This is a genomic window from Flavobacterium orientale (assembly GCF_014638005.1).
Classification (GTDB): domain Bacteria; phylum Bacteroidota; class Bacteroidia; order Flavobacteriales; family Flavobacteriaceae; genus Flavobacterium; species Flavobacterium orientale.
Genome location: NZ_BMFG01000006.1, coordinates 1 through 57,671, shown reverse-complemented (window position 1 = coordinate 57,671; position 57,671 = coordinate 1). Strand labels below are relative to the sequence as shown.

50 protein-coding genes and 1 CRISPR repeat array are annotated in these 57,671 nt (G+C 34.9%); of the genes, 22 read left to right on the top strand and 28 right to left on the bottom strand.

Features of this window, described 5'->3' with window-relative positions; all coding sequences use genetic code 11:
* Positions 1-298 precede the first annotated feature (298 nt).
* Entirely contained in the window at positions 299-1,024 is a 726-nt protein-coding gene (locus IEV15_RS08795; RefSeq protein WP_188362155.1) for a hypothetical protein, read from the bottom strand.
* A gap of 400 nt (positions 1,025-1,424) precedes the next feature.
* On the opposite strand from IEV15_RS08795, the gene IEV15_RS08790 reads away from it, so the two are divergent.
* The 5 genes from IEV15_RS08790 to IEV15_RS08770 all read left to right on the top strand — a co-directional run bounded on the left by IEV15_RS08790 (position 1,425) and on the right by IEV15_RS08770 (position 7,275).
* Positions 1,425-2,765 carry a DEAD/DEAH box helicase gene (locus tag IEV15_RS08790; RefSeq protein WP_188362333.1) on the top strand — a complete coding sequence of 447 codons (1,341 nt, stop codon included), beginning with the start codon at positions 1,425-1,427 and terminating at the stop codon, positions 2,763-2,765.
* Positions 2,766-3,131: 366 nt separating this feature from the next.
* Positions 3,132-5,060, top strand: coding sequence for a vWA domain-containing protein (locus IEV15_RS08785; protein WP_188362154.1), 1,929 nt, complete (start codon positions 3,132-3,134; stop codon positions 5,058-5,060).
* A complete protein-coding gene (locus tag IEV15_RS08780; RefSeq protein WP_188362153.1) occupies positions 5,057-6,310 on the top strand; it encodes a dihydroorotase in 1,254 nt (417 codons plus the stop codon). Before IEV15_RS08785 ends, IEV15_RS08780 begins: the two co-directional genes overlap by 4 nt.
* Positions 6,311-6,313: 3 nt before the next feature.
* On the top strand, positions 6,314-6,631 hold the full coding sequence (locus tag IEV15_RS08775) for a hypothetical protein (RefSeq protein ID WP_188362152.1): 318 nt from the start codon (positions 6,314-6,316) through the stop codon (positions 6,629-6,631).
* A 2-nt stretch (positions 6,632-6,633) separates the two neighbouring features.
* Entirely contained in the window at positions 6,634-7,275 is a 642-nt protein-coding gene (locus tag IEV15_RS08770; protein ID WP_188362151.1) for an alpha/beta hydrolase, read from the top strand.
* On the opposite strand, the gene IEV15_RS08765 is transcribed toward IEV15_RS08770, so the two are convergent.
* From IEV15_RS08765 to IEV15_RS08755, 3 genes are read right to left on the bottom strand one after another with little or no spacing between them, the layout of a single operon-like run.
* Positions 7,272-7,760: a hypothetical protein gene (locus tag IEV15_RS08765; protein WP_188362150.1), complete on the bottom strand. Its 489-nt coding sequence runs from the start codon at positions 7,758-7,760 to the stop codon at positions 7,272-7,274. The two genes, IEV15_RS08770 and IEV15_RS08765, sit on opposite strands and share 4 nt — an antisense overlap.
* 33 nt (positions 7,761-7,793) lie before the next feature.
* Positions 7,794-8,279, bottom strand: coding sequence for a hypothetical protein (locus tag IEV15_RS08760; protein ID WP_188362149.1), 486 nt, complete (start codon positions 8,277-8,279; stop codon positions 7,794-7,796).
* A 15-nt stretch (positions 8,280-8,294) separates the two neighbouring features.
* Positions 8,295-9,059: an MBL fold metallo-hydrolase gene (locus tag IEV15_RS08755; protein WP_188362148.1), complete on the bottom strand. Its 765-nt coding sequence runs from the start codon at positions 9,057-9,059 to the stop codon at positions 8,295-8,297.
* Positions 9,060-9,156: 97 nt separating this feature from the next.
* Between IEV15_RS08755 and IEV15_RS08750 the strand changes: the two genes are divergently transcribed.
* Positions 9,157-10,617, top strand: a complete 1,461-nt coding sequence (locus tag IEV15_RS08750; protein WP_188362332.1) for a TonB-dependent receptor — start codon at positions 9,157-9,159, stop codon at positions 10,615-10,617.
* A 38-nt stretch (positions 10,618-10,655) separates the two neighbouring features.
* Here the strand turns inward: IEV15_RS08750 and bcp are convergent, their stop codons facing one another.
* Positions 10,656-11,108, bottom strand: a complete 453-nt coding sequence (gene bcp / locus IEV15_RS08745) for a thioredoxin-dependent thiol peroxidase (protein ID WP_188362147.1) — start codon at positions 11,106-11,108, stop codon at positions 10,656-10,658.
* Between the two features lie 59 nt (positions 11,109-11,167).
* Between bcp and IEV15_RS08740 the strand changes: the two genes are divergently transcribed.
* On the top strand, positions 11,168-11,827 hold the full coding sequence (locus tag IEV15_RS08740; RefSeq protein ID WP_188362146.1) for an endonuclease III domain-containing protein: 660 nt from the start codon (positions 11,168-11,170) through the stop codon (positions 11,825-11,827).
* A gap of 18 nt (positions 11,828-11,845) precedes the next feature.
* On the opposite strand, the gene IEV15_RS08735 is transcribed toward IEV15_RS08740, so the two are convergent.
* On the bottom strand, positions 11,846-11,989 hold the full coding sequence (locus IEV15_RS08735; RefSeq protein WP_188362145.1) for a hypothetical protein: 144 nt from the start codon (positions 11,987-11,989) through the stop codon (positions 11,846-11,848).
* 54 nt (positions 11,990-12,043) lie between these two features.
* Complete coding sequence (locus tag IEV15_RS08730) at positions 12,044-12,628, bottom strand: RNA polymerase sigma factor (RefSeq protein WP_188362144.1); 585 nt, start codon at positions 12,626-12,628, stop codon at positions 12,044-12,046.
* A 281-nt stretch (positions 12,629-12,909) separates the two neighbouring features.
* On the opposite strand from IEV15_RS08730, the gene uvrA reads away from it, so the two are divergent.
* A complete protein-coding gene (gene uvrA, locus IEV15_RS08725; RefSeq protein WP_188362143.1) occupies positions 12,910-15,699 on the top strand; it encodes an excinuclease ABC subunit UvrA in 2,790 nt (929 codons plus the stop codon).
* Positions 15,700-15,951: 252 nt separating this feature from the next.
* Positions 15,952-16,575, top strand: coding sequence for a hypothetical protein (locus IEV15_RS08720; RefSeq protein ID WP_188362142.1), 624 nt, complete (start codon positions 15,952-15,954; stop codon positions 16,573-16,575).
* 120 nt (positions 16,576-16,695) lie between these two features.
* Here IEV15_RS08720 and IEV15_RS08715 read toward each other — a convergent pair whose 3' ends face one another.
* From IEV15_RS08715 to IEV15_RS08700, 4 genes are all read right to left on the bottom strand, one after another.
* Positions 16,696-18,171, bottom strand: coding sequence for an oligosaccharide flippase family protein (locus IEV15_RS08715; protein ID WP_188362141.1), 1,476 nt, complete (start codon positions 18,169-18,171; stop codon positions 16,696-16,698).
* Positions 18,172-18,187: 16 nt separating this feature from the next.
* The gene (locus IEV15_RS08710) at positions 18,188-19,489 is read right to left on the bottom strand and encodes a glycosyltransferase family 4 protein (protein WP_188362140.1); all 1,302 of its coding nucleotides are present in this window, start codon (positions 19,487-19,489) and stop codon (positions 18,188-18,190) included.
* A gap of 19 nt (positions 19,490-19,508) precedes the next feature.
* Entirely contained in the window at positions 19,509-21,950 is a 2,442-nt protein-coding gene (locus IEV15_RS08705) for a YfhO family protein (protein WP_188362139.1), read from the bottom strand.
* 70 nt (positions 21,951-22,020) lie between these two features.
* Positions 22,021-22,287: a DUF4834 family protein gene (locus tag IEV15_RS08700; RefSeq protein ID WP_188362138.1), complete on the bottom strand. Its 267-nt coding sequence runs from the start codon at positions 22,285-22,287 to the stop codon at positions 22,021-22,023.
* 120 nt (positions 22,288-22,407) lie between these two features.
* Here IEV15_RS08700 and IEV15_RS08695 point away from each other — a divergent pair, with 120 nt between their 5' ends.
* Complete coding sequence (locus IEV15_RS08695) at positions 22,408-23,358, top strand: transporter (RefSeq protein WP_188362137.1); 951 nt, start codon at positions 22,408-22,410, stop codon at positions 23,356-23,358.
* Between the two features lie 3 nt (positions 23,359-23,361).
* Entirely contained in the window at positions 23,362-24,480 is a 1,119-nt protein-coding gene (locus IEV15_RS08690; protein WP_188362136.1) for a GNAT family N-acetyltransferase, read from the top strand.
* 74 nt (positions 24,481-24,554) lie between these two features.
* Here the strand turns inward: IEV15_RS08690 and capB are convergent, their stop codons facing one another.
* Positions 24,555-25,814 (bottom strand): cysteate-C-fatty acyltransferase, encoded by a 1,260-nt coding sequence (capB, locus tag IEV15_RS08685; protein ID WP_188362331.1) that lies wholly within the window; start codon positions 25,812-25,814, stop codon positions 24,555-24,557.
* A 181-nt stretch (positions 25,815-25,995) separates the two neighbouring features.
* Between capB and IEV15_RS08680 the strand changes: the two genes are divergently transcribed.
* The 6 genes from IEV15_RS08680 (at position 25,996) to IEV15_RS08655 (ending at position 28,737) form a co-directional block, all read left to right on the top strand.
* The gene (locus IEV15_RS08680; protein WP_188362135.1) at positions 25,996-26,751 is read left to right on the top strand and encodes an NYN domain-containing protein; all 756 of its coding nucleotides are present in this window, start codon (positions 25,996-25,998) and stop codon (positions 26,749-26,751) included.
* Positions 26,752-26,894: 143 nt separating this feature from the next.
* Complete coding sequence (locus IEV15_RS08675) at positions 26,895-27,449, top strand: helix-turn-helix domain-containing protein (protein ID WP_188362134.1); 555 nt, start codon at positions 26,895-26,897, stop codon at positions 27,447-27,449.
* A 138-nt stretch (positions 27,450-27,587) separates the two neighbouring features.
* The gene (locus tag IEV15_RS08670) at positions 27,588-27,806 is read left to right on the top strand and encodes a hypothetical protein (protein WP_188362133.1); all 219 of its coding nucleotides are present in this window, start codon (positions 27,588-27,590) and stop codon (positions 27,804-27,806) included.
* Positions 27,807-27,911: 105 nt separating this feature from the next.
* Positions 27,912-28,130 carry a general stress protein CsbD gene (locus IEV15_RS08665; protein ID WP_188362132.1) on the top strand — a complete coding sequence of 73 codons (219 nt, stop codon included), beginning with the start codon at positions 27,912-27,914 and terminating at the stop codon, positions 28,128-28,130.
* 193 nt (positions 28,131-28,323) lie between these two features.
* On the top strand, positions 28,324-28,488 hold the full coding sequence (locus IEV15_RS08660) for a lmo0937 family membrane protein (RefSeq protein WP_188362131.1): 165 nt from the start codon (positions 28,324-28,326) through the stop codon (positions 28,486-28,488).
* Positions 28,489-28,500: 12 nt separating this feature from the next.
* Positions 28,501-28,737 carry a YtxH domain-containing protein gene (locus tag IEV15_RS08655; RefSeq protein ID WP_188362130.1) on the top strand — a complete coding sequence of 79 codons (237 nt, stop codon included), beginning with the start codon at positions 28,501-28,503 and terminating at the stop codon, positions 28,735-28,737.
* A gap of 36 nt (positions 28,738-28,773) precedes the next feature.
* Here IEV15_RS08655 and mnhG read toward each other — a convergent pair whose 3' ends face one another.
* The 8 genes from mnhG to IEV15_RS08615 all read right to left on the bottom strand — a co-directional run bounded on the left by mnhG (position 28,774) and on the right by IEV15_RS08615 (position 36,954).
* Positions 28,774-29,187, bottom strand: a complete 414-nt coding sequence (mnhG, locus tag IEV15_RS08650) for a monovalent cation/H(+) antiporter subunit G (protein WP_188362129.1) — start codon at positions 29,185-29,187, stop codon at positions 28,774-28,776.
* Positions 29,180-29,455: a cation:proton antiporter gene (locus IEV15_RS08645; RefSeq protein ID WP_188362128.1), complete on the bottom strand. Its 276-nt coding sequence runs from the start codon at positions 29,453-29,455 to the stop codon at positions 29,180-29,182. The genes mnhG and IEV15_RS08645 overlap by 8 nt, the downstream gene beginning before the upstream one ends.
* Positions 29,452-29,928 (bottom strand): Na+/H+ antiporter subunit E, encoded by a 477-nt coding sequence (locus IEV15_RS08640; RefSeq protein ID WP_188362127.1) that lies wholly within the window; start codon positions 29,926-29,928, stop codon positions 29,452-29,454. The genes IEV15_RS08645 and IEV15_RS08640 overlap by 4 nt, the downstream gene beginning before the upstream one ends.
* A gap of 6 nt (positions 29,929-29,934) precedes the next feature.
* Positions 29,935-31,461 carry a proton-conducting transporter transmembrane domain-containing protein gene (locus tag IEV15_RS08635; protein WP_188362126.1) on the bottom strand — a complete coding sequence of 509 codons (1,527 nt, stop codon included), beginning with the start codon at positions 31,459-31,461 and terminating at the stop codon, positions 29,935-29,937.
* Entirely contained in the window at positions 31,458-31,811 is a 354-nt protein-coding gene (locus tag IEV15_RS08630; RefSeq protein ID WP_188362125.1) for a Na+/H+ antiporter subunit C, read from the bottom strand. The genes IEV15_RS08635 and IEV15_RS08630 overlap by 4 nt, the downstream gene beginning before the upstream one ends.
* Positions 31,812-31,813: 2 nt before the next feature.
* A complete protein-coding gene (locus IEV15_RS08625) occupies positions 31,814-32,227 on the bottom strand; it encodes a Na+/H+ antiporter subunit B (protein WP_188362124.1) in 414 nt (137 codons plus the stop codon).
* 5 nt (positions 32,228-32,232) lie between these two features.
* A complete protein-coding gene (locus IEV15_RS08620) occupies positions 32,233-34,527 on the bottom strand; it encodes a putative monovalent cation/H+ antiporter subunit A (protein ID WP_188362123.1) in 2,295 nt (764 codons plus the stop codon).
* 102 nt (positions 34,528-34,629) lie between these two features.
* On the bottom strand, positions 34,630-36,954 hold the full coding sequence (locus IEV15_RS08615; protein WP_229734123.1) for a hybrid sensor histidine kinase/response regulator: 2,325 nt from the start codon (positions 36,952-36,954) through the stop codon (positions 34,630-34,632).
* 404 nt (positions 36,955-37,358) lie between these two features.
* Here IEV15_RS08615 and cas1 point away from each other — a divergent pair, with 404 nt between their 5' ends.
* Positions 37,359-38,270, top strand: coding sequence for a type II CRISPR-associated endonuclease Cas1 (cas1, locus tag IEV15_RS08610; protein ID WP_188362121.1), 912 nt, complete (start codon positions 37,359-37,361; stop codon positions 38,268-38,270).
* A complete protein-coding gene (gene cas2 / locus IEV15_RS08605; RefSeq protein WP_188362120.1) occupies positions 38,261-38,590 on the top strand; it encodes a CRISPR-associated endonuclease Cas2 in 330 nt (109 codons plus the stop codon). Before cas1 ends, cas2 begins: the two co-directional genes overlap by 10 nt.
* Here the strand turns inward: cas2 and IEV15_RS08600 are convergent.
* The 3 genes from IEV15_RS08600 to IEV15_RS08590 form a co-directional block, all read right to left on the bottom strand.
* Positions 38,587-39,249, bottom strand: a complete 663-nt coding sequence (locus tag IEV15_RS08600) for a transposase (RefSeq protein ID WP_229734122.1) — start codon at positions 39,247-39,249, stop codon at positions 38,587-38,589. The two genes, cas2 and IEV15_RS08600, sit on opposite strands and share 4 nt — an antisense overlap.
* A gap of 338 nt (positions 39,250-39,587) precedes the next feature.
* A CRISPR array of direct repeats spans positions 39,588-41,860; the repeat unit is 36 nt; unit sequence AATATCGTGTTCTCTAATCTTTAATCAAACCACAAC.
* Between the two features lie 80 nt (positions 41,861-41,940).
* The gene (cas9, locus tag IEV15_RS08595) at positions 41,941-46,596 is read right to left on the bottom strand and encodes a type II CRISPR RNA-guided endonuclease Cas9 (protein WP_188362119.1); all 4,656 of its coding nucleotides are present in this window, start codon (positions 46,594-46,596) and stop codon (positions 41,941-41,943) included.
* A gap of 362 nt (positions 46,597-46,958) precedes the next feature.
* A complete protein-coding gene (locus tag IEV15_RS08590; protein WP_188362118.1) occupies positions 46,959-47,708 on the bottom strand; it encodes a hypothetical protein in 750 nt (249 codons plus the stop codon).
* Between the two features lie 490 nt (positions 47,709-48,198).
* Between IEV15_RS08590 and IEV15_RS08585 the strand changes: the two genes are divergently transcribed.
* A complete protein-coding gene (locus tag IEV15_RS08585) occupies positions 48,199-48,396 on the top strand; it encodes a hypothetical protein (RefSeq protein ID WP_188362117.1) in 198 nt (65 codons plus the stop codon).
* Positions 48,397-48,595: 199 nt separating this feature from the next.
* Here IEV15_RS08585 and IEV15_RS08580 read toward each other — a convergent pair whose 3' ends face one another.
* Positions 48,596-51,226: a valine--tRNA ligase gene (locus tag IEV15_RS08580; protein ID WP_188362116.1), complete on the bottom strand. Its 2,631-nt coding sequence runs from the start codon at positions 51,224-51,226 to the stop codon at positions 48,596-48,598.
* A 207-nt stretch (positions 51,227-51,433) separates the two neighbouring features.
* On the opposite strand from IEV15_RS08580, the gene IEV15_RS08575 reads away from it, so the two are divergent.
* Entirely contained in the window at positions 51,434-51,865 is a 432-nt protein-coding gene (locus IEV15_RS08575; RefSeq protein WP_188362115.1) for a DUF1573 domain-containing protein, read from the top strand.
* A gap of 75 nt (positions 51,866-51,940) precedes the next feature.
* Here the strand turns inward: IEV15_RS08575 and IEV15_RS08570 are convergent, their stop codons facing one another.
* The gene (locus IEV15_RS08570; protein ID WP_188362114.1) at positions 51,941-53,263 is read right to left on the bottom strand and encodes a PDZ domain-containing protein; all 1,323 of its coding nucleotides are present in this window, start codon (positions 53,261-53,263) and stop codon (positions 51,941-51,943) included.
* Positions 53,264-53,363: 100 nt separating this feature from the next.
* Between IEV15_RS08570 and IEV15_RS08565 the strand changes: the two genes are divergently transcribed.
* Positions 53,364-54,554, top strand: coding sequence for a pyridoxal phosphate-dependent aminotransferase (locus IEV15_RS08565; protein WP_188362113.1), 1,191 nt, complete (start codon positions 53,364-53,366; stop codon positions 54,552-54,554).
* 198 nt (positions 54,555-54,752) lie between these two features.
* On the opposite strand, the gene IEV15_RS08560 is transcribed toward IEV15_RS08565, so the two are convergent.
* From IEV15_RS08560 to IEV15_RS08550, 3 genes are all read right to left on the bottom strand, one after another.
* Positions 54,753-55,328, bottom strand: a complete 576-nt coding sequence (locus tag IEV15_RS08560; protein ID WP_188362112.1) for a DUF6438 domain-containing protein — start codon at positions 55,326-55,328, stop codon at positions 54,753-54,755.
* A 199-nt stretch (positions 55,329-55,527) separates the two neighbouring features.
* A complete protein-coding gene (locus IEV15_RS08555) occupies positions 55,528-56,532 on the bottom strand; it encodes an alpha/beta hydrolase (protein ID WP_188362111.1) in 1,005 nt (334 codons plus the stop codon).
* 702 nt (positions 56,533-57,234) lie between these two features.
* Positions 57,235-57,671 (bottom strand): T9SS type B sorting domain-containing protein (locus IEV15_RS08550; protein WP_188362110.1); only part of this gene is annotated, 437 nt, incomplete at its 5' end.

Below are 57,671 nucleotides of genomic sequence, written 5' to 3'. Positions count from 1 at the left end.
GCTATAACTAAACAACCTCTCCCAGAAGTGTTCCCTCTAAAATAGCACTATGCTCTGCGAATGACTCTGACTTCGCAGCAAAACACTTCCTGTTTTTTAATTGCTTTCAACCGGTTATATTATTATTATCAAATATATAAATCTTGCCAACCTTTTCAAAATTACTAAAGCTTTTTCCTATACTTAACACTAATAAACAAATCAATAACTTCATAATCAAAAAACTAAAAAAACTAAAAAATCAAAAAAACGCAACACATTAAAAATGTACGTCAGCCCAAAAAGAACAATACCATCCTCAAGCAACCCTTAACCCGCAACCAGCAACATCAACCCCTTTTTCCTTCACCCTAACCGGCGTAAAAGTCCCATCCAACTCCTCAAAAGACTGCAACTCCACAATATAAAGCAACACCCCTCCTCCACTCGGCTCCACGGTCGGAAAAGAATACCGCAACAACCGCTTGCGGCCTCTTTCCATATGCCAATCGCCGGAACACAAGCGGCCTTCCATCGATGAAAAGTCATAATTAACCACATGCAATCGAATGCCCACATATTCCAATCCCCATGGTTTTTGAACAAGATCCAACCGCAACCGCCCCTTTTTCACCTCCGTAGTAAACACAAACCCACTATCCGGATTAAAAGAATAATCCTTGAGTTGCTTTCGCACTTCCTCTTGTTCAAAAGCGGTAGCCAACAAACGCTGACCTCGTTCGTGTTCCATATCATAAACCAATAGAGCCCGCATTTTCTTAGTAAGCGAATTCACCACCGCTAAATTGTTTTCTTTAGGTAAAATACCTGTCAATAGGTCCCGCAAACCTTTACAACTTTTAGAAACCCGACCAAACTCACTCGCATTGTGGCGACAATTCGCATACTTAGCCGACTTTTTTAACGCTTTACTCGTAAAACCACTTTGTGTTCGAAGGATGTACTCACCATCCATTTCATAGATCACTAAACCACCTCCCAATCGCTTAGGAATCGGATAACCGGTAGGGATAATTTTTGCCATTATTGTAGGTTTTAAATTTTTCGAATTCAACTCAGGTTTTCTTCGGGTTTTCTTCGGGTTTGGTTCGGGGTTGTGGTACCCCTTGTTAATAACTTATTCCAATCTATTTCCCAAAAATACATCCTTTTCCGAACCAATCCGCAAGTTATAGGCAAGTTATATCAACAACATAGTGAACAGTTGAAACCTTTTCCCCACCATAAAAGCAAGAATCACAAAAGAACCTTACTAGCAGGCAAAGCCGTACCAACCCCATACCAAAGCCGTACCAAAGCCGTAGTTGTGGTACCCTCTGTTAAAACTTTTTAGAAATTCAACCCGAAACCCGAAACCCGCAACTCGCAACCCACAACCCACCATTCCCAATAAATTCCCTACCTTTGCCAAAAAACAAAAACACATGGTTTCGTTTCACGAATTTGATTTACCAAAATCCCTGCAAAAAGCAATAGATGAGTTAGGACTAACAACCCCAACTCCCATACAAATCAAATCCATGCCGGTCATACTATCCGGCAGAGACGTCATCGGTATCGCACAAACCGGAACCGGAAAAACCTTTGCCTACCTACTTCCCATCCTCAAACAATGGAAGTTCATGAAGTCAGACACCCCAAGAGTCCTGATACTCGTGCCCACAAGAGAACTGGTAGTTCAAATAGCCGGCGAAGTAGAAAAGCTAACCCAACACATGTCCGTTAGAACCCTTGGCGTTTACGGAGGGGTAAACATCAACACCCAAAAAACAGCCGTTTACCAAGGCATCGACATCCTAGTAGGAACTCCCGGCCGCGTCATGGACTTAGCCCTTGACAATGTTATTCGTTTTGATACCCTACAAAAACTGGTAATCGATGAATTTGATGAAATCCTTAACCTAGGATTTCGCTTTCAAGTCACATCCATTCTAACCATGTTAAAAACCAAACGTCAAAACATCCTCTTCTCTGCCACCATGACCGACGAAGTAGATGAAATGATAGAAGAATATTTCGAATTACCCGAAGAAGTCTCTTTAGCCCCATCAGGAACACCCTTAGAGAAGATCGAACAATTGGGATATAAAGTACCCAACTTTCTAACCAAGATCACGCTCCTAAAAGAGCTCCTCCACTCCGACGAAAGTATGGAACGCATCCTGATATTTGTCAACAATAAAAAAACCGCCGACCTAGTCGCCACCGCATTAGAAGAAGATTTTGCAGACCAATTCGGAATCATTCATTCCAACAAGTCACAAAACTACCGTTTAAACACGATGGCAACCTTCCAACGGGGCGAAATCAAAGGCATTGTCACCACCGACGTAATGGCTCGTGGACTTGACATTTCCGACATCACCCACGTCATCAACATGGAGTTCCCCGAAATCCCGGAACAATACATCCACCGCATCGGTAGAACCGGAAGAGCCGATAAAAACGGTATCGCCATCAGTCTCATCACACCAAGAGAAGAAGAAATACAAATAGAAGCCGAAATCCTCATGGAAAAGGAAATAGAATTCCTTCCCCTACCCGATATCGAAATCTCCGAAAAACTCCTCGAATTCGAAAAAGACAAAAGAAAGATGAAAGTCCTTCTAAAACGTCCAAAAAAAGAAGGCGGCGAAGCCTTCCATGAAAAGAAAGACAAAAACAAAAAAGTCAACCTCGGCGGCCCCGGAAAACGCACACCTAAAAAAACCGAACCCCGCAACCGCGGAGCAGAACGAGCAAAAGCTAAAAAGAGAAAGAAATAAGTTGCGGGTTGCGAGTTGCGGGTTAGATGCATTTTTTCCTCACAAATGACTGCAATTAAACCTTAATTACTTAATGAGGCAAAGCGTCTTAACATCTTAATGTCAAAAAAGCATCTTTATAAACTTTGCGTCCTTTGCGTAACCCTTTGTGAACTCCTATGCGGTTAAAAACCTTAATCACCTTAATGAAATAAAGCGAAGCGTCTTAACATCTTAATGTCAAAAAAAAGCGAAGCGTCATCAAAACACCTTAGCAACTCAGTACCTCAGCAACTCAGCACCTCTTTAAAAATTTTCACAAACATTTAGAATTTAAAATTTCTCATTTAAAACAATTAAATTGTATTTTTGACAAACTTTCATCAAATGCAGTTCAAGAATCCTGAAATCCTTTACTTCCTTTTTCTGCTCGTAATCCCGATTTTAGTTCACTTATTCCAATTACGACGATTCAAGAAAGAATACTTTACCAACGTTCGTTTTCTTAAAGAACTTGCCATTCAAACCCGCAAAAGCTCACAACTCAAAAAGTGGTTACTGCTACTTACCCGTTTGTTGCTCCTCACGTTTTTGATACTCGCTTTCGCTCAACCCATTTTCAAAGCGAAAGACAGTGCCTCTGCCACCAACGAACTCTTTATCATTTTAGATAATTCCCACAGCATGCAGGCCAAAGGTCAAAAAGGCGAGCTTCTGAAACGCACCGTTCAGGAACTCCTCGAAACGGTACCCGAAAATCAAAACTTCACCCTGTATACCGCAGATGAATCGTTTGTAAACACTGATATCAAATCCATTCAAAAGGAGTTGCAAAACATAAAATACAGTAGTAGCAGCTTTCAACTGGACAACCATTTTGCCAAAATAAATTCAAAGAAATCCATCTTAGGTAAAGACATTGTTGTCATAACCGATGCCATAGGTTTAAGCCAAACCGCCATAAAAAAACCGGACAGTACGTGGAATACCTTTTATGTGATCCCAAAATCCGAACAAAAAAACAACGTAAGCATCGACAGCGTTTTCATTCAACAAACGTTAGACAACTTTTATGAAATAAACGTTACCCTCACTGCACACGGCAAAACGGATGTAGAACTTCCGGTTGCTTTATACAACAAATCTAACCTGATTGCCAAAACACTCACTACGTTTGATACCAAACAAAAGAATTTGCTCTTCACCATTCCCAAAGAAGATTTCCACGGGTATGTATCCATCGAAGACAACGGCTTAACGTATGACAACACCTATTATTTCAGCATAACCAAACCCGAAAAACTAAACGTAATCAGCATCGGAACTACCGTCAAAAGTAATTTCCTAACCCGCATTTACACCCCCGATGAATTCAATTACAGTAATTACGAGTTAGCCGCTTTAGATTACAACCAACTGGAAAAACAAGAAACCGTCATTTTAAATGAACTGGAGGAAATTCCGAATGCGTTACAAATCACCCTCAAATCTTTTGTTGGAAAAGGCGGTAATCTAATTGTGATTCCATCCAACAAAACAAATCCGCAAGCCTTGACCCAAGTCATCAGAACTTTGGGAGCGGTTTCTTTTGGGAATTTAGAAAGCAATGAAAAATTAATCACCAAGATTTCCTTTTCACATCCACTATTCAACAGCGTTTTTGAAAAGAAAACCGATAACTTTCAATATCCCGGCACCAAATCAAACTTTCCTGTAAACTCTCAATATCCTCCTATCTTGAGTTATCAAGACCAATCCGCCTTTTTGACTGGTTTTCAAAACGGATTTGGAAAAGTATATGTTTTTTCAGGTGCTATTAATAAGGAGAATTCCAACTTTCAAAATTCGCCTATCATTGTGCCTACTTTTTACAACATGGCACAAAATAGTTTGCTAACCGGAGTGGTAGCACTAACAATCGGCAACTCAAATGTTTTCTTCATCGATGCTGCTTTAGAAAAAGACGACATCATTTCAATCGCCGATGGTGAGCAAAGCTTCATTCCCATCCAACAAATTGTAAACAACAAAGTAAAAATTGCCCTAACCAACCTACCGCTTGATGCAGGTAATTATAGTATCTTGAAAAAAGAAACGCCCATTAAAAATATAAGTCTTAATTTTGATAGACAAGAAAGTAATCTGTTTGAAAACAATAGTACGCTTTTGAAAGATGAAAATGTAGCAACCAACCTTGCTTCTGTTTTTGACACCCTTCAAACAGATAGAACCGACCAACAAATCTGGAAATGGTTTGTGTTGTTTGCATTACTATTCATCGTACTGGAAATTCTAATTCAAAAATTTGTCAAATGAATCTAATCATTCGAGAAGCAAAAATCATTGACCCAAAAAGTTCGTTTCACAACCAAGTGGTTGACCTTGAAATTGAAAACGGAATCCTAAAACAAATTGGGAAAAACCTCGCCACAAAAGCCTCTTTTGAAGAAATAAAATTAGACAACCTTCATGTTTCACAAGGCTGGTTTGACACTTCAGTATCTTTTGGCGAACCGGGCTATGAAGACCGCGAGACCATTGCCAACGGATTGCAGGTAGCGGCTAAAAGCGGTTTCACGGGAATAGCTTTGCAACCCAACACCTCCCCTGTTTTAGACAATCAATCGCAAATAAAATTTGTAAAAGAAAAAGCCAATCAACAGGTCACGGAGTTATTCCCAATTGGAGCTTTCACCAAAAACTCGGAGGGCACTGATCTTGCTGAAATGTTTGATATGAAAAATGCCGGAGCCATTGCCTTTGGTGATTACAACAAATCACTTGCTAATGCGAATCTTTTAAAAATTGGTTTGCAATATGCTCGGGACTTCAACGGTTTGATTATCGCTTTTAGTCAAGATGAAAAAATAAAAGGAAGCGGTGTGGTTCACGAAGGAATTGTCTCCACACGATTGGGATTAAAAGGCATTCCAACCCTAGCGGAAGAACTCATCATTGTCCGAAATTTATACTTGTTGGAATACACCGGAGGTAAATTACACATTCCTACAATTTCAACAGCACAATCCGTTGCTTTAATCAAAGAAGCCAAAGCTAAAGGTTTGCAAGTAACTTGTAGTGTTGCCGTGCATCACCTGGTTTTAACTGATGAAAAATTAGAAGAATTTGACACTCGCTATAAAGTTACACCACCACTTCGCGATGATGTCAATAGAAAAGCCTTGCTTGCCGGAGTACTTGACGGCACAATCGACTGCATTACTTCGGATCATAATCCTATCGATATCGAACATAAAAAAATGGAATTTGACCTAGCTAAAAACGGCACCATCGGATTAGAAAGTGCTTTTGGAGCTTTGCAAAATGTCTTGCCATTGGAAATCATAATTGCGAAACTTACAGCCGGAAGCAATTTGTTTGGTTTTGAGAAACCGTCTTTAAACGAAGGAGAAAAAGCAAACATAACCTTGTTCAACCCAAAAGGAGAATGGACATTTTCTAAAGAAGCCATACTATCCAAATCAAAAAACACCGCTTTCTTAGGTGAGCAAATGAAAGGAAAAGTCTATGGTGTTTACAACAAAGGAATTTTAAAAATAAACTAAATTATGTCGGATTCAAATACAAAATCAACTGCAATAGTTGCTTATTTAACATTAATTGGAACGGTTATCGCCATTTTTATGAACAGTGAAAACAAAAGTCATTTTGCGAGTTTTCATATCCGTCAAGCTTTGGGCATCTTTTTAACGTTCTTTGCTTTAGGTTATCCTATTGGCTATTTTGACAGTTGGATGGTTTCCTCTGCCTTTTATATTTTCTTTTTTATTCTGTGGATTTACGGCTTTTTAAGTGCCCTAAATGGTGATCAAAAAGTGGTGCCTTTAGTTGGTGGATTGTATCAAAGCCTCTTTAAAAACTTATAATTATGCCTTTAGAATACCTAGTACGACCTCCTAAAGTAGTTCTTGAAAAAAACCCGATGTTACTTTTATTACACGGCTATGGTAGCAACAAAGAAGATTTGTTTTCTTTTGCTTCTGAGCTTCCCGATAACTATTATGTAATTGCTGCTCAAGCTCCGCATGACATGCAATACGGTAGTTATGCGTGGTATGCTATCAATTTTGATGCCGATGAAAATAAGTTTTCCGATTTAAATCAAGCCCGTCAATCCAGAGATTTGATTGTTGATTTTATAGATGAAATGAAGAACAAATATCCGATTGATGCAACCGAAATTTCATTAGTGGGATTTAGTCAAGGAGCCATTTTAAGCTATGCCATCGCTTTATCCTATCCCGAAAAAATAAAACGAGTAATTGCGTTGAGCGGTTATTTAAATGTAGATATGGCTGTTGAAGGATTTGAAAAAAAGGACTTTTCAAAACTAGCAATTTTTGCTTCGCATGGAACAGTTGATCAAGTTATTCCGGTGGAATGGGCAAGAAAAACTCCGGAAGCTTTGAAACCTTTTGGAATGGAAGTTACCTTTAAAGAATACCCTATTGGTCATGGTGTTTCACCACAAAACTTCTATGATTTCAGAAAATGGTTGCTTGAGAATTAGTCGTCGTTCTTATCTTTTCCGGTAAATTTTGGGCCAATTTCACCATCACCCAAATAAATGACTTCCCCATTTTGGCGTAATGTGAATCCTTCAAATGCAGTGAGTTCATAATCATTAAAAATATAAGGCAAACCTTCATTTGTTCGGATTAAAACTAAAGATTGGTCATGGTTGGGAATAAACAATTCAGCCTCCATACCATCATCACTTAAAATTATATAGCTTATTAAAAGTGCGTCTTGCGTTTCAGGATTTGTTTTGGGATAAAGTCGAATAGCACTATTAAACAAGCGAACACAATCTTTTTTCAATTTCGACCAAGTATAACCGGCAGTGGTTAAACAACCCTCGCTATCGGTATTGGCACCAACAATGATGTTTTCAATTTCTTTTTCTTCTGAATCATCTGCTACAACAACAACATCAGTATCCTTACAAGAAAAGAACACTACAAAAACGAAAACGAACACTAAATTGTTTTTCATTGGATTTAAATTACCAACTATAAAAATACTAAATTAGTTCTTAGGATAAATAAATGTTTGTAAAATTTTGAAGGTAATGGAATCATCTTCTTCAATAAAATACTGCAACAACACTTCACCCCAGTAAGTACCGTCGCTATATTCGGCAATAATCCATCTGTGGTTGAGTACTTTTATTTTATTGATAATAAATTTTTGTTCACCAATTTTATCTTGACCTGTAAATTCGTTGCCTTCTTTTGAGTCATTATAATTCAGCAAACTTTCTGTTATGATGGGAATAAGTTTGTTTACATCATAATTTTCTAAATAATTTTGAGCACTTTCATTGTATTCCAACGAAAAATAATTGGCTTCCATTACTTGCGTTTTAAGCTGAAAAATGGAGTCTTTAGCTTTTATTTTATAGGTCTCTAATCGTTCTTTTTCAAATTTGACTTGCTTGCTGTAATACATATAAGTAAATAAGGTAAACAAAACAGAAACAATTAATAAGTACAACGAAAGTGATTTTTTCATAATTTATAAAATAAGTTAAATAGTAATTTCTAAAGTATCATAGGCCAAAAATACATTTTTTGGTAATGTTTTTTGCACTTCTTCGTGAAAACCTAACAAATGACTAATATGAGTCAGGTAGGCTTTTTCGGGTTTTAATAAAGCAATGAAATCCAAAGCCTCTTGTAAATTAAAGTGTGTTTCGTGGGGTTCTTTTCGCAAGGTATTCACAACCAATACTTTCAAGTTTTTTAATTTTGCGGCTTCCTCTTGTTCAATAGTTTTAACATCGGTTAAATAGGCAAAATCATCAATTCTATAACCAAAAACCTGTAATGTTCCGTGCATTACATTTATGGGAATAACCGATTTGTTACCCAAGGCAAAAGGTATGTTATTCGCAACAAAATTGACAGTAACAGAAGGAGCTCCGGGATATTTATTCTCCAATTCAAAAATGTAATCAAATCGCTTTTGTAAATTGGCAATCACCCGTTGATGTCCATAAATCGGAATATCGCCTTGTCTGAAGAAAAACGGACGAATATCATCTAATCCTGCGGTGTGATCGGCATGTTCGTGTGTAAATAAAATTCCGTCCAACTGCGTGCAACCGGAAGTCAACATTTGTTGCCTGAAATCAGGTCCACAATCAATCACATAGGAATGGTCCTCCCATCGTATCCAAATAGAAACACGAAGGCGTTTGTCCTTCAAATCTGTGCTTTTACATACAGAATGATTGCTTCCGATAACCGGAATACCTTGAGATGTACCTGTGCCTAAAAAATAAACCTCCAAAATGTAAAATTTTACACAAAAATAGCACAAATTAACTTTTAAAAAGGCATGATAATTGTTAACTTTGCATAGCAATACAAATGAAATCATGGAGAGAATAGCTACGGAAATCAAATTGAAAGGCGATAAAGCCATCGAACAAATTCCTTCGTTGAAGGATAAAGCTTTGCGAATCAATTTAAACGAAAATATATATGGCACTTTTGCTGAAATTGGTGCCGGTCAGGAAACTGTTCGTCACTTTTTCAGAGCCGGAGGTTCTTCCGGAACTATTGCAAAAGCAATGTCAGCTTATGATAAAGATTTTAGTGATGCCATTTATGGAACCGAAGAAGACGGACGTTATGTAACCGAAAGTCGTCTAAAAAAAATGCTGTCGCATGAAGTTCGCTTAATTGAAGAACGTTTGGATCGTGTGAAACATCCCAACAAAATGTTTTTCAGTTATGCCAATACAGTAGCGACAATTGATTTTGCAAAACAATTTAAAGGTCACGGATGGGTGGGTGTTAAATACCAAATTGAACCTGACGAAGACTACAATGAAATCATTCTTCACATTCGATTCAAAGAAAACGATGCCCGTTTGCAACAAGAAACTTTAGGTATTTTAGGTGTTAATCTAATTTATGGCGGTTTTTATAAATACAACGATCCAAAAAAATTATTGCGTTATTTATATGACCATTTGGATAAAGACCAAATAGAAATTGATACAATTAACTTCTCAGGCCCAAGATTTGCTAATGTTGACAACCGATTAATGAGTTTACAATTGGTTAAAAACGGAATGACCGATGCGGTAATGTTTGGACCTGATGGAAATAATATATTACCGGCTGCTATTCTTTACAAGAAAAATATTTTGACATTACGTGGCAGTTTCAGACCCGTTACCAAAGTAAACATGGACATGTATGAGAAATCGCTTGAAATGTTTTTGGAGGAGTCAAAAGTAGATCCTGATAACACCTTGGTTATTTTTGAAATTACACTTTCCAACCTTCGTTCAGAGGGAGAAATTGACGAGCGTGATTTTATGGACAGAGCCGAATTACTCTGTTCATTAGGACAATATGTGATGATTTCTAACTTCCAGGAATACTATAGAGTAGTTGAATATTTCTCTAGTTATACGAAAGCACGTATGGGATTAGCCATTGGAGTAAATAACCTTATCGATATTTTTGACGAAAAATATTACCGTCATTTAAGTGGCGGAATATTAGAAGCATTCGGTAAATTATTCTATCGTGATTTGAAAGTATTCTTATATCCGATGAAAGATGAAAACAAAATGGTTATCAATTCAGAAAACTTAAAAGTACATCCTAGAATGAAAGAATTATACAAATTCTTCAAATTCAATGGAAAAGTGCTTGACATCGAAAACTTCAATACCGATAACTTAGAAATTTATTCCCGTCAGGTATTGAAAATGATAACCAAAGACATTCCGGGTTGGGAAGCTATGCTACCAAAGGGTATTGCCGAATTGATTAAAAGAGATAAGCTCTTCGGCTTTTCTGAAAAGAAAGAATTAGAAGAGAAGAATTAATAAAAAAACCGAGTAGCAAATAAACTACTCGGTTTTTTTTATCCCAATATTTGATTAGCGTGGGCCTTAGTTTTCACTTCCGAAATGATATTCGTAATGAGTCCATTTTCGTCAATAACAAAAGTAGTTCGGTGAATGCCGTCATATTCTTTTCCCATGAATTTTTTAGGTCCCCAAACACCAAATGCATGAATCACTGATTTATCCTCGTCAGCCAACAAGGGAAACGGGAATTCATATTTGTTTTTAAAATTAGATTGAGCTTTGGCATTATCAGCACTAACTCCCAACAAAGCATAGTTGTTCGCTTGAAAACGTTCATAATTATCTCTTAGGTCACACGCTTCTGCAGTACATCCCGGCGTATTTGCTTTTGGATAAAAAAAGATAACTAACTTTTTTCCGGCATAATCAGCCAGTTGATGAGTTTTGCCTTCTTGGTCCTTACCAATAAAAGATGGTGCTTTATCTCCTACATTTAAATGGGTCATAACTATTTTGATTTTAATTTGGTGAATTATTGTATTTTTACTTTTATAAAATTACAAAAATGACCAAGAAAGAGCGTGCAACATTTGTTATAAATACGTTAAATGACTTATATCCTGAAATTCCTATTCCATTAGACCACAAAGATCCGTATACCTTATTAATTGCCGTTTTACTTTCAGCACAGTGCACGGATGTGAGAGTAAATCAAATCACTCCTATTCTATTTGAAAAAGCTGATAATCCGTATGACATGATAAAAATGTCTGTAGAAGAAATTAAAGAAATTATAAAACCATGCGGACTATCTCCCATGAAATCAAAAGGGATTTATGGCTTATCTCACATTTTAATTGATAAATATGAAGGTAAAGTACCCCAAAGTTTTGAAGCACTTGAATCGCTGCCTGCCGTTGGTCACAAAACAGCTAGCGTGGTGATGAGTCAAGCCTTTGGTGTTCCTGCTTTTCCGGTAGATACGCACATTCACCGATTGATGTACCGCTGGAATTTATCAAATGGAAAAAATGTAGTACAAACCGAAAAAGATGCCAAAGCTATTTTTCCAAGAGAATTATGGAATGATTTACACCTCCAAATTATTTGGTATGGAAGAGAATATTCACCGGCACGAGGTTGGGATATTGAAAGAGACATTATTACCAAAGCAATTGGTAGAAAAGAAATTTTGAAAGAATTTGAAAAAAAAACATCCCGATAAGTTAATCGGGATGTTTCCTTAATTAGCGATAGTTTCGAAAGTCATGTTTCCTACTTTAATCATACGCAACGCTTTTGAATAGTTGAGTAAAAAACTTATAGTTTCTTTTTTAGGTAACATCTTTGGAGCCGCTAATTGTTTCTTAGTGTAAAGTTTCCCCATATAAATTATAACTGTTAATTAATTTTATAACGGAGAACTTTTATCTTTAGTATTTTAATTGGTTAAAATAATATTATTTTTATCAATAACTTTTCGCAAATTCATCAAAGCATATCGCATTCTTCCTAAAGCCGTATTAATACTGACACCGGTTAAATCTGCAATTTCTTTAAAGCTTAAATCTTGATACATTCTCATAACCAATACTTGCTTTTGATCATCGGGTAATTCTTCAATTAATCGCTTCAAATCATTTTCAACTTGTTCCGTTATCAATTGATTTTCGATGGTTTGTGAATTATCAGTCATAATAGAAAAAATTGAAAATTCCTCAGTTTCTCTAAACATGGGCATTTTTTTGTTTCTTCTGTAATGATCTACCACTAAATTATGAGCAATACGCATCACCCAGGGTAGAAACTTACCTTCTTCATTATACGAGTTTGATTTTAAAGTTTTAATAACTTTAATAAAAGTATCTTGAAAAATATCATCGGATACATCTCTGTCAGATATCTTTGAATAGATAAAACCGTAAATTTTTGATTGATGTCTTTCTATTAGTAAAGAAAGGGATGCTTCATCTCCTGAAACATAGTTCTTCACTAAAATCGCGTCTGGGGTGGTAACAATAGCCATAATTCTACTCTTTTTAATTTTGTTAGGGACCAATATTTTCTAAAAAGTAGTTCTTTGCTATAGGCAATTATTGTTTAATATTTAATGACACTTCAAATGTAACATAAAAAATATGGAAATGTCAAACAAAATTTCAATTTTTAACACATTACTACACAATATTTGCGGAAAACCGTAATAAAAAATAAATTTAGCCTCCTTTTTAGGCATAAAAAACAAGTTCAAGCTTGTTCAAAATATTGCTTCACAATTTATATCTTTGCATTTCTTTGCCTATTGCTATGACAACAAAAGAATTTCTTGCACTCGAACCAAAAAAATACATCCTAATTAAAGGAGCAGGATTGCATAATCTGAAAAATTTAGACATTGCGATTCCCCGAAATCAGTTTGTGGTTATCACCGGTTTATCGGGTTCCGGAAAATCAAGTTTAGCATTTGACACATTATATGCTGAAGGACAACGCCGCTATGTCGAAAGCCTTTCCTCCTATGCACGTCAGTTTTTAGGAAGATTAGACAAACCTAAAGTAGACTACATCAAAGGAATTGCTCCTGCTGTAGCTATTGAACAAAAAGTAAATACCACAAATGCTCGTTCAACTGTTGGAACTTCCACCGAGATTTATGATTATCTAAAATTGCTTTTTGCCCGAATCGGAAAAACCTATTCGCCGGTTTCAGGCAATGAAGTAAAAAAACATACTGTTTCAGATGTCATCAATACCATTAAGACTTTTGAATCGGAAAGTAGGTGGTTGCTTTTGGCTCCTATTCATTTGGAATCAGGAAGACAACTTGAAGACAAATTAAAAGTGTTATTGCAACAGGGTTTTGCACGAATTCTGATGGATGATACTGTAGTTCGATTGGATGAAATTGAACAACATTCTTTAGACAATAAATCCATTTTTCTCATTATTGACCGATTGGTAATTAAAGACGATGAAGCTTTTTTTAATCGTTTGGCTGATGCTGTTCAAACCGCTTTTTATGAAGGTAAAGGCGTTTGTTACCTGCAACAGCATGAGGCGAAAACTCGTTTTGAATTCAGTACTAATTTTGAATTGGATGGCATGACTTTTTTAGAACCTAACATTCATTTGTTTAGTTTTAATAATCCCTATGGAGCTTGTCCCACTTGCGAAGGTTATGGCAATATAATTGGTATTGATGAAGAATTGGTGATTCCGAATACCGCTTTATCCATTTTTGAAAATGCAGTTTATCCTTGGCGAGGTGATAGTATGGGTTGGTATCGGGATATGTTGGTAAATTCAGCTTACAAATTTGATTTTCCTATTCACAAGCCTTATTTTGAATTAACGGAAGAACAAAAAAATCTTGTTTGGAATGGCAATTCCTATTTTACAGGACTGCATGAGTTTTTTCGTGAACTGGAAGAAAAAAATTATAAGATTCAAAATCGTGTAATGCTTTCTCGATATCGAGGAAAGACTAAATGCAAAACTTGCAAAGGAAAGCGATTACGAGTGGAAACCAATGCTATTAAAGTAGGCGGTAAAACCATCTCAGAATTGGTTGATTTACCCATCAAAAATTTAATTCACTTTTTTTCCGAATTAGAGATTTCTGAACATGATCAAAAGGTAGCCAAACGTTTGTTGATTGAAATCAATAATCGCTTACAGTTTCTGGCAGATGTTGGATTAAGTTATTTAACTTTAAATAGAAATTCCAATTCACTTTCAGGAGGCGAATCACAACGAATAAATTTAGCTACTTCATTGGGAAGCAGTTTAGTGGGTTCCATGTATATTTTGGACGAACCAAGTATTGGATTGCATCCAAAAGATACGGAACGCCTCATTGCGGTATTAAAAAATTTACGAAATTTAGGAAATACAGTGATTGTTGTCGAACACGATGAAGATATCATGAAAGCCGCCGATAGAATTTTTGACATAGGTCCCGAAGCCGGAAGTAATGGCGGAAACCTGGTGGCAGAAGGCACCTTTGCTGAGATACTGCAATCAGATGCTTTGACAGGAAAATACCTTAGTGGCGAATTGGCAATTGCGGTTCCCAAAAAACGTAGACCTTTTAAAAATTACATTGAAATTATCGGAGCTCGTGAAAATAATTTAAAAAACATTGATGTCACTTTCCCTTTAGATTGTTTGACGGTAATTACAGGCGTTTCAGGTAGTGGAAAAAGTACTTTAGTAAAAAAAATTGTGTATCCGGCATTACAAAAAAAGCTGGAAGGTGTTTCCGATAAAGCTGGTCAGTTTACTGAAATTCGAGGCAATTATTCTCATATCAAACACATTGAGTTTGTAGATCAAAACCCAATTGGTAGAAGTTCGCGTTCAAATCCGGTGACTTATATCAAGGCGTATGACGACATTCGAGATTTATTTACCAAACAAAAGTTATCCAAAATAAGAGGGTATTTGCCCAAACATTTTTCGTTCAATGTTGATGGTGGTCGTTGTGAAACCTGCAAAGGCGATGGTGAAGTGACCATTGAAATGCAATTTATGGCCGATGTTCATTTGGAATGTGACACTTGTGGCGGAAAACGTTTCAAAAAGGAGATTCTGGAAGTTACTTTTGAAAATAAAAACATAGATGACATTTTAAAAATGACCATTGATGACGCTTTGGACTTTTTTAAATCGCACCAGCAAACAAAAATTACGCAAAAACTACAACCACTTCAAGATGTTGGTTTAGGCTATGTACAATTGGGACAATCTTCTTCTACCCTTTCCGGTGGAGAAGCACAACGAATCAAATTGGCTACCTTTTTAGTTAAAGGGACAACCAAAGACAAAGCCTTGTTTATATTTGACGAACCCACAACCGGATTGCATTTTCATGATATCAAAAAACTGTTGGCTTCCTTTGATGCTTTGCTTGACAAAGGCCATTCGATTATTGTTATTGAGCACAATTTGGATTTAATAAAATGTGCCGATTACATCATTGATATAGGTCCTGAAGGCGGTGAAAATGGCGGACAATTAATTGCTTTCGGCACTCCGGAAACCATCGTTAAAAATTCAAAATCACTTACCGGATTTTATTTAAAAGAAAAATTGTAATCGCTTCCGAAACTTAATTTTTCTTCTTAAAATGAAAACTTCAAAATAGTGAAGTCGCTTTTTATTGTTCAAAATTAAAGATAAGCCACTTATTTTCAACTAGTTAATTATCATTAACAACTCATTCACAATCAATTATTTTGTTTTGGCACAGCAATTGAAAATAGCTAATCAAGAAACTGAATTTCATTCAAGTCTTAGTGAAAGCTGAAAAACTCAAGAGTAAGCAAAAATGATTAAATTGAATGTGTCATGAAAAAAATTACCTTTTTAGTAGCCATGAACTTGCTGGTTGTAAGTTTGGCTGTAGCAGCAGAAAAAGTTACTTTTTCTGAATTTGACAGAACTCGTGGTGGAGCTGTTCATTATATGGACGCAGAACCAATTGTATTTGTAGAACGAGGTATTGAATTTTTTGTATTCTTAAATGGTGATTTTGATTTCAATACACGTCCTGATGATAGTCAAGGTGGATTTTATTACCGAAGAGGAGCAACAACCCGAGGTAATGCTCCAATAGCAATGAACTATGGTGTGCGAATTGAACATGATAGTTTTGGAAGAGTGAGACGCGTTGGAAATACATTTATCAACTACGACCGTTTTAATAGAGTAAACCGAATTGGAACTGTTTATATGCGATACAATAATTTTGGATTAACACAAATTGGTGGCATGCAAATTGCATATAATAACAGAGGAATGGTAACCAGAATGGTGGGTCATGTGAACTTTACAAGAGGAAACACGGCTTATGCAACAACTACCTATTACGGTCCTTCTCAAGGAGCACACAATGGTTATACATACAATGACAATAGTTACTATTATTATAGAACAGATGGAACTAAAGTGCTAGCAGACAATAAAAAATAAATAATTTAAATTGAGTTAGTTAGTTAAAAGTTGGTTAAGTTTGGTTGAAGAAAGTCCTGCGAAATCCCCAAGTAGCAGGGCTTTCTCTTTTTATAATTGTAACTGATTTTTAGAAAAGGATTAGGTATTTTTAAAAGGAATTATGGTTGTTAAACTCTTTTTAATCACGCCATTTATATCATTTGAAATAGCCAACTTATAAATCAAACTCCAATAAAAAACAGCTAGTAGTATTGATTTAAGAAGAATATTCAAAATAGGGTGAAAAGAAAAATTCCAAAAATAAAAAACAACAAAAGTCAAGGCAATAATTCCTAACGAAACGAGGGTCTTTTTTGTAAAAGGAAACAAATTCATTTTCAAAACCACAAACAAAAATTTTGCTAGACTATATAAACCAATTGATATCAAAGTGGCGATGGCTGCTCCTTCAATTCCGAAATTTGGAATAAAATAGATGTTCAAACTAATGGTTAAACCTACCAAACACAAACCTAAAAACAATACGGTTCGATAATATTTTGAATTAAAAATGATGGAATTATTATTTCCCAACATCAAATCAAAGAATTTGGAAAAGGAAATCAAAAATACTACCGCTACTCCACCACTATATTTTTCGGGCAGTAAAGCATAAACTTGATGAATGTTGGTTAGAATTCCTAACATGATAAAACCGCCAATTACTTGTAATGTGATAGCCGTTTTTTTATACAAATCATTCAACTCTTCGTGTTTGTTTCGCACCATTAAATCGGTGGTAATCGGATGCGTGATTTGATGCATCGCCCGCATAGGTACAGAAATCGTTAAGGCAATAAATATAGCAACCGAATAATAAGCTGCTTCATCAATTGGGATATATTGGCTTATCATAAACTTATCAATATCCAAAAGCAAAACCGCAATACTTGACGAAAAAATGATATAAGAGGAATAGACCAAAACAGCTCGCTTCTCTTTAGGGAATTTCAAATGAAATTGTGGTTTTCTAACTTTAAATGCCACAATTGCCATCACAAGCATCATAGCAAAATAAATAAATACTAAACTGTATACAAATTGAATATTGGTAATCCAGTCAAAATAAACTGAAAAAAGAAAAATACTGATAAAAACACGAAGCAACACTTCTTTAACAAAATTGCCAAAAACCGACTTCAAATGAACTTTGACCCATGCATAGAAAATCTCAAAATACCCCATGAACAAACCAATGACGGGAATTATCCAAACGTAATCAAAAATAATTGGGTTGACTTGTGAAACTTGTGAAGCAATTTCAGAATAATACAATACCAAAATCAAAAAAATAGGGAGTACAATTACTAAAGGTAAAACCAAAACTAAGTTCAAGAATTTTGATTTTTCCGCATCAGTTTCATAGGCTGTATAGAATTTCACCAATGTGTTTTGAATACCAAAAGCCATCAGCGGCATCAAGATGTTAGCTGAAGAAAGTAACACCGTAGTCAAACCATAGTAATCTTCGCCCAAAAAATGGGTGTACATAAACAACGTATTAATCGCACCTATAGCAAAACCTATAAAGGTGATGATAGTGTTTTTGATAGATTGATTAACTACGATGCCCATTGCTAGTGAATAGTGGTTAGTGATTAGCCAGACAATTTTTGACCAACTTTTCAGTTAAATTTTTTCTGCTATACTGTTGTAAACCTACCGGATAAACTTTCAAATTATTCTCTTTATATAATTTATAATGAGCCAAAAGTGTTTCTTTCAACTTCCATTTTTCATCATAAAGAAAAAACTGACCGGTATTGGTGTCTTTTAGAATAGCTTCAAAGTCAGATTCTTTTGGTCCAATGGCGATTATGGGGCGTTCTGAAACCATATATTCAAACAATTTACCGGGAATAATGCATCGGGTTGCTTCGGAATCAATTTCAACCAATAATAAAACTTGTGATTTCCGTTGATGTAAAACCGCTTCATCATGTGAAAGGTAACCTAAATTATCTACAAACTTACTTAACTTAAATTCAGCTAAGGCATCCAATACATCTTGACTTACTTTACCGATTAGTTTCAAACGAAAATCAACAGCAAAACCGGGTTCTTCTTTAACCAATTCTTTCAAAGCCTTCCATAAAATTCTCGGATTTCTTTCGGATAAAAGCGAACCAATATGAGCGATGGTAAATTGTTCATCTAAAACACTTTTGGTCACTTTTTCTACATCATAGCCATTCGTAATTACTTCAATTGGCTTTGAAGTAAGCTTGGCAAATTCATTTTTAGTAGTTATACTGGTAACTATAATTTTATCAGCAGAAGTGACAACTTGTTGCTCTAAATCGAAGTGTTTTTGTTCTGATTTTTTATTTAAAAGTAACGCTTTGTGATAACCAATTGTGGTCCACGGATCCCGAAAATCAGCAATCCACTTTACATTAGATTGTACTTTCAAATGCATTCCAATCAAGTGCAAACTATGTGGAGGTCCGGTTGTAATTATTGTGTCTATTTGATGTGTTTCAATATACTCTTTCAAAAAACTAACGGAAGGCTTGACCCACAAAACCCGTGCATCGGGAATAAAAAAATTACCCCTCACCCAAAGCAACATTTTTTCAACAAAAGACTGTTTCTTTTTACTGGGAATAATACCGGAACTAATCTTTTTGGTGTTTTTCTCAGATAAAAAAGAAGCCCAACGATAGGGTTCTTTGATTTTTTGTTTGATGATGACTGCCTTTTCAGAAACTTCGCTAATCAACTTTTTATCTACAATCGGATAGGTTGGATTTTCAGGAATATAAACATGTGGCTCATATCCAAAATCAGGTAAGTATTTGACAAATTTTAACCAACGTTGCACTCCGGGACCACCTGCAGGAGGCCAGTAATAAGTGATGATGAGGACTTTCTTTTGGTCAGTTGTTTTCAAAATTAATAATCATAATTCATTACTCCTTACCCTTTTTTTTCAATTGAAAATAGGTGCCTCCTAATAAAAGCAACAACATTCCCAAAGAACTAAACAAAGCGATTATACTTCCTTTCTTCACCACATCCGGTTCAAATTTGAATTCAATCGTGTGTTTTCCGGCCGGAACTTGCAGAGCTCGCAACACATAATTCACACGAAACATTTCCGTTTCTTTACCATCAATAGTTACTTTCCATCCTTTCGGATAATAGATTTCTGAAAAAACCGCTAATCCATCGTTGGAATTCTGAGTTTCATATTTTAAGAAATTGGGTTGGTAGTCAACCAATTTAATAATGCTTAGACTGTCTGTCTTGAAATTTCTGTTAGCTACCTCTTTTGAAATAGCGGGAAAATCTTTGGTGCTTAAAACTGCTTTTATTTTTGTATTCAAACTATCCAAAGCTCTTATTTCTTCATCCGCTGAATTGGCTGAAACTACTTCGTCAACAAACCAGGCATTACCATTTGCAAAGGCATTGATACTGGCAAAAGTTTGTCTTTGTTCATCTGCTTGAATAATGTATTTTACATTGAGCATATTTAATACTCCGGCATTAACTTTCGAGATATGGAAATCATACAGTTGTTGCATACGTTGCGATTTAACAGCACTATAACCACCAATTGACTTGTGAAAGTAAGAAGTTCGAGCATTTTGCATCGTACCTCTTGGTTCAAAAACACGATAATGCAACGTTGAATCTTGCAGTATTTGCATATCAGCTTGTGTAGGTTGAAAGGGTTGTTCGACTTCACGTGAGTTCACAAAAGCTTCGCTGCTTACATAATTTTTATCAATTAAAACCAAGTCGAATACCATAACACATCCAACTAGAATTATGGCTAGAGTTTGCGAAATTTTTTCTTTAGTAAAAAGCCAAAGTACAGCAAAAACTAACGCAATCAATCCCATGGATCGCAATAAATCGGAAGTATACATTGCTTTTCTGTCTTCTGTTAAAGCTTCAATAAACGGTTGCCCCAATTCACCATAAGCTTGAAGATAATAAGCATCCCCTTCTGTTGAAAACGAAAAAGCACCTTTTATTAGCAATAAAAACGCAAGCAAACCTAAAGCTATTGCTGAAGATTTCCATAATGCTTTCCATTGAGCGTCTTTATCCAATTTAAAAAAGGAATGCAATCCCATTATTGCTAAAACCGGAACACACAATTCCAATAGCACCTGAATGGAAGAAACTGCTCTAAATTTATTATACAAAGGAAAATAGTCGATAAAGAAGTCCGTCAAAAGCGGGAAGTTTTTTCCCCAAGACAAAAACAAAGAGAAAATTGCTCCAACCAAAAAGGCATATTTAATTTTACGCTTTTCGGCAAATAAAGCCATCAGAAACAGAAAGAATACAATGGCACCAATATAAGCCGGTGCTGCCACAATGGGTTGATCGCCCCAATAGGTGGGGGCATTATTTGCAAAATCTGCCGCTTCATCAGGTGTGGCACCAACTCGTAGAATCAAATCATACAAATTACTCTTTTCACCTAATTGCTCCGAATTGCCACCACCAAATAAGCGAGGTGCAATTAAGTTTAAACTTTCAGCTATTCCATAACTGTACTCTGTAATATACTCATAACTCATACCTGAGTTTTTGGAAAGTGTTTCGCCGGTAGCCCCAAAAGTCAATTCATTTTTCCCTCGAGTACTAAATTCCGTATATTCCGCAGTTGCCAATAAATTAGTAGCATTGGCACCTAACGCTAAAAGTCCGGCAATCATAAAAACGCCAAAAGCAATGCCGATGTTTTTGAACTCTTTAGCTTTGACTAATTTATAAATATAATAAACAGAAATCACTAGCAATAACAACAACAAATAATAGGTCATTTGAAAGTGATTGGCTTGAATTTCAAGAGCTGCTGCAATCATGGTAAGTAAACCTCCCACAATAAAACGTTTTTGAAAAACCAATAAAACACCTGCAATTACCATCGGCATATAAGCAATCGCATGAGCTTTTGCATTATGACCAACACCTAAAATAATGATTAAATAAGTAGAAAATCCAAATGCCAAAGCTCCAAAAAAGGCCTTGAGCGGATCGATTTTTAAAACTATAAGTAAAATATAAAACCCGAGAAAATAAAGAAACAAATAATCGGCCGGTCGTGGTAAAAATCGTAAAAAACCATCTACCGATTTCACATAATTATGCGGATATTTTGCTCCCAATTGATAGGTAGGCATACCCCCAAAAGCAGAATTTGTCCAAAAAGGTTCTTCTCCGGTTTGAGCTCTGAAATCGTTTTGTTCTTTTGCCATGCCGGTATATTGAACAATATCGGATTGCGAAATTTGCTTCCCTTGCAAAACAGGATAAAAATAGAAAAGGGACACCGCAACAAATCCAACGAAAGCGATTAGGTGCGGTAAATATTTAGAGATATTTTTCATTTTAAAAAAATAGTAAGTTTATCGAATGTAATAATAGGAAAATTAAATTTCAAAAATTTAATTCTGCCAATTATTCTTTGATTTCTTCAAAATCTACATACTCGCCAATTTGCTTTTTTACTTTTGGAGTAGTTGAATTGGTTGCTTGTTGCGAAGAAGATTGTGTGGTATTCTGTTGAAAATTTTCGGCTTGTTGCTTAAAATTTCTTTCGGCTTTTTGAACCATTTTTCGCAAAAGATAAGGCATGAAAATACGAGCTAAAATCTTGAAGGCATAATAAATCCCTACAATAATTAAAATAGTTCTGATAAATCCCGGTACAGATGCTGTTTGCATTAAGATAATATTTTCGGTAAAAATAAGAATTCCAACACTCAAAATTAAATGAACTATCTTAAAATAATAATAAAAAACACTATTTTTGGTTCTTATTGAGCGTACCAATCCCAAATAGCTATGACTACTTCAAAAAAAATCGCCTTAGTTTTCACTTTCCTATCGTTGCAACTTACCTTCGGTCAACACACTGATGTGATAAATTCTAACCGCCCGGGAGAATCAATGACTGCTTATTCTGTGGGTAAAACTGTTTTTCAGTTGGAAAGTGGTATTTATTTTAATCGTGAAAACCACAAACTCTTGGGTTATGAAGCTAACGGAATGGGACTAAATCTTGATTTACGCTATGGCTTTTTCCTAGAACAATTGGAATTTGTATTGAATTCCCAAATACAATTTGATGAATATACCGCACCATTAATTCAAGACGATCGTTCCGGTTTTAGGAATCTGACTTTTGGAGCTAAATATTTATTTTATGACCCGTATAAAAATTATGAGGAAAAAGTAAATATTTATAGTTGGAAAGCCAATCAAAAATTCAATTGGAGACGTTTATTGCCGGCTGTTGCTGTTTATGCTGGTGCCAATTTTGTTGTGGGCGATGCTTTTTCATTTCCCGAAGAACCGGCTTTTAGTCCGAAAGTTATGGTGGTTACGCAACAACACTTAACCAATCACTTGGTATTTGTAACTAATATTTTTGCAGATAGAATTGGTACAGATTTTCAATCTTTTGGTTATGTGATAACTTTAACCAACGGATTTAATGAAAAATGGTCAGGGTTTTTAGAAAATAAAGGAATCCAAGGCGATTATTATTCGGATTCTATTTTAACCGTTGGAGCGGCTTATTTATTATTTGAAAATTTTCAGATTGATGCATCAGTGAGCAAAAACTTTAAAGATACTCCGGATATTTTATACGGAGGTATTGGTTGTTCTTGGCGTTTTGATAAAAAACACCGTCCTATCATGTTAGAGAAAGAAGATCCCGCTGATAAAAGAGCCGGCAAGAAAAAAGAAAAAGAAAAAGAGAAAAAACGCTTAGATGAAGTAGAGGATTAAATTATGATTACAATTATTGAAGCTACTACCAAAAAACAAATTACTGATTACGTAAAATTTCCATTTACCTTATACAAAAATAATCCGTATTGGGTGCCACCACTTATTGCCGACGAGTTAGAAACTTTTGACAAAACAAAAAATCCTGCTTTTGAGAATGCAGAAGCCTATTTTTATTTGGCTTACAAGGACAATAAAATTGTAGGTCGCATTGCAGCAATTATCAATTGGGATGAAGTCAATAACCAACAAAAAAAGAAAGTTCGCTTTGGATGGTGGGATGTCATTGATGACGTTGAAGTAACAAAAGCTTTATTGGAAAAAGTCTATGAATTAGGCAAAAAAAACAAACTAGAACATGTAGAAGGCCCGATTGGTTTCTCTAATTTAGATAAAGTAGGTGTTGTAACGGAAGGATTTGATTATAAAGGTTCTATGATAACGTGGTACAACTTTCCATATTACAAAGACCATTTGGAAAAATTAGGATTTACAAAAGAAAAAGAATATTTTGAAAGTACTTTTTCATTCTCCAACGTGGATGCTACTCCTTACATCAAAGCCAGTGAGTTGATTGGAAGACGGTATGGATTACGTGCCATAACTTTTACCAAAACAAAAGACATCATTCCTTATGTAGATGAAATGTTTGATTTGTTTAATGCGTCTTATGCCAAATTAGCCTCGTTTGTAGCGATTCCTGAAAAGCAAAAAGAATATTTTAAAAAGAAATACATCCCATTTGTAAATCCGGAATACATCATTTTTATTGTGGATGCAAATAATAAACTGATAGCTTTTAGTATCGTGATGCCCAATTTTGCCGATGCTCTTCAAAAAGCAAAAGGTTCCTTATTTCCATTCGGATTTTATCATTTATTGCAAGCAAAAAAGCACAGCAAAGAGGTATTATTTTATTTAATTGGAATTGATCCGGAATACCAAAACAAAGGAGTTACCGCAATTATTTTCAAACAATACTACAAAGTTTTCAAGGAAAAAGGGATTACAAAATGCATTCGAACTCCTGAACTCGAAGAAAACAATGCCATTCATAATCTATGGAAAAACTTTGATCCAAAAGTGGATCGAAAACGAAGAACTTATAGAAAAGAGTTATAAAATCAAAAAACCACTTCCGTTAAAGAAGTGGTTTTTTGAATCGGTACACTACATTACCTTTCACCTATTACCTACTAAGACACATCAACCGTAGTAGCGTCTGCAATCTTTTTATAGGTTCCGTTAACTAATTTCTCACGAATCGCTTCAAAAGCAGTCAATGTTCTGTTTATATCTTCCATCGTATGGGAAGAAGTAGGAATCATACGTAATAAAATAATACCCTTTGGTATCACAGGATAAATTACAATAGAAAGGAATATACCGTAATTCTCTCTTAAATCGTTTACCATGACCATCGCTTCCGGAACACTTCCTTCTAAATAAACCGGTGTTACACACGTATTTGTATCACCAATATTGAAGTTTCTGGCTCGTAATCCGGATTGTAATGCATTTACATTTTCCCACAATTTGTCTTTTAATTCCGGGTGATTGCGTAACAATTCCAAACGTTTTAAAGCTCCAACAGTCTGAATCATTGGTAAAGCTTTGGCAAACATTTGCGAACGTAAATTATATTTTAAATAGTCAATAATGTCTTTATCTGCTGCTATAAAGGCTCCGATACTTGCCATAGATTTTGCAAATGTGGAAAAATACACATCAATTCCGTCTTGACAACCTTGCTCCTCGCCTGCTCCTGCTCCAGTTTTCCCTAACGTTCCGAAACCATGTGCATCATCAACTAACAAACGGAAATTGTATTTTTCTTTCATGGCTACAATTTCTTTCAACTTGCCTTGCTGACCACGCATTCCGAAAACACCTTCTGTGATGAAAAGAATTCCTCCACCTGTTTCTTCGGCCATTTTAGTAGCACGTTGCAGGTTTTTCTCCATACTTTCCAAATCGTTATGACGATATGTGAAACGTTTTCCCATATGTAAACGTACACCATCTATAATACAAGCATGTGCATCAACATCATAAACAATAATATCATTTTTAGTAACCAATGCGTCAATGGTTGACATGATTCCTTGGTAACCAAAATTTAATAAATAAGCCGATTCTTTCATTACAAAAGCAGCTAACTCATTCTCTAATTGTTCATGTGCATCAGTATGCCCACTCATCATTCTTGCACCCATTGGATAGGCTGCTCCATATTGTGTAGCAGCATCAATATCTGCTTGACGAACCTCAGGATGATTGGCTAACCCTAAATAGTCGTTCAAACTCCAATTTAAAATAGCTTTTCCTTGAAATTGCATATGAGGCCCTAGCTCGCCTTCTAATTTTGGAAAAACAAAGTAACCTTCTGCTTGTGAAGCCCATTTTCCTAATGGTCCTTTATTGTTTTGAATTCTTTCGAATAAATCTTTTACCATGACTTTTTGTGCGTTAAAAAACGTGGCAAAAATAAGTATTTCTTCGTTTCTTTCATACAATTTTCAGTACTAATTCTATAAATTTCAAAAATTTTTCCAAATAAGCATTTTGCAGCGATTTGAATAAAAGCAATTTAAAAAATTGTACATTTGATTGCATAAAATATAATCTACTTTATAAATGAATCAACGCGATGATAGTGACTTAAAATTGGCTGTTTTAATTGATGCCGACAACGTGCCTTACAGCAACGTAAAAGGAATGATGGAAGAAATTGCAATTTATGGAACACCCACCACCAAAAGAATTTATGCCGATTGGACAAGACCCAACGCAAACGGTTGGAAAGGTGTTTTATTAGAACATGCCATCACTCCTATTCAACAATATAGTTATACTTCCGGAAAAAATTCCTCAGACTCCGCTTTAATTATTGATGCTATGGATTTATTGTATTCCGGAAAATTAGACGGATTTTGTATTGTTTCCAGCGATAGTGATTTTACACGATTAGCTATCCGACTTAGAGAATCAGGAATGAAAGTCTTCGGAATTGGGGAACAAAAAACACCAAAACCTTTCATCAGTGCCTGTGATCGTTTCATTTTTATCGAAGTTTTAGAAGATGCAAAAAAGAAAAAAATAGTTAGCTCTCCAACCGACAAGAAAAAAACAGAAAAAATCATTCCTAAAATTGATGTGGAAACTATCGATTTAATTGAATCAAGCATTGAAGATATCGCTGAAGACGACGGCTGGGCATTTTTAGGCGATGTAGGTAACCTTATCGTTAAAAAGAAACCGGAATTTGACCCAAGAAATTATGGGTTTACAAAGCTTACACCGTTAATGAAATCACTAACCAACTTGTTGGAAATCCATGAAAGAGAATCGGATAAAAAAGGAATCAAACATGTATATGTGAGATTGAAATAAATAGGATTTTACCTTGTCTTTAACCGAATAACTCAAAAAAGCTTTAACAATTGTTTAATTCTGCTTTTTAAACGCTAAATTTACTTCATGAAATGCTTCTCTAATTGAAGTTTCAATTGGAGTTTTTACATTTTTTGAATAAAATGAGACTTTACATCAAACATATGGTGAGTCTACGTTGCAAATTAATGGTGAAGCAAGAATTAAAAAAACTGGGCCTACACTATGTAATTGTTGAGCTTGGTATGGTTGAAATTCTGGAAAACTTAACTACTGAACAACTAGCACTTCTTAAAATTTGTTTGTTGAATTCCGGTTTGGAATTAATGGAAGACAAAAAAATCATCTTAATTGAAGACATTAAGAAGGTGATTGTTGAAATGATTCATTATACTGACGAACTCCCAAAAGTCAATTACTCGCAATATCTGAGTAAAAAGTTAAACCAAGACTACACATACCTCGCCAATACTTTCTCAGAAATTGAAGGCATCACTATTGAACATTATATCATCAATCTCAAAATTGAACGAGTGAAAGAACTTGTTTTATTCAATGAACACAACCTTACGGAAATAGCTTATTTGATGCATTATAGTAGTGTGGCACACTTATCCAATCAATTCAAAAAAGTTACAGGCTTTACTCCCTCCTTCTTTAAACAAATCCAACAAAAAAAGTTACATCACATTTCTTAATGTGTGAATAATACAATTGAAGTTCACAATTATGTAATCCATTCCTTCAAAATTAAATCACCTTTGGTAGGTGATAAATTATTGTTTTTACTATGCAAGTATAGCAGTTGCAAATAGATAATTAAAAAGCTGGAACGAATGAAAAAATATGAAGAAATACTAGGTTTAAAAATAGTAGAGGTTACTCAGAAACTATACACAGATTTTCCGGAGATATATGAACACTTGAGTGAAACACCCTTGCCTTTTTGGGATGCAAAAACAAAATATACCAAAGAAAGCTACTTTAATTATTTAGAAACAATTATAGCTATTCTGAACCAATCAAAACAAACTGAAAAGGTAATAGAAGTTTAACTGTTAAATAAGTGTAAATAATACAACTTTAATCCAAGATTATATAACTCGCAATCAAACAACATAGAATACCTTTGATTTTATAATCAGAAAGAAATTTTCAAAATGGAAAAGTCATATTTAAACAAACTTGCGTCCTTAAATTCACCGGTTAAAAACAACAACTGGAATAATAAAAAAAGAATTCTTAAAGCGAAATTCACCTCTCTAACAGACGCAGACTTGCGTTTTGATGATGGTAATAAAAATGCTATGTTATCCAAAGTTCAGGTTAGGCTAGGGATAACAAAAGATGAGCTTTCATCACTACTAGCATCGCTTTAATTTTAAGTGTGGATGTTGAAGTAAAAAATAATGAAAACACTGCTTACTGAAAAACATTGAGAAATCAATACAATACAACTTAATTCCCATATAGTTAGTTGTAATTCAGTCAAGAAAGATTTTGCTTATAATTTTAACATTCACACTTTTTTAAAAAAAAATAAAACGAATAAAAACACTTAACACAAACACTATGAGCAATTTACTTTATTACATCGCAGTTATCATTATAATCGTTTGGGCAATTGGATTTTTTGCATATGGCTCTTCAGGTATCATTCACGTACTATTAGTGATAGCCATTATTGCAATCGTCTTACGAGTAATCAGAGGTGGTGGATCCAATACAAATCTTTAAAATACAAATACAATGACAAACAATCAATTTACTTTAGGCCTATTGGGCGGGTTTGCAGTTGGAGCCCTTTTAGGAGTGCTTTTTGCCCCTGAAAAAGGAACTGTGACCAGAAAAAAAATGAAAAATCAGTACGACGATTATGCAGATGAGCTAAAACACAAGTTCGATTCCTTTTCAGATACGGTTACCAATAAATTTTCTGATCTAGAGAGAAAAACAAACAAAATTGTTGCGAATTCAAACGAGTAGCAACCCATTAAATCCTTAAGTAACTACCGTAATTACTTAGGGATTTTTTTGTATTTCATCTTCCTTATTTGTTGCAATAGGATTTTCTACCTCCTTTTCATCACTTTGCAAAACGTGGGTTTTCTTTTCATACTTTCCTTCCAAATCATCCATCAAACTCTTTTTCCAAAGTTGAATTCCCGTAAAATAAGAAGATCTTCCAATCAAATGGGCTCCAACCGGTGCTGTTAAAAACATAAAAAGTATAATCGCCAAAACTCGGGTGGTTATGGAAGAATCATTAAAATAAATTCCTGCCGATAATAAAACCAATCCGATTCCCAATGTCGCCGCTTTGGTGGTCACCGAAATTCGCAAATACAAATCCGGCATACGAAGCACACCTATTCCCGCTAAAAGAATAAAAATAGCTCCAAAAGAAGTTAATATATAAATTAGTATCTCACTCATTTTTTTTACGTTTTTCAAGATAATAGGAAAAAGCAACCGTTCCTAAAAATGCAATTAAAGCTAATATCATAGCAATGTCAAGAAAGGTAGGTTGATTGGTTACAATACTGTAAATTGATATAATACCAATGCCAATTGTAATCAACAAATCCAAAGCCACCACTCTATCCGATAAAGAAGGGCCCAACAAAAACCGAATAAAAACTAATACTGCCGAAATGGATAAAATCGGTAAGATAATGTAATATAAAAATTCGTATAAATTCATCGGGTAATGTTTAATAATTTCTTCTCAAATCCATCTTTGATACTTCGGATAAACTCGTCTTTATCATGAATATACATGGCATGAACATAAAGCACTTTTCTATCATCAGAAACGTCTAAACTCAAGGTGCCGGGTGTTAACGAGATGACATTAGCCAAAAGCGTAATTTCCAAATCCGAATTGGCATCCAAAGGAACCGATACAATTCCGGGCTTCATATATAATGTCGGCGTAATCACATCATAAGCTACTTGAATATTGGCTTTTATCAATTCATAGATGAAAAAAAAGATAAAAGAAACAAGACTCGGAATTACTCTGAAATACTTACGATCGCTTTTATCTGAGCTGATAACCCAAAGAATTAAAAAAGTCAAAACAAAACCAAAAGCAAAGTTTATAAACACAAAACTTCCCGTAAGGGCAACCCAAACGATAGTAAGTATCAAATTTAATAAAACTAACTTTTTCATAACTTTTTATGGATTAACCGGTGGTATTTTCCCCAAAACAGCTTCAATATAACCGGATGTATTGGATAATTCGAAAGCGATTCGTTCCGATAACAATTGAACGTGCTCTGCAAAGAAACCTATATATAATGAAACCAAAGCTAAAATGGCAATCGGAAGAACCATATTCAATTTATCTTTAAACTTTAAATCACCAAAATATTTAAAATTAGGCTTCCTCGGTATTCCGGTACTGGCTTTCCAAAAAACATTGGTCCACATTTTAGCAACGACAAACAAAGTTAAAAAACTACCCAACAATATAAACCCAATTAAAACATAATAATTGTCTTCAAATCCGGCTTGCAATAACGAAATCTTTGGCCAAAATCCCGACAAAGGCGGAATTCCTATCAGTGAAAACAACGGAATCAGCATCAAAATAGACAGTTTTGGATAGGACCCATAAAAACCGCCCAACTCTTTCATACTGTTACTTCCCTTTATTTTATAGATCATACCTCCAACCAAGAATAAATTTCCTTTTACTACAATATCATGTATCATATAAAAAATGGCTCCGGTTAAGGCCAATTCTGAATGCATACTCAAACCGGCAATCATAAAACCAATATGACAAATAATAAGATAGGAAAAAACTTTTTGAATATTGTTTTGAACCAAAGCTCCAAATCCACCGCTAAGAATCGTTAAAACCGCAACGGTCATTAACAAATTATCGATAAACTCATCTCTGATAAAGATAAGTGTAAATACACGAATCATAGCATAAACCCCTACTTTTGTTAGTAGTCCGCCAAAAATAGCAGATACCGCTGCAGGTGGTGTATGATAGGAAGAAGGCAACCAAAAATACAAGGGAAAAACGGCAGATTTAATACCGAATCCAACAAAAAAGATCAGTGCCGTAATATTAATCAATCCTTTATTTTCTGAAGCGGCAATTTTAACTGATAAATCAGCCATATTCAAAGTGCCTGTTAATCCATACAACACCGCAATAGCAGTTAAGAATATAACCGAAGCTAAGATATTTAACGTAAAATATTTAACCGCCGATTCAATCTGAGGCTTTTCGCCACCAATGGTCAACAACACAAACGAACTAATAATTATTACCTCAAACCAAACATATAAATTAAAAATATCTCCGGTTATAAAAGCACCTATTAATCCCATCAACAACAAATGATAAATGGGAAAATAACCAAACTTTGCCCGTTCACTGATTATAGATGCTGAAGAAAAAATGGAAATGGCCAACCCTAACAAACAGGTCAACAACACCAAGGTTGCCGAAAGCATATCTACTACCAACGTAATCCCAAAAGGGGCTTGCCAACCTCCCGCTTGAAAAGTAACGGTTCCAAATTGCCATACCTGAGCAAACAAAAATCCTGCAAGCAATAAAGCAATACCACTTCCTGCAACACTCAATCGACGTTGAATTCGGGTGTCACGCCAAAAGAACATCAACACTATGGCTAATGCAAACTGAAAAAGTAACGGATATAATAAAAAATGTGCTATCATGCGTATTCGTCTGTGGTGTTCATTTGATCTAAATCGTCAGTCTTCACAACTTTATAGGCTCGTTTTATCAAAACAATAGCAAAAGCTTGTAAACCAAAACTAATCACAATGGCGGTTAAAATTAAAGCTTGCGGCACCGGATCGGCATACGTATCCAAAATAGTAGAACTATCTTCCGGAATAATTGGTGGCTTTCCTTTAACTATTCTTCCCACCAAAAAAATAAGAATATTGGCTCCGTTTCCTAATAGGATTAAGCCAATAATCAGCTTCACCAAACTGCGTCGGAGAATCATATAAACACCGGCACCATAAAGTAATCCGGTTATAACGGCTAATAGTATTTCCATAATTAAGAGGATTCTGAAATTGTCATAATAATGGTTAAGGTCACTCCCACCACCACTAAATAGACACCAATATCAAAAAACAGGGGGGTTCCAATCATTCCAATTACAGGAAGCGGATCTTTAAACCAAATACCCGTCATAAATTCTTTTCCTTCTAAAACCATTCCGGCAATACCGCTAAAAAATGCGACTGTCAAACCAACCGGCATCAAAAATCCGGGGTGTATCCGTAATAAGGTTTTAGTATTCTCTTGTCCGTTTGCCGAACCGTGTAAAATAAAAGCAATGGAAGCTATCAAACCACCAATGAAACCCCCACCGGGAAGGTAATGACCTCTAAGCAATATAAATACCGAAAACAGCAGTAATAACGGCAGTAAATAAGTAGAAGCAGTGCGTAAAATTATAGTCTTCATAGCCTTTATTTATTTCTAATTCGTAATTTTAATAAACCAAAAACACCCAAAGCAGCAATTACTAAAACCGTAATTTCTACCATCGTGTCCAATCCTCTGAAATCAACCAAAATCACATTTACAATGTTCTTTCCTTTTGCTAACACATAAGAGTTCTCAGCATAAAACTGCTTGGTTTCTCCCGCATGCGAAACTTGTAAAACTTCAATCGACAAGATAGTGATTAAAGAACCAAATAACACCGCAATAAAACCATCTCGCACTCTTGTCTTAAAATCAGATAGCGTTAAATATTTAGGCAATCGATACAAAACCAATACAAACAAAATGACGGTTAAAGTATCAATCGTAAATTGTGTCATCGCCAAATCAGGTGCACTATAAAACACGAAAATCATACAGATTGCATAACCCACAACACCCATCGCGGCCACAGCTGCTAATCTTGATTTTGTAAAAATGGCATAAAACACAGCCACGACCATTATCAACAAGGTGGAAACCTCATAAATCGTTAAATCCAACAACGAATTAAAGTCAAGAGAAAAGGTAACATTATGAATCAAATAATAACCAATCAAAAAACTTAAAAACAAAATAATGGTGAGGATATAATTTCGCAAATAACCATTTTGAAAAAAGTTCGTCCAAAGGGAAGCCGTTTTTTGAAATCCATTGGCAAATCCTCTAATCAATGTTTTAGGGGCTAAAAAATCTACTTTTTTCAATTTTAATTCTTTTACAGCCGATGGTTGTAATACAAAAACCAAAAGAAGTCCCAAAGCTATAGTCACTATACTCAAAAGCAAAACAAACGTAAAGCCATGCCATAGTTTCAATGGTGATACAAAAGAATCAGGTGCTAATTCATTCAAGGAAGGCTGAAACAAGGCATTGTCTAAAATCGAGGGAAACAAGCCGAAAAGCATTCCTAAAACACCCAATAACAATGGCGGCATCCACAACCGTTTATCCGGTAAATGAACAGATGTAAAGTTTTCAGGTAAGGTGCCAATAAATGGTTTTATCCCCACTTGATATCCGGCATACAACAACAATATGTTAGTTACAACCGCAAAAACCGTAAATAAAACAGCTTCACTACTCTGCAAAGTGGCTTCATAGATCAAATCTTTTCCAACAAATCCAAAACTAGGTAGCATACCCGCATTCGACAACATCGCTAAAAGTCCGGCAATGGCAACGGGCATCATGACCGATTTTAATCCGCTTAACTTGGTTACATTTCGAGTTCCGGTTTCATGATCTAGTATTCCCGTGATTAAGAAAAGTGCGGCTTTGTATAAGGCATGAACTACGATAAAAACCAATGCGGCATGCAATGCTGTAGAAGTTCCTATTCCGATTAAAAAAACCAAAATCCCTAATACCGAAATGGTAGAATAAGCTAAAATCCCTTTTAAATCCGTTCGAAATAGCGTGTGAAAAGCAGCATAAAGCATGGTAATAGCTCCTACAGTAAACAACGTAGTATTCCAAAATTCATGATTCCCTAAAAGCGGTGTAAAGCGAAGTAACAAATAGATACCCGCTTTTACCATGGTGGCAGAATGCAAATAAGTAGAAACCGGTGTCGGTGCTTTCATCGCTCCGGGTAACCAAAAATGAAACGGAAACTGAGCCGATTTTGTAAATGCAGCTATAAATATAAAGACCAACAAAACAACGTAATACGGACTTTCTGTAAAATCAATACCGCTATGAATCAATTCCTGAATGGAATAAGTTGATCCAATAAATCCAAATAAAATAGCAGCTCCCAATAAAAACAAACCACCAAAGCCTGTGATAGCTAAAGCTTGTAAAGCCGATGTTCGGGAAGCTTTGTCATGGTTATTAAATCCAATCAGAAAAAAGGAACTGATACTCGTTAACTCCCAAAATATAAATAATCCCATGATGGAATCAGAAAGTACCAACCCCAACATAGCTCCCATGAAGATGGACAAATACCCATAAAATCGATCCAGATAAGTATGCCCTTTTAGATAATAGGAAGTATATAAATAAACCAAAGTACCGATTCCCGTAATCAACAAACTGAACAACAACGCCAAGCCATCCATCCGGAAACTCAAATGAATACCCATACTGGGAACCCATTCAAACAACTGAACAGGCACTTCACCTTGTGCTATTTTACCAATAAAAGTGGTAAAATACACAAACAGAGACAAGGGTAATAAAGTGAGTAGATAGGAAATTGAGCCTTTTAACTTTTTACCGAAAAAAATTAAAAACAAAGCCACTATAACACACAACAGTATGGTAAATATCATTGGTTTTCAAAAACTATATAAGTGCAAATATAAGAATTATCAGCGTGGATTGGGCGTCCTAAACAAATCTTAGCAAAAATATAACGTAATTAAAAAAGAGGGCTATAAGGTCAGTTCTTTAACCATTTTATACAAAGCCTCCTTATCCAAAGGTTTTGAAATATATTTATTCATCCCAATCTCCATCACCCTGATTTTTGTGCTTTCCATCACATCAGCAGTAACGGCAACTATAGGAATGTCTTTTTTGGAATCACCCGACGCTCCGGCTCGAATAGCAAGCGTAGCTTCATAACCATCCATAACAGGCATCTGTAAATCCATTAAGATAATATCAAAATTGTTTTCCTGCAACGCATCCACACATTCCTGTCCGTTATTCGTAAAAACAATTTCAGTATTTTGCCATTTTTTGGTAATCATTTTTAACACCATTTGATTCATGGCATTATCTTCAGCAACCAAAATTCGTTTCCCATGCAAATCATAGGTTTCAGCTTCTGGTAGCACTTCTGTTGGTTCAGCAAGGGGTAAAACGTCAAAGTGCAAAGTTACTTTACTAACGGTGCCTTCATTCACTTTACTTTGAATAGCTATAGAACCTTGGTGTAAATCGGCTAAATGTTTTACGATAAACAACCCTAAGCCCAAACCACCATATTTTCGCTTGTCAGTGATATTTTCTTGTGAAAAAGAATCATAAACTGCCGACAACTTTTTTGCATCAATCCCAACACCACTATCCTCAACAGATAGCTCCAAAGCAATTTGGTTGCCCTTCAAAGGTTTGCAGGAAACGGTCAACGTAACAAATCCTTCAGCCGTAAATTTAAAAGCATTGCTCATTAAATTGTAGATAATTTGCGTCAAACGAAACTTATCACCCACCAATTGAGCTGGTAAATCTGTAGCTAAAAGTGCTTCAAACTTTAAATCCTGACTTTTTGCTTTGTTGTGCATGTTAGCAATCATGTGCTCCAAAAGAGGTCGCAACAAAAACGGCTCTTTATCCAACTGCAACTCCCCTTTTTCTATCTTCGAAAAATCCAAAATATCGTTTACCGAACTCAAAAGGTTATAGGAAGAGTCTTTAATCATCATGGCATTTTTCTGAACGGTAGGTTCTGTGGTCTCTTTAATCAAAATTTTCGACAAATTCAAAATGGCATTCAAAGGCGTTCGCAATTCATGACTGATGTTAGAAAGAAAATACGTTTTCATCTCATTCATTTCTTCCGATTTTTGAAGGGCAATGTCTTGCATTTCCTCGCGTTCATCTCGCAATTTTCGGATTAAGTTAGCCATCGATAGCGATAAGAAAACAACCTCCAAACCGGTGCCCAATTTCGAACCGTTTTCCGTCCAAAAAGTAACCGGCAACATACTGAAATTTTTCAAGATAAAAACAACAAAACCGGCTATCAAAAAGAAAATACCGATAACAAAGAAATAATCAACTTTTCGGGTCTTTACATAAATTACTACAACAGACGAAATAATTAACAACAGCAATAGCAACCCAAACAAATTAGCCAGCGGATAAGAATAAGCCAATGCACCCGGATGAACAAACAACGAAATCAGCAACAAGAAATCCAACACATAAACCACATAAAATGCACTATTCAAAAAAGAACTATATTCTTTTACTTTCAAAAAAACCTGAGCATACCTTCCCAAAAAGAAATTGGCGATACAGGCAGAGAGGATTACCGCATTCAACGACAGCCAACCCGAACCGGGTGTTATAAATTGAAAAAACAAACCATCCAATGAAAATTGCAGCAAGCCAATAAAAACAACATACAAACTGTAGTATAAAAAACTGCGTTGCCCAAGAGCAAAAAAGAAAAACAAATAGATAATGGCAGCAATACCTAAAATTCCATAAAAAATCCCAAAAACCAATTGCTCAAACATACTGGTTTCCATCAAGTTCTCATAAGACCGCAACACCAGTCCCGCATTAATTGCCTCCCCATCACTCTTCAAATGAAGGTAATACTGCTTTGTAGTTTGGGGTGCAATCGCCACTTTAAAAATGGTCTTTCTGTTTTTAAAATCGCGTTCCGAAAAGGGCAAAGCATCGCCGCTTACTTGTTTAGTAACAGCACCATTCGCATCTATAGTATACAATTCAGCTACATCAACAATAGGTCGACACGCCTCTAAAAAGAAGATTTTTGTAGTAGTTAATTCATTACGTATAGAAAAACGCAACCAATAATGGTCAGAAGTAAATCCCAAATCAGTGTTACTGTTGGGCAAGGTTTCAAATTGATTGGCATCCAGTTGCAATACAGCATCAAGTGAGATCGATTCAGCACCCAAACGGGCAAGTGTAGCATACGGATGAAGCGATACTTCGTCAAGCGTAGTATCCGGTTTGATGATAAATTGACCACTGACAGTACTACTTACTAACATAAAAAGTAGCAGCACAAAGTGACACAGCACACAAACCTTAGGGTTGTAGTTTAGTTTCAAATAGAGGTTAAATTTGTGGTATTGGTTCGATAAAAATAGAAAAACCATTCGAATAAATACTACAAGACTTTTTTTTTAACAATCGTTCTAGTTTAACTTTGAGGGAACAACTATTGTATTTGCCCTTAAATCACACAGTCTTTGCGAGGTATAAATAAGAGTAATTAGCAAAAATAAAACTAAGAACAGATTATGTACGCACAGATCGAGTACGGACAGGTCGAGTACGGACAGGTCGCGACCTGTCCCTTGTCCCTTTTCCCCTGTCCTCTCCCCCCACCAATCCCACCAAATCTCTATTTATTTGATTTTTAGTATCTTGTATTCTTTTTAAGAAAGTAGTTATGATAAAAAGAACACTATTAATCGAAAACAAAGCCTCTCTTTCCACTAAAAACCTACAACTCGTAATCAAAACAGAAACAAGGGAAACCACTGTGCCTGTTGAAGATATTGGGTTTTTAGTAATTGACAATGCCGAAACATACATCAGCATTCCGGCTATGAATCTGATGATTGAAAACAATACAGCCATTATAATCTGCAATACCAATCACCTTCCAAATGGAATGTTCCTTAACCTCAACAGTCATCACATCCAACAAGAAATATTTCGCAACCAAATAGAAGCCAGCTTGCCATTAAAAAAACAACTTTGGCAACAAACAATCGTTGAGAAGATAAAAAACCAAGGACTACTATTAGAAAAAATAACAAACACCAAAAATCATTTTAACTACCTCGCAGGAAAAGTACAAAGTGGTGATACGTCAAATATGGAAGGAGTAGCAGCCAGTCAATATTGGAAATCTTTTTTTGACCAAAGTGACAGCGAACGAGCCAAACAATTAGATTTCAAACGAGAACGTTTTGGAGACTATCCTAACAACTTTTTAAATTATGGCTATGCCATTCTTAGAGCGGCAACTGCCAGAGCATTATCCGGTAGCGGATTACTTAATACCCTAGGCATACATCACAAAAGCAAATACAATGCTTTTGCTTTGGCAGATGATATTATGGAACCCTTTCGTCCAATAGTAGATGAAAAAGTGTATGAGTTAATGAACAACTACAAAGAGCAAGAACTAAACACACAGCTCAAATCAGAAATGCTGCAAATTCTAACGCGAACGGTCTATTTTAAAGAAGAGAAAAGTCCACTGATGGTAGCATTACAAAAAACAGCAAGTTCATTGCAACAATGCTATTCAGGAGATAGAAAGAAAATAAAATATCCAAAATTATGGAACTAAACGGATACAGAATTATGTGGCTATTTGTATTTTTTGACTTACCAACAGAAACTAAGAAAGACCGACGAAATGCGTCAGGCTTTAGAAAGAACCTCTTAAAGGATGGTTTCAGTATGATGCAATATTCCGTATATGTGCGTCACTGTGCAAGTAGCGAAAGTGCAGACGTACATGAAAAACGAATAAACAAACTATTGCCACCATTGGGTAAAGTCAGCGTACTGCGAATAACCGATAAACAATTCGGAAACATTCTCAACTTCTGGGGAAAATGTGAAGTACCTAAAGAACCACAGCCCACCCAATTAGAATTGTTTTAAACCTTTTTAAAAAAAACATCATCATCCCATCTCTCGGGATTGTTAGAAATATAATTGAATATATTCAAATAAGAAAATTCATTTCTAATGATATGATCATGAAAAGAGCGATGCCATTCAAATTCCGGAAAGCCTGCTTCATGAATTAATTTAGAAGTAGTTGTTTTCAAAGCCCCCATTAAACTTGACAACGATTTAATTTTGATGCCTTTATCTTTCACTTTTTGGCTATCTATTTCAAGAATAAGATGAAAATGATTTGGCATAATCACATAATTATGAATGTCAACATATTCATACTGACTCATCAACCAATTGATTCTTTCTTCTACCAATAAACCAAATTGATTTAATTCAACAACATGATTAATTTCGAAATCTTGATTTTGGGAATCTTGATTTTGGGAATCTTGATTTTGGGAATCTTGATTTTGGGAATCTTGATTTTGGGAATCCTGTACGGACAGGTCGCGACCTGTCCCTACGCGTTCTGTCCCTTCGCGACCTGTCCCTACGCGTTCTGTCCCTACGCGTCCTGTCCCTACGATAGTAACACGCCCCAAACAACACACATTATCTTTCACACAATTTGTAACGAAATACAAATTATTACTGGAATAATCGAATCCTTTCATTCGATTTCTTTTGCGATTTTTCATGGCTTATACTATTTTATTGGCTTATAATATTTCAAAAATAATGATAATATAATAACCAACAAAATTTTTATACAGAACTGATAAGGACAAATCGTTTTCAGACATCTTGTACGGACAGGTCGGGTACGAACAGGTTCTGTGCGTACAGGTTCTGTGCGGAAATGTCGGGTACGGACAGGTCGGGTACGGACAGGTCGGGTACGGACAGGTCGCGACCTGTCCCCACCCCTACAAACAAAAAAATGCCTCAATCACAGCTTATCATTCTGTAAAAGAGGCATTTTTTATCACGATATAACACTATATTCTCTTGAGTAGCAGAAGGTAACAGGCCAACTAATATCGTGTTCTCTAATCTTTAATCAAACCACAACTTTGAGGTTTGAATTGCTTCGACTGTCAAAAATATCGTGTTCTCTAATCTTTAATCAAACCACAACAACACCTGTTAGAAGAGGTCATATATTTTGAATATCGTGTTCTCTAATCTTTAATCAAACCACAACTTAATAAGTCCTCTATCATTCTGGGAGGAAAATATCGTGTTCTCTAATCTTTAATCAAACCACAACTGATGACAAGCAGCGTTCCTGTGTTTCAATAATATCGTGTTCTCTAATCTTTAATCAAACCACAACAAAAGACGAAATCGTTTATTCAATTATAGAAATATCGTGTTCTCTAATCTTTAATCAAACCACAACGATTTACTGTCATGGAAGTGTTGATAATTGAATATCGTGTTCTCTAATCTTTAATCAAACCACAACAACATCCCTAGATAACTGAGAAAGCAACAGAATATCGTGTTCTCTAATCTTTAATCAAACCACAACGCAATAGGATCATTCAAAGCTTTTCCTAAAATATCGTGTTCTCTAATCTTTAATCAAACCACAACTGCGTTAGTGTCTTGTATGAATAATTCTGCAATATCGTGTTCTCTAATCTTTAATCAAACCACAACTGCATCATGGTTAAACATTGTGGCACAAAAAATATCGTGTTCTCTAATCTTTAATCAAACCACAACGGCAAGTCTTTTAATAATTCTAAAAAACTTAATATCGTGTTCTCTAATCTTTAATCAAACCACAACCATCACGCAAACTTTTGATTTTGTAAATCAAATATCGTGTTCTCTAATCTTTAATCAAACCACAACAAGGTTGTATTAGGCACTTCAATTGTAAAAAATATCGTGTTCTCTAATCTTTAATCAAACCACAACAACGAACTAACACCAATTGTAAAGTTGGAAATATCGTGTTCTCTAATCTTTAATCAAACCACAACGTATCTCGGTTGCTGACTTGCTTTTTGTAAAATATCGTGTTCTCTAATCTTTAATCAAACCACAACAATCAGCAAAACACGATGACCAAGTTCTGAATATCGTGTTCTCTAATCTTTAATCAAACCACAACGAGAATTAGGCAAAATCATTAAAAACAAAAATATCGTGTTCTCTAATCTTTAATCAAACCACAACTATCCCATGTGATTTCTTGTGCATTTCTGAATATCGTGTTCTCTAATCTTTAATCAAACCACAACTATGCGTGCTTTTTTATCAAGGTATTCCGGAATATCGTGTTCTCTAATCTTTAATCAAACCACAACTGCAACTGAGCATAGGTGTTTTTTAATTTCAATATCGTGTTCTCTAATCTTTAATCAAACCACAACGAAATAGAAATCACTAATGTAAACGATATAAATATCGTGTTCTCTAATCTTTAATCAAACCACAACTTGGTGTATCTGCTGTTAGTTCAATTTGTGAATATCGTGTTCTCTAATCTTTAATCAAACCACAACCATCAACGGCCAGTATAACCTTATTGAAACAATATCGTGTTCTCTAATCTTTAATCAAACCACAACAAGCGAATAGATTATTTTTTTTGAATCGATAATATCGTGTTCTCTAATCTTTAATCAAACCACAACATGTACTACTCCAGCTTCTTCATTCGGATCAATATCGTGTTCTCTAATCTTTAATCAAACCACAACATGAAGAGGCTGACAACTTAAAGGTGACTAAATATCGTGTTCTCTAATCTTTAATCAAACCACAACGTTAATACCGGTATAATTCAAAATACCTTAATATCGTGTTCTCTAATCTTTAATCAAACCACAACGCAAAGGAATTAAATATTCCTATTCTGTTGAATATCGTGTTCTCTAATCTTTAATCAAACCACAACAAAGGCTACTTTATCGGCTTTGTGGTTTACAATATCGTGTTCTCTAATCTTTAATCAAACCACAACTAGGGTGGAGTTATGGGCTATTGCTATTGAAATATCGTGTTCTCTAATCTTTAATCAAACCACAACAAAGAAGTGGGCCAACAGTTTGGTGCTATTAATATCGTGTTCTCTAATCTTTAATCAAACCACAACGTATACCAAATTGTAAAAACATCACCGGGTAATATCGTGTTCTCTAATCTTTAATCAAACCACAACAAAGAATTTAGTAAAAGGAAGCTGTCCGGAATATCGTGTTCTCTAATCTTTAATCAAACCACAACTACCACTATCAACAAACGTTAAAGTAGTTGAATATCGTGTTCTCTAATCTTTAATCAAACCACAACGGAGTGACTGCGTAGAAACTCCGTTGTGGTTTTGTTGTTCAAGATTTAAAAAGTTTTATGTCAAAGAACTTTAAGCAAAATTACAGTTTTTCAATCCTTCCTAAAACCGAAATATTCACTTTTATTGGATTCATTTCTTGATACTTTTTCATACTCGTTATTCTTACTTCCTCCTTTTTATTTGTGACAGTGGATGCAAGATGGTATCTAAATGAATAATCCCCATCTGATATTTTCTGAACTCGATATAAATAATTACTTAGAAAAACAAGGTCTTGTTTATTATCATTATACTCCTCATTAGAAAGTCCCAACAAAAACATATCATTTTCTTGAAAAGTTAATACTAGTTCTTTTGGGGCTGGTTTTCCAATTTCTAAATCAGGAAGTTTATAGATTTCATCTTTTTGCTTAACTCTTTCTACAACTTTCCAAAAATTTGTAATATCATCTTTTAACTCCTCATTTTCATCTTTAAAAATTACAATATGATGATTATTTCTTGGATTCACATATTGTTTTATAGAAGGTTTTAATTGTTGAGCTTTTCCCATTTCTTCCGAAACTCTCACTTTTTTTATTGGAACTGGCTCTCCATTTTTATTTGGCAAAGTATACAGTGATTTAATTTTCGTATGTAATGCTACAATTTTTTCTTTAATTTCTTTTTCTTCGATTTCTGTATTTTTTGGAGATTTCAGTTGTTTAGAAAGTTGTTCTACTTCTTTATACAAAGGAATTTCTGCCTTTCTTGCTTTAATTATTATTTCTTTAATTTTTACATCAACAATCTTTTCCAATTGTTTATCGGTTTTTAAACTTTCAACAGATTTTCTAATATGATACCCAGCTTCTCCAATTGGTGGTGTTCTATATCCATATAAATTTTCCTTATGCAACTGTCCTCTAACAGCCATTCCATTACTTTTAAAAGTTTGCCCATTTTTGGTAATCTTTTTGGTAATTTTCGTAAGGATTTTTTTGTTTTGCTTGTGAGAAATGAGAATACTATTAATAACATTTTTTGCTTCATTATGAAAACCATTCCAAGGTTCTGGAAAGTCTAAATGTTCTTTTTCGTGTTCAATCCCTCTTTTCTTATTTTCATTTGAAGCATTTTGTTTACTTAACCGTTGGAAAAAAGATTCTTTTGTTAATGCAATAACAAGAGCATCAATGGCGTGGTGGCGGTGATCTTCCCGGTTTTTAATTGGGTCAAATTTTATTTCTCCCGTATATTTATCAACCCAAGTTGTTCCTTCAACTAACGACTGCCCTTCTTCGAGGACTGGAATAGTGGTTTTAACAGGAGAAAATTCAGTTACTTCAGAAACAATATCAAACAATACATAATATTTCCCTTTGCCTTCTTCAATTTCAAAATGATGCTGATTGTCCATATCCGAAACAAATATATTTTCATCATTCGTAGTTCCTTGAATCAAAATTTGATTCTCTTTTACCAACGGTTTTTCGTTTAATGCTCTTTCAAAAGAAACATTTTCAAAATTAACATCTATAATGAGCCAATACTTTCCATCTTCAATTTCTGCCTCACAGTCATAAATATACGAAGAAAAAAGACCTTCCTTTACTTCCCCAAATAGAAGTATTTGCTTTCCATTTTTTTTGGGTTGCTCTTCTTTAACAGGTTTTTTAAAATCCCTATTAATTATTGAAAATGTTGCCCAATACGTTCCGTTATCCTTACCAATAGCATTTATGGCATTCAAACCATCATTCTTGAATTTTTCCTTTTCAATTTTACCTCTTAAAACAATTTCATTTTCTAAAGCATTTGGCTTATCCTTAAATACTTGGACAATATTTTTTGGATTAGACAATACTAATTTTGCCCAATAATCGCCATTTGCTAATTCTGGTGCATTTACTTGAAATTTAACATACTGTTCTTTCGATTTAAAAACTCCCTTTTCAATACTTCCAGACAAAAGTGTTTCATTTTCTTTCGTAATTGGTTTATCAAAATAAATTCGTTGTGATAAAATTGGTTTTTTTTCATTGTCTAAAACTACATAGTGAGGTATATGTTTGTTTTCTTCAATGTGTAGATTAGGAATATCTACCGTCATTATGGGTTGCAGAATATTATTCAAGCCCCAAAGTCTCCTCAATTCCGCAGTTAAACTACCTGGCATCACACGAACATCTGAACATACTTGCGAAAGGATTTCACTTGTTTTCTTACTTATATAACGAGTATCATTTAATTGTCTTTGTATAAAATCATTGGTTTCAAATTTTGTTTTAGATACAAATCGTTTTGCTTTGGGGTAAGGCAAAACTTTAAAAGCTCGTATTTCAATCTCTTCCCAAGATTTAGCACCTCCCCACAGTATAGGGTCTTTATTGATTTCATAAAAATCGTAAGGTGTTCTATTTCCTTTTAAACCATTAAATTTTGAATCACATAATGTTTTATTTGCAAAACTATCATCTAAGGAAATTGATTTTGGTATAATATGCTCTATTTGAAACTTATTTTCCCTACCGAGTACATCTGAAATATTTATTGTTTTATTGGTATAAGGACAAACAGAAATTGGCATTTCTTGATATAACAAGACTTTTTGAATATTATCTCTACTTTGTCGCAAACCAAATTCAATTAATAATTCTTTTGCCTTTTCGTTTTTTTTATCGTTTTCTCTTATTTTATAACCTAATTCTTCACGTTTAGTTTTACTGTTCTTTAAATCTCTACCAAGTTCAACTTTAATTTGGTCAAATTTTCCATGAAGTGTAATCAATTCATTTACTAATCGTTTTGTTTCATTAACGCCTTGTTGAACAATGGGATTTCTCAAATTTTCAACAGTATCTATTTTATCTTTTTGCTCTACTTTAATAACCTCTTGACTATGATGATACAATTTTTTAAATCGAATATCATTCTCTGCAAATCCGTATTTATTTTCAATTAAATAATCTTTAATTTTTTCAATAGCTTCTCCTTCTTTATTAGATTTTTCGTGATTTATTTTTAATAAATCTTTTTCTAGTTCGAAATGGTCATTTTTATATAACTCCCATTTTTTACCAAAAGCGTTTCTAACACCACCCAAAATTACAGCATCACTTAAACGCAATCCTTTTTTTAGATAAGGCAAAATGTTTTTTATAGCTTTTAATGAAACACTGGAATAATCTTCTTTTAAATTTATTTTAGAAATTTTTTCTTTATCAGTATCAGTTAAACCATAAATAGTTTGAAGTTTTTCCAACAATATATCATTATCATCACAATAATGAAACAAGTGCCAAATACGCTCATAACCATACTCTATAGTTTCTTGATCATTAACTGTTATTGAGTATTCTTTTTCAAGTATTGATTTTGGAAATAATACATTCAGTTGTTTTGTTGTATAATTGCCAATAACTGGTGAGTCGTCTGCATAATTAAATGTTTCATACTCTAATTTTAACTTCCTTTTTATTTCTATAAAATCAAATTTCTTTTCTTTAGAGTTAATTAATTCCAATACTTGCAAACGCTGTGACTCTTCCAATCTTTGCTTTTTTCCATATTCAATATTATTGATATATTGCAATGTACGATATTCTTCATATAAAGGATGTGATAATGGGCAAGGTGTTTTACCCTTTTGTATGAATTTACCATTTTCATCTTTCAAATCAGGCTCAAATCTACATTTAGCAAGAAGTCCTTTTTGAGAACGCAAAGGTCTTTGCCAAAACAAAACACTTTCATTGCTTTTAAACTTTAATTCTCCTTCTTCGTTTTTTTCAATTTTTCCTGCTAAAAAATCTTTTAAAGGAAGTTTAGTTTTTATTTTCAATAAATATTTTTGATTATCATTAATCGATAATTCATCAATCAATTCAATAACTTCAACATTATTTTCTCCTTTAATCTTTTTTAAATGCTCAATTTTACTGTTGTTTCTTTTATTTTTTAGACCCCCTTTCAACAATATCTTTTTCTCGTTAGTATATTCAATAATATCAAGCCCCAAATTATAGGCTTGTCTATTCCATATTGCTTCAAATTCGGCTATATACATATCTCTCAAAGTATATCTTGAGCGAACACGCAATTCATTACCATTTTCATCTTGAATTACTTTAAAAGGTTCGCTATCTTTAGGCAAAATATCAAACAGATATTTTCCCAAAGTTGAATTTTGTAATTCTTTTTGAGTGTCCTCAATACCTTTTACTCCATCTTTTCCTTTATATATTTTTCCATCTTCCTTTCCTTTGCGATTGCTCAAAAAACCTCTTCTCTGAATTAAATGATATAACACTCTACCAAATTCTTGTAGAGATATATCTTCATTTAAAGCTCTATCTCTCAACAAATATGGATTTTGTTTTAACCATATACAATAAGGATGATTTTCTGGTAAATGGATTTCAGGTGCCATTCTGCCATCTTTCTTTTTTTTCTTATCCCATTTACTCCATATATCTAGTTCAGAATGACTCAAAGGGCACATTTTTAAATTAATAAGTGTTCTCAATAATTTAATTTTACGTAATCTTTTTCTATAAAAACCACGTCTTTGCTGACGACTATTTCGTCGACTTGCATTTTTACTTTCTTCTTTCTCACCTTGTCCAATAGTTTTTGCAACTACTCCTTCGGGAAAAATACGCACTCCTGAGTCAATAATTTTATTTTCTATATCATCAATCAATGCCCACCCAATACTATTTGTCCCCAAATCCAAACCTAATATTTTCCCCATAACGATATCGATTTTTATTCAATTCATAAAAATACAAAAAAAATTTAGTAGTAATTTACGGAAATCCGTAATCCAAGTAAAATATTTTTTTTATATATTTGTCATAGATAATTTTATTCTAATCTTTAATCTTATCACAATAAGGCTATATGCCGTAGATGAAAATCTTTAGTCCTGCTTCGGTGGGACTTTTTCTTTTTTTTTAATTTCTAAAGATAAAATGTGTACGGAAAGGTTTGTACGGACAGCTCGCGTACGGACAGGTCATGTACGGACAGGTCATGTACGGACAGGTCGCGACCTGTCCCTACAAAAAAAAACTCCTCACAAAGGAGGAGTTTTAAAAAAACGCAAACAAAAGATTAAACCACTTCAAGCAACGTCAACGAGTTATACGTTTCATCATTTAAAGCATAAAACACACCATTTATTTCTTGCGAAAACTCAACTAGCAAAAAATAAAAACTATAGCCACTTCCCGTCGGAACTCCAGTCGGAGTAACAACAGGGCTGCTGCTGGTCATATCTATTGGAAGCGTAACTTCAGGACTATACGTGATGGTATAATCCCCGTTCAACAAATCCAAATTCATAAAACCAACCTTAAAAGTGACTCTCGAAGCATAGTTGGGAAAAGTCAACATATCCATCGGAACCAAATCAGTAATAGTAACTGTCCCCGTTACAGTATCCAATTCATAAGGAGCCTGCATGATAGCTTTCAATGGGGTGAAACTATTAAAATCAAAATTCTTCAGAAAAGCTTTGCCATCTGTAGTTGACAAACCATCGTTAACATTTCGCTGTCCTCTGACAGAAACCGTGTCCGCATTCTTAACCTTAGCCAACACATGCATCAAGCGTCGTGTTAGCGAACCGTCTTTTGCCTTTTTTATCAAAACAGAATTAGCATTGCGTAGCATTTTTCCCGATGCAGCAACATTTGCAAACTCTGAACCATTCTCCCGGGTTCTTGCAAAGGAAGGGTCATTCAAAACGCGTTGTCTCGAAACGCCTCCTTTGTTTCTGATAAAATAAGATTCTCCTTTTTTGTAAAAAGTAACGTCATCCAACGTTCCTTCAACCTTAAACAAGCCTTTTTGCTTAGCCATAATTAAAAAAATTTATTGATTAATAATGAAACAAAGCTATGATAGTCAATACGATACAAAAAATAACCCTTGCCGCTTACTACCATTTCTGCCGATTTTGCCAAAAAAGTTTGTTTTTTCCAATATTATTTTTAATTTAGCACTTACTTTCTTACACAAAGGGAGTGCTTTCCAAAAACAATCCCCCTCTTTTTCTGTTTTCTTGTGTCTTAAATCAACCAATTTTTAAGGTAGTCTTTCGGGTTATATACCCCAAAACAGTAGCAATTTCATCACTTGACAACTAATGCTCTGAACGATTATTGAGTAATGCTCATGTATTAGCCAAGTATCAACAAAGTATCAGCCAAGTATTAGCCAAGTATTAGCCAAGTATAGATAGAGTATGAGAATAGTATTGAAGGAGTAAAAACAAATAACTGATGAAATAAGTAAGAAATAATAAAAAAGTTACAATCCCCAAATTATAAACTTTAAATAACCTAAACCAATGGAAAGAACAACCATTTTTCCAAAAGACATAAGTATAATTCTTGGTCGAAGCGAACGCTATGGAAGAGACTTAATCCAAAAAATCAAAAAATTTTCAAACAAATCAGAACATCAATACGTCACTATTGTAGAATTTTGTGTCTATTGTGGCTTAGATAGTGAAGAAATTAAAAGAATGATTAACAAAAGAAGATAAACAGCAGTCAACGAAAAGCTAAAAAAAATAGTGGGTTATCCCCTATTCCAAACAAAGTGCATTAAAGAGTACCACACCAACGCTCAAAAATAAAAAAACCCTAATAATCTTAGTCAATACAACAAGTGGTACTAAGAAATACTAGGGTTTTATTTTATAAACTACCAAACAAACCGGCAACCCAAAACAAGCTTTACACCTATTTCAAATTCGCCAAGCTTTGTTCAATCATCGCTATTTTGGCCAAAGCATCCGCTTCTTTTTGGCGTTCGTTCGCTACCACTTTCTCAGGAGCAGAACTCATGAATTTCTCATTCAACAACTTCCCTTGAACCGATTTCAAAAAGCCTTGCGTGTACTTCAATTCGTCACTCAATTTAGCAATTTCCTCTTCCACATTAAAAGCCCCCGTAATCGGAATAAAATATTCATTCGATTTGACACGGAACGTCAACGCTCCTTCCACCGTTTCATTAACATAAGTAATCGAGGTGCTGTTCACCAACTTAGCTACAATACTATCCAAAACAGTCGTTGCTTTTTCGTTATTAATCACCTGCAAGTCAATCGCATCTTTAAAAGGAATATTTTTCTCTTTTCGAATAGTTCGTATACCGGCGATTACCTCCATACAAAAATCAAAATCCGTAATCAACGTGTCGTTAAAAGGTTTCTGTGCAGGCCACTGCGAAACAATAAGTGCTTCCTCTTTAGCCCTTGGAGCAATATACTGCCAAATCTCTTCCGTTAAAAACGGCATAAACGGATGCAACAATTTCATGTTGTTTTCCAACATTTCAATGGCTTTGTCAAACGTAGCTTTGTCAATCGGCTGTTGGTAACCGGGCTTAATGATTTCCAATAACCACGAACAAAAATCGTCCCACACCAATTTATAAATTGCCATTAAAGCATCAGACAAACGGTATTTCTCAAAACTGTCTTCAATCTCCACCAACACTTTTTGGAATTTTGCCTCATACCATGCAATCGCCGCTTTCGCACTTTCAGGTTGCGGCAAATCAGCTACTTCCCATCCTTTAATCAAACGGAAAGAATTCCATATTTTATTAGCAAACGCTTTTCCGTTGCTACACAATTCTTCATCAAACATAATGTCGTTTCCGGCAGAAGCACTCAATAGCAAACCTACACGAACACTATCCGCACCAAACGTCTCAATCAAATCCAACGGATCAGGGGAGTTACCCAACGACTTCGACATTTTTCTACGTTGCTTATCGCGAACCAATCCCGTCAAATAAACATTCGTAAACGGTTTCTCACCCGTATATTCATATCCTGCAATTATCATGCGAGCCACCCAGAAAAATAAAATATCCGGGCCGGTAACCAAATCATTGGTAGGATAATAATACTTGAAATCTTTGTTCTCAGGCTCTAAAATACCTCCAAAAACAGCCATTGGCCACAACCACGACGAAAACCAAGTATCCAACGCATCGGCATCTTGTTTTAAATCCGCTAAAGTCAAATTGGGTTTGTTGGCTTTTATTTTTGCTAACGCTAACGCTTCTTCTTGAGTAGTCGCAACCACAAAATCTTCTTTCCCATCGCCATAATAATAAGCCGGAATTTGTTGTCCCCACCACAACTGACGGGAAATATTCCAATCGCGTATATTTTCCAACCAATGACGATAGGTATTATTAAATCGGTTCGGATACAATTTCACCTCTTCGGTTTCCAACACGGCTTTAATAGCAGGTTTCACCAAATCTTCCATTTTTAAGAACCACTGGTCAGACAATCTCGGTTCAATAACCGCTTTTGTGCGTTCCGAAGTCCCTACTTTATTGATGTGGTTTTCAATTTTCACAAGGTGTTGCAATTGTTCCAGTTCGGCCACAATTTCCTCACGAACCACAAAGCGGTCTTTGCCTTCATAATGCAAACCAAAACTATTCAACGTAGCATTCTCATTAAAAATATCAATGATTTCCAATTGGTGCTTGTTGCCCAATTCCTTATCATTCACATCATGAGCCGGAGTTACTTTCAAACAACCGGTTCCAAATTCCATATCCACATAATCATCAAAAATGATAGGAATCACACGATTACAAATCGGAACAATAGCTTTCTTTCCTTTCAAATGCATAAATCGTTCGTCATTCGGGTTGATACAAATCGCCGTATCGCCCAAAATAGTCTCGGGTCGTGTGGTAGCAATCACCACCGATTCCGTACTGTTTTCTATCGCATAGCGGAGGTAATACAATTTCCCTTGACGCTCTTCAAAAATCACTTCTTCGTCAGACAAAGTCGTCTTTGCTTCCGGGTCCCAATTCACCATGCGATACCCGCGATAAATCAAGCCTTTATTATACAAATCCACAAACGAATGGATTACAGAAGCCGACATATCATCGTCCATCGTAAATTTAGTGCGTTCCCAATCACATGAAGCTCCTAACTTTTTAAGTTGCTCCAAGATGATGCCACCATGTTTATCCGTCCATTCCCAAGCGTGTTTCAAAAAGTCCTCTCGGGTCAAATCTTCTTTATTGATGCCTTCTGCCTTTAATTTGGCAACCACTTTTGCTTCTGTAGCAATAGAAGCATGGTCAGTTCCCGGTACCCAACACGCATTCAAGCCTTTCAGACGGGCTTTTCGAATCAACACATCCTGAATCGTATTGTTCAACATATGCCCCATGTGAAGCATCCCTGTTACGTTTGGCGGTGGAATTACAATAGTGTAAGGTTCACGATGATCAGGCTCCGAATGAAAATAATTATTTTGCATCCAGTAAGCATACCATTTTTCTTCGGCTTCTTTGGCATTAAATTGAGCAGGAATAGACATAGTCAAATTTTATATTATAGTTTTTCAATTAAAAAAACAGCAATTACACTTGGTTTTAAATCAACAAAAAGCTGCACCAAAATACTTTGGATTGGTTTTTGCATAAGTTGCAAAAGTAAGGATTTCGATAGAGTTTCAAAAAAGAAATGCTATTTGAATTTTGAATAAAAAAATAAAGTAATTTTACAGTACCCAAAAATCGAAGTTATGAAAAAAGCACTACTACTAGGTCTGGTATTTATGAGCTTCACCGCAATTAGCCAAACCGGACCCAAAATTGAGTTTAAAGCGGAAAACAATACCATTGACTATGGCAAAGTGTACAAAGGAGTGGATTCGGGAATTCGTGTTTTTGAATTCACCAACACTGGCGACGCTCCATTGATAATCAACAACGTGCAATCTACTTGTGGTTGTACCGTTCCGTCAAGACCGAAAGAACCTATTTTACCGGGAAAAACCGGCCAAATTGAAGTAAAATACAACATGGCTACCGGTCCTATCCGTAAAAGCATCACCGTAGAAAGCAACGCTGTAAACTATGATGGCGGTAAAATCCACCTGAAAATCAAAGGCGATGTCCTCGAAAATAAACAAGTAAATGTACTGGAACCAAAAAAAACAGGACCAATGCAGTAAAATTTAAAATTTAGATGTTAAAATTTAAAATAAAACAAATCCACAGCAGCACCTCAAATGCCACTGTGGATTTTTTTATAGTATTTTCTTCAACACAAACTCTGTCGTAATAATTTTCCCCTCGCGTTCCACTTCAAATCGCAAACGCTTCCCTTCCTTCGATTTTAATAAAGCATTGATATCCTGTAAAGAAAACAAATAAGCGGGTTTTTTATTTATCGATACCAACACATCATCCCTTTGTAAACCCGCTAAAGCAGCAGGCGAATTAGCTCGCACATTCGCAATGCGATAAACCGATATGAGTTTGAATTCAAAAGCCATAGAAGCCGCTTGAGGCGTAGCAACTCCTTGCGTTTGAAAAGTTATTTTTGTGGGACTAAATTCAATAGGCTTCGGAATCCATTGCTTCCCTTTATGATGAATCTCAAGACCGCTCATATTAAAACTGAAAGCATCGCCATAATTACTGTTCTTTTTTAAATATAAAATGGATGATTTGTAATCAAAAACCAAATTAAACCGCCTCAGTATCTCGGCTCCAATCGACCCAACCCTGTCCGGAACCAAGTTGACATTCTTAATCGAAATAGAATCTGGAAAAGCAACAATAGGATTTTCCAAAACAAAGTCACCAACTGCCAACTCCGATATGCGTCCCCTTTTACCATTGATTTCACCACTAAAACCCCTACCCAAAAAATCTTCAAAATTGGGTTCTTGCACCTCAATTACATCACTTTCAAACAACCACAACGCATCGCTATTGCCTACATCCACCAACAATTTTGCAGCTAATTTAGCTTCAGTCAAAACCGCCGATGCTTGAATATAAGGCTTTCTCCCTTCCAGAGAAATCGGAAAGGCTTCATACTTTTTGCTTATTTTCTGTCGGAACTTCGCATTGTTTTCATACACAAACAACACTTTTTTATCATAATCAATTTCAATCAAAAAGTCTTTAAAAAAATGATAACCCAATATGCCGTTAACCGGAATACCAACCATCGAAGAGAAATTGATATCTTCTTCCAATACTATCAAAACCTCATGATTAGTATCAATCAATTTATTTGAAATGTTTAGCGTATTCCCTGACGATCGCAAGGCAGTAATTGCATCTTCTTTACCCAAACCTTTTAACAGCGTTTTTTCGACATTAAAAAATTTCACCTGATCCGTTTCTTCCAAACTGAACAAAACAGTCTCAGCTACACCGGTATCCAACAAAAAAGTCAACGGAATTTCATTAACAACCACTTTAATGAAAAGCAAGTTGTTAATCTGTTTAAAAGGAATCTTGATTTTATTGTTCTTCGATAGCAAACGGAATTCGTTTTGGCCCAAAAGTAAAAATGAAGATAGTAGCGATACTATCAGTAACCAATTCTTTAGCATAAACAAAAATTTATTAAATATACTAAATATTCAAAATATAAAAGAATGCATTGGGTGTTTATCAAAAAAATTGCAACTTTGCATACTTAAAATAAGAATCATGCCATCAATATCATCTAAAGGAAAAGCAATGCCGGAATCACCAATCCGAAAATTGGTTCCCTATTCAGAAATAGCTAAGAAAAAAGGGGTGAAAGTTTACCATTTAAACATTGGTCAACCCGACATTAAAACACCGGAAGTAGCCATGAATGCTATCAAAAATCTGGATTTTAAAGTATTAGAATACAGCCATTCCGCAGGATTTGAAAGCTACAGAAAAAAGTTATCCGCTTATTATACCAACCATGGTTTGCCAATTGCAACCGAAGACATCATCATCACTACCGGTGGTTCTGAAGCTTTGTTGTTTGCTATGGGAAGCACCATGGATGCCGGTGATGAAATCATAATTCCTGAGCCTTTTTATGCCAACTACAATGGATTTTCAACTGCTTCGGGTGTAAAAGTAGTGCCGGTAATTTCAACGATTGAAGAAGGTTTTGCCTTACCTCCTATTGCTGATTTTGAAAAATTAATCACCCCAAAAACAAAAGCAATTCTAATTTGTAATCCGGGTAATCCAACGGGTTATTTATATACCAAAGAAGAAATGCAGCAATTGGCCGAGTTGGTCAAAAAACACGATCTGTTTTTGATTGCTGACGAAGTCTACAGAGAGTTTACCTATGATGGTGATGAGCATTATTCAGTGATGAACATTCCCGGTTTAGAGCAACATGCCATTATGATTGATTCCGTATCAAAGCGATACAGCATGTGTGGTGCACGTATTGGTTGCATTGTTTCCAAAAACAAAGAACTAATGACTGCCGCAATGAAGTTTGCACAAGCCCGATTGAGTCCGCCAACCTTCGCACAAATTGCCAGCGAAGCCGCTTTAGATACCCCACAAAGTTATTTTGACGAAGTAATTTCAGAATACAAAGAGCGTAGAGACACCCTTATCACAGAATTAAACCAAATTGATGGCGTGATGGTAGCCAAACCAAAAGGAGCCTTCTATTGCATCGCTAAATTACCCGTAAAAAACGCCGATGATTTTGCACAATGGTTATTAGAAAGCTATGATTTTAATGGCGAAACCGTAATGGTTGCCCCTGCCGCCGGATTCTATTCCACTCCCGGTGTTGGCTTAGATGAAGTGAGAATTGCCTACGTCCTAAAGAAAGAAGATTTAATTAAATCGGTACGCATTCTAAAAGAAGCATTAAAAGTATATCCAAATTAAATATACAGTTATTTATAAATAAAAACTCCTGAGAAATTAGGAGTTTTTTTTGTGGTAGGATTTTAAAAACAGTGTCTTTTGGTAGCTATCTGTAATCTTATAAAATGAAAAAGACAAACTACGCTTGCCTTTTGGTTTAAACTTCATTTAAGTATTGATTTATAAAAAGTTAATTTGTAAATGTTGCTTAATCACTAATTATGGAACATTATCCTCTGGAACATCATTTAAATGTGGGTTAGGAGGTGGAGCTGGTATTGCATAATCAAAACCAATCCTAGTTGAAAACGAAAATTGAATCTTCTTTTTTTTAATAGAATCATGATCTTTTAATTTTATTATATAATCAACAAAGGCTTCAAGGTTTTTAGGAGCACTACCATCTATGTAAAAAATCTCTTTAATTTTATTTTTATTAAAAAATTTCACTTTAATTCTTTGTTCATCTGCGATATCATTACTATAAATAGTATTTAGCGTTTCCAAATCAAGATTGTTATACAACTTATTTATTTGTATTATTTGATCTCTATCTAAGTTTAATAAATAGTTTCCTTTTTCAAATTTGTTAAATTCGATTAAATTGAAATATATCTTATTCTTTTCAATTTTAGCATCAATAACTGGGCATGTACCATAACAACCGGATGTAGAAATTTCAATATAATTAAACTTTGAACTATCACTATTACACGATAAGAAAAGACTAATAACGAAAGTTCCACATACTATTCCAAACCTCCGTAGTTGATTTAAATTTTTTATATTTTTCATTTGCTTTTATTAGTATATTATATCCGTCAGTATTGAAAGGTGTTTTACCATTCTCAGTATTCATTCTTTCTTGGTAATGATGATAGCCCCCCGATCCGAAGTCTTCCCCAATGCCGCACGAATCCCTTCATGTGGCTTTATAATTTTACTAAAGTAATTAAAGATTGAAATTTATAATTTCTATTTATTTACTTTATTTTCAAAAACTAATACTATCCAGCCAATCAAATAGATTTCGATAAACTTCATTTCTAACAGGAGTTCTGGAAAGAACCAAGTCATGCATCCCATCTTTTATAGCTATTGTTTTGACCTGATTTCCTAAATAATAAGAATACTTTTCTATATCCCCTACATCTAATACCGAATCCGAATAGTAAAAGTCTTCTCTCCATGATTTGCTTTGGATCGACTTATCAGAATGCATAACCAAAATAGGTTGAGTAATGTGAAGTCTATTTTTAATTTCGTTGTGTCCTAAATACAAGGCTCTTATAAATCCATAGGTAACATTGGGAGAAACTATCGGCTTTACCGATAAATCGTAGTCCCATTCTCCTCTGTAGTCCTTATGCAGACTTTCACCATAGAACGATAAAGAAGAGCCTTTTATGGTTTTATTCGGCTTTTTTAAACCCTTTTTAGCAATCAAGGGTATGGCTGCTTTTCTTTTGAACCAACTCATATTCATTTCAAGAAATGGGCTATTGAGAAAAATAGCATCAAAAAACGGACTGTCTTTTCGTTGGTTAGCATACAAACTAGAGATGAGTCCTCCTGTAGAATGAGCATTTAATAAGACTTTATCATTACCCTCTTTTTTGATAATTTCTAATGCTGAATCTATATCTGGAAAATACTCCTCTAATGAACGCATGTTATAAATCACCTGATGAGGCAAATAAGAACGACCGTATTTTCTAAGGTCTAACGCATAAAAGTTAATGCCTCTTTTGGTAAATTGTTCTGCATATTCTTCCTGGAAAAAATAATCACAGTAACCATGTATGTACAATACCGCTTTATTCGACTTTTCATCTGCTAATTTACTAACCAGAGTAAAGGTTACTTTCCCTTCATAGTCATCAGGTTGAGCTACAGTAAGCATTTGGAAAGAATCCAAATATTTATCTTGTTGGTAATCTTGTGCCCATAGCTGTACAAAATTAACCAAAATCATAATTGATGAAATATACTTTTTCATTTTTATAATTTTTTTTATTAGAAAAATAAAACTGTCAGAACATTTATCCTTTGCTAATAGCAACTAACATAAAAGCTCTGGTTGCTTCTCCAAATTTGATTTTCTGCTCATCTTTCAAAGATAGAAAAATTTATTTCTTTGCGGTTACGAGCGAGATGCCCACACTAGCGGATGTGTCGTTACTCTGTGTATTCCATGACTTCACAGCAAAACATTTCCCTCAAATATAAAAAAATCCAACCCAATCCTTTCGCATCATTTTTATCACCCTTCTTACAATAATACATCGAAAGAATCAAAAGAACTAAATAATTAAATAACTACAAACGAAAATAGTTGTAAATCCTATTTGTAAAACTATAACAGGATTTATTTATCAATCTGTATAGTTTTTTTAGGACGGGTCAAAATTGAGTCAAATATATGGATACTCCATAGATACTCCATAGATACTTTATAGATACTCCATAGATAAGCCATCAATGGTGACAGATTTTAACAAATATCCTAATTTAGAGACAGGAACAAATAACACAATACAGTCAAAAATATAATATAGTTGTATAACTATAAAAAGGATTTATTTATCAATCTGTATAGTTTTTTTAGGACGGGTCAGGTAGTAAAACTTGCTACCCAATCGATAAACAAAAAAAGTACACTATAAAAAAAACTCCTGATTCCTCAGGAGTTTTTATTGTTTTATCGCTTCAGCGAGAAATGTGCTTTAAATTCTTTCATCTGAGCATCCTCTTCATAGGTTACCGTAAACCAATAATCCGTTGAAGGTAGTGGTTGTCCGTTAAAAGTACCGTCCCATCCATTGCTTGTTGGACTAATCTGTTTGAGTAGTTTTCCATAGCGGTCAAAGATATAAATCTTCGCAAAGGGCTGGTCACCTAATCCAATAATATTCCATGTATCATTATATCCATCCCCATTTGGTGTAAAGAATAACGGATAATTGATGGCTGTTTTGATGATAATCACCGTATCACAACCCCCATCGTTCTTATCTCTAACAGTAATGGTATGACTTCCTGCACTCACATCTGTAAACACGTTACTGTCTTGGAACGGTCCGTTGTCTAACTGATACTCATAATCGCCTAAACCGCCCGTTACATTCACCGTGATGG

Bases quoted from the DNA above. Each gene is read 5' to 3' on its own strand.
- IEV15_RS08635 (WP_188362126.1), bottom strand. From the start codon at position 31,461: ATGATAGCACATTTTTTATTATATCCGTTACTTTTTCAGTTTGCATTA.
- IEV15_RS08640 (WP_188362127.1), bottom strand. From the start codon at position 29,928: ATGAAAAAGTTAGTTTTATTAAATTTGATACTTACTATCGTTTGGGTT.
- IEV15_RS08760 (WP_188362149.1), bottom strand. From the start codon at position 8,279: ATGAAAAAATCACTTTCGTTGTACTTATTAATTGTTTCTGTTTTGTTT.
- IEV15_RS08700 (WP_188362138.1), bottom strand. From the start codon at position 22,287: ATGCAAACAGCATCTGTACCGGGATTTATCAGAACTATTTTAATTATT.
- IEV15_RS08785 (WP_188362154.1), top strand. From the start codon at position 3,132: ATGCAGTTCAAGAATCCTGAAATCCTTTACTTCCTTTTTCTGCTCGTA.
- IEV15_RS08730 (WP_188362144.1), bottom strand. From the start codon at position 12,628: ATGGCTATTGTTACCACCCCAGACGCGATTTTAGTGAAGAACTATGTT.
- IEV15_RS08695 (WP_188362137.1), top strand. From the start codon at position 22,408: ATGACTACTTCAAAAAAAATCGCCTTAGTTTTCACTTTCCTATCGTTG.
- IEV15_RS08775 (WP_188362152.1), top strand. From the start codon at position 6,314: ATGTCGGATTCAAATACAAAATCAACTGCAATAGTTGCTTATTTAACA.
- IEV15_RS08680 (WP_188362135.1), top strand. From the start codon at position 25,996: ATGAATCAACGCGATGATAGTGACTTAAAATTGGCTGTTTTAATTGAT.
- IEV15_RS08645 (WP_188362128.1), bottom strand. From the start codon at position 29,455: ATGAATTTATACGAATTTTTATATTACATTATCTTACCGATTTTATCC.
- IEV15_RS08600 (WP_229734122.1), bottom strand. From the start codon at position 39,249: ATGAAAAATCGCAAAAGAAATCGAATGAAAGGATTCGATTATTCCAGT.
- IEV15_RS08740 (WP_188362146.1), top strand. From the start codon at position 11,168: ATGACCAAGAAAGAGCGTGCAACATTTGTTATAAATACGTTAAATGAC.
- IEV15_RS08655 (WP_188362130.1), top strand. From the start codon at position 28,501: ATGACAAACAATCAATTTACTTTAGGCCTATTGGGCGGGTTTGCAGTT.
- mnhG (WP_188362129.1), bottom strand. From the start codon at position 29,187: ATGAGTGAGATACTAATTTATATATTAACTTCTTTTGGAGCTATTTTT.
- IEV15_RS08560 (WP_188362112.1), bottom strand. From the start codon at position 55,328: ATGAAAAATATAAAAAATTTAAATCAACTACGGAGGTTTGGAATAGTA.
- IEV15_RS08565 (WP_188362113.1), top strand. From the start codon at position 53,364: ATGCCATCAATATCATCTAAAGGAAAAGCAATGCCGGAATCACCAATC.
- IEV15_RS08620 (WP_188362123.1), bottom strand. From the start codon at position 34,527: ATGATATTTACCATACTGTTGTGTGTTATAGTGGCTTTGTTTTTAATT.
- IEV15_RS08570 (WP_188362114.1), bottom strand. From the start codon at position 53,263: ATGCTAAAGAATTGGTTACTGATAGTATCGCTACTATCTTCATTTTTA.
- cas9 (WP_188362119.1), bottom strand. From the start codon at position 46,596: ATGGGGAAAATATTAGGTTTGGATTTGGGGACAAATAGTATTGGGTGG.
- IEV15_RS08625 (WP_188362124.1), bottom strand. From the start codon at position 32,227: ATGAAGACTATAATTTTACGCACTGCTTCTACTTATTTACTGCCGTTA.
- IEV15_RS08665 (WP_188362132.1), top strand. From the start codon at position 27,912: ATGGAAAAGTCATATTTAAACAAACTTGCGTCCTTAAATTCACCGGTT.
- IEV15_RS08575 (WP_188362115.1), top strand. From the start codon at position 51,434: ATGAAAAAAGCACTACTACTAGGTCTGGTATTTATGAGCTTCACCGCA.
- capB (WP_188362331.1), bottom strand. From the start codon at position 25,814: ATGGTAAAAGATTTATTCGAAAGAATTCAAAACAATAAAGGACCATTA.
- IEV15_RS08585 (WP_188362117.1), top strand. From the start codon at position 48,199: ATGGAAAGAACAACCATTTTTCCAAAAGACATAAGTATAATTCTTGGT.
- IEV15_RS08765 (WP_188362150.1), bottom strand. From the start codon at position 7,760: ATGAAAAACAATTTAGTGTTCGTTTTCGTTTTTGTAGTGTTCTTTTCT.
- IEV15_RS08590 (WP_188362118.1), bottom strand. From the start codon at position 47,708: ATGGCTAAGCAAAAAGGCTTGTTTAAGGTTGAAGGAACGTTGGATGAC.
- IEV15_RS08660 (WP_188362131.1), top strand. From the start codon at position 28,324: ATGAGCAATTTACTTTATTACATCGCAGTTATCATTATAATCGTTTGG.
- IEV15_RS08735 (WP_188362145.1), bottom strand. From the start codon at position 11,989: ATGGGGAAACTTTACACTAAGAAACAATTAGCGGCTCCAAAGATGTTA.
- IEV15_RS08715 (WP_188362141.1), bottom strand. From the start codon at position 18,171: ATGGGCATCGTAGTTAATCAATCTATCAAAAACACTATCATCACCTTT.
- IEV15_RS08630 (WP_188362125.1), bottom strand. From the start codon at position 31,811: ATGGAAATACTATTAGCCGTTATAACCGGATTACTTTATGGTGCCGGT.
- IEV15_RS08790 (WP_188362333.1), top strand. From the start codon at position 1,425: ATGGTTTCGTTTCACGAATTTGATTTACCAAAATCCCTGCAAAAAGCA.
- IEV15_RS08670 (WP_188362133.1), top strand. From the start codon at position 27,588: ATGAAAAAATATGAAGAAATACTAGGTTTAAAAATAGTAGAGGTTACT.
- IEV15_RS08675 (WP_188362134.1), top strand. From the start codon at position 26,895: ATGAGACTTTACATCAAACATATGGTGAGTCTACGTTGCAAATTAATG.
- IEV15_RS08615 (WP_229734123.1), bottom strand. From the start codon at position 36,954: ATGTTAGTAAGTAGTACTGTCAGTGGTCAATTTATCATCAAACCGGAT.
- IEV15_RS08780 (WP_188362153.1), top strand. From the start codon at position 5,057: ATGAATCTAATCATTCGAGAAGCAAAAATCATTGACCCAAAAAGTTCG.
- IEV15_RS08770 (WP_188362151.1), top strand. From the start codon at position 6,634: ATGCCTTTAGAATACCTAGTACGACCTCCTAAAGTAGTTCTTGAAAAA.
- IEV15_RS08795 (WP_188362155.1), bottom strand. From the start codon at position 1,024: ATGGCAAAAATTATCCCTACCGGTTATCCGATTCCTAAGCGATTGGGA.
- IEV15_RS08705 (WP_188362139.1), bottom strand. From the start codon at position 21,950: ATGAAAAATATCTCTAAATATTTACCGCACCTAATCGCTTTCGTTGGA.
- cas2 (WP_188362120.1), top strand. From the start codon at position 38,261: ATGGAACTAAACGGATACAGAATTATGTGGCTATTTGTATTTTTTGAC.
- IEV15_RS08555 (WP_188362111.1), bottom strand. From the start codon at position 56,532: ATGAAAAAGTATATTTCATCAATTATGATTTTGGTTAATTTTGTACAG.
- cas1 (WP_188362121.1), top strand. From the start codon at position 37,359: ATGATAAAAAGAACACTATTAATCGAAAACAAAGCCTCTCTTTCCACT.
- IEV15_RS08690 (WP_188362136.1), top strand. From the start codon at position 23,362: ATGATTACAATTATTGAAGCTACTACCAAAAAACAAATTACTGATTAC.
- bcp (WP_188362147.1), bottom strand. From the start codon at position 11,108: ATGACCCATTTAAATGTAGGAGATAAAGCACCATCTTTTATTGGTAAG.
- IEV15_RS08720 (WP_188362142.1), top strand. From the start codon at position 15,952: ATGAAAAAAATTACCTTTTTAGTAGCCATGAACTTGCTGGTTGTAAGT.
- IEV15_RS08580 (WP_188362116.1), bottom strand. From the start codon at position 51,226: ATGTCTATTCCTGCTCAATTTAATGCCAAAGAAGCCGAAGAAAAATGG.
- uvrA (WP_188362143.1), top strand. From the start codon at position 12,910: ATGACAACAAAAGAATTTCTTGCACTCGAACCAAAAAAATACATCCTA.